This is a genomic window from Streptomyces sp. NPDC043427 (genome assembly GCF_056436655.1).
On the sequence record NZ_JBWKCC010000033.1, the window covers coordinates 61262 to 118620 of the forward strand.

49 protein-coding genes and 2 tRNA genes (2 of these 51 running past the window's edge) are annotated in these 57359 nt (G+C 70.5%); 23 read left to right on the forward strand and 28 right to left on the reverse strand.

Translation table 11 applies throughout. The features are described from left to right. The 3 genes in view from AC067M_RS37245 to AC067M_RS37255 are tightly spaced (each overlapping or abutting the next) and all read right to left on the reverse strand, a layout consistent with a single transcriptional unit that may run on beyond the window. Window positions 1-432, reverse strand: the 5' portion of a protein-coding gene (locus AC067M_RS37245; protein WP_478701450.1) for an FtsX-like permease family protein. 987 nt of this gene lie to the left of the window's left edge; the window shows 432 of its 1419 coding nt (coding positions 1-432); its start codon is at window positions 430-432; the stop codon falls past the left edge of the window. Continuing rightward, window positions 429-1127 carry an ABC transporter ATP-binding protein gene (locus AC067M_RS37250; RefSeq protein ID WP_478701451.1) on the reverse strand — a complete coding sequence of 233 codons (699 nt, stop codon included), beginning with the start codon at window positions 1125-1127 and terminating at the stop codon, window positions 429-431. Before AC067M_RS37250 ends, AC067M_RS37245 begins: the two co-directional genes overlap by 4 nt. Beyond that, entirely contained in the window at window positions 1124-1657 is a 534-nt protein-coding gene (locus tag AC067M_RS37255) for a PadR family transcriptional regulator (protein ID WP_478701452.1), read from the reverse strand. Before AC067M_RS37255 ends, AC067M_RS37250 begins: the two co-directional genes overlap by 4 nt. Before the next feature lie 264 nt (window positions 1658-1921). Between AC067M_RS37255 and AC067M_RS37260 the strand changes: the two genes are divergently transcribed. The 3 genes from AC067M_RS37260 (at window position 1922) to AC067M_RS37270 (ending at window position 4939) form a co-directional block, all read left to right on the forward strand. Next, on the forward strand, window positions 1922-2143 hold the full coding sequence (locus tag AC067M_RS37260; protein WP_478701496.1) for a hypothetical protein: 222 nt from the start codon (window positions 1922-1924) through the stop codon (window positions 2141-2143). Between the two features lie 506 nt (window positions 2144-2649). After that, complete coding sequence (gene malQ, locus AC067M_RS37265; RefSeq protein WP_478701497.1) at window positions 2650-4269, forward strand: 4-alpha-glucanotransferase; 1620 nt, start codon at window positions 2650-2652, stop codon at window positions 4267-4269. Between the two features lie 394 nt (window positions 4270-4663). Then, the gene (locus tag AC067M_RS37270; protein WP_478701453.1) at window positions 4664-4939 is read left to right on the forward strand and encodes a hypothetical protein; all 276 of its coding nucleotides are present in this window, start codon (window positions 4664-4666) and stop codon (window positions 4937-4939) included. A gap of 62 nt (window positions 4940-5001) precedes the next feature. On the opposite strand, the gene AC067M_RS37275 is transcribed toward AC067M_RS37270, so the two are convergent. After that, complete coding sequence (locus tag AC067M_RS37275) at window positions 5002-5535, reverse strand: MarR family winged helix-turn-helix transcriptional regulator (protein ID WP_478701454.1); 534 nt, start codon at window positions 5533-5535, stop codon at window positions 5002-5004. A gap of 110 nt (window positions 5536-5645) precedes the next feature. On the opposite strand from AC067M_RS37275, the gene AC067M_RS37280 reads away from it, so the two are divergent. Further along, on the forward strand, window positions 5646-6932 hold the full coding sequence (locus tag AC067M_RS37280) for an MFS transporter (protein WP_478701455.1): 1287 nt from the start codon (window positions 5646-5648) through the stop codon (window positions 6930-6932). 31 nt (window positions 6933-6963) lie between these two features. Next, a complete protein-coding gene (locus AC067M_RS37285) occupies window positions 6964-7884 on the forward strand; it encodes an EamA family transporter (RefSeq protein WP_478701456.1) in 921 nt (306 codons plus the stop codon). 128 nt (window positions 7885-8012) lie between these two features. Here the strand turns inward: AC067M_RS37285 and pepN (AC067M_RS37290) are convergent, their stop codons facing one another. Further along, complete coding sequence (pepN, locus tag AC067M_RS37290; RefSeq protein ID WP_478701457.1) at window positions 8013-10595, reverse strand: aminopeptidase N; 2583 nt, start codon at window positions 10593-10595, stop codon at window positions 8013-8015. Between the two features lie 165 nt (window positions 10596-10760). Here pepN (AC067M_RS37290) and AC067M_RS37295 point away from each other — a divergent pair, with 165 nt between their 5' ends. After that, window positions 10761-11261: a DUF1203 domain-containing protein gene (locus tag AC067M_RS37295; protein ID WP_478701458.1), complete on the forward strand. Its 501-nt coding sequence runs from the start codon at window positions 10761-10763 to the stop codon at window positions 11259-11261. A 75-nt stretch (window positions 11262-11336) separates the two neighbouring features. Here the strand turns inward: AC067M_RS37295 and AC067M_RS37300 are convergent, their stop codons facing one another. Both AC067M_RS37300 and AC067M_RS37305 read right to left on the reverse strand, forming a co-directional pair. After that, window positions 11337-12539, reverse strand: coding sequence for a TerD family protein (locus AC067M_RS37300; RefSeq protein ID WP_478701459.1), 1203 nt, complete (start codon window positions 12537-12539; stop codon window positions 11337-11339). 134 nt (window positions 12540-12673) lie between these two features. Then, window positions 12674-13690: an aspartate-semialdehyde dehydrogenase gene (locus AC067M_RS37305; RefSeq protein WP_478701460.1), complete on the reverse strand. Its 1017-nt coding sequence runs from the start codon at window positions 13688-13690 to the stop codon at window positions 12674-12676. Window positions 13691-14055: 365 nt separating this feature from the next. Between AC067M_RS37305 and AC067M_RS37310 the strand changes: the two genes are divergently transcribed. Then, window positions 14056-14592, forward strand: coding sequence for an RNA polymerase sigma factor (locus tag AC067M_RS37310; RefSeq protein ID WP_208298931.1), 537 nt, complete (start codon window positions 14056-14058; stop codon window positions 14590-14592). Window position 14593: 1 nt separating this feature from the next. Further along, window positions 14594-15718, forward strand: a complete 1125-nt coding sequence (locus AC067M_RS37315; protein ID WP_478701461.1) for a hypothetical protein — start codon at window positions 14594-14596, stop codon at window positions 15716-15718. Between the two features lie 301 nt (window positions 15719-16019). Here AC067M_RS37315 and AC067M_RS37320 read toward each other — a convergent pair whose 3' ends face one another. The 4 genes from AC067M_RS37320 to AC067M_RS37335 all read right to left on the reverse strand — a co-directional run bounded on the left by AC067M_RS37320 (window position 16020) and on the right by AC067M_RS37335 (window position 21740). Beyond that, entirely contained in the window at window positions 16020-16277 is a 258-nt protein-coding gene (locus AC067M_RS37320; protein WP_478701462.1) for a hypothetical protein, read from the reverse strand. A gap of 141 nt (window positions 16278-16418) precedes the next feature. After that, window positions 16419-16778, reverse strand: coding sequence for a hypothetical protein (locus AC067M_RS37325; protein WP_478701463.1), 360 nt, complete (start codon window positions 16776-16778; stop codon window positions 16419-16421). Between the two features lie 115 nt (window positions 16779-16893). After that, on the reverse strand, window positions 16894-17874 hold the full coding sequence (locus AC067M_RS37330) for a LuxR C-terminal-related transcriptional regulator (protein WP_478701464.1): 981 nt from the start codon (window positions 17872-17874) through the stop codon (window positions 16894-16896). 557 nt (window positions 17875-18431) lie between these two features. Then, window positions 18432-21740, reverse strand: a complete 3309-nt coding sequence (locus AC067M_RS37335) for a S8 family serine peptidase (RefSeq protein WP_478701465.1) — start codon at window positions 21738-21740, stop codon at window positions 18432-18434. Between the two features lie 192 nt (window positions 21741-21932). Between AC067M_RS37335 and AC067M_RS37340 the strand changes: the two genes are divergently transcribed. Both AC067M_RS37340 and AC067M_RS37345 read left to right on the forward strand, forming a co-directional pair. Then, entirely contained in the window at window positions 21933-22379 is a 447-nt protein-coding gene (locus tag AC067M_RS37340) for an NUDIX hydrolase (protein ID WP_478701466.1), read from the forward strand. A 236-nt stretch (window positions 22380-22615) separates the two neighbouring features. After that, on the forward strand, window positions 22616-24388 hold the full coding sequence (locus tag AC067M_RS37345; protein ID WP_478701467.1) for a TIGR03767 family metallophosphoesterase: 1773 nt from the start codon (window positions 22616-22618) through the stop codon (window positions 24386-24388). Window positions 24389-24570: 182 nt separating this feature from the next. On the opposite strand, the gene AC067M_RS37350 is transcribed toward AC067M_RS37345, so the two are convergent. After that, on the reverse strand, window positions 24571-25650 hold the full coding sequence (locus AC067M_RS37350) for a hypothetical protein (RefSeq protein WP_478701468.1): 1080 nt from the start codon (window positions 25648-25650) through the stop codon (window positions 24571-24573). A 223-nt stretch (window positions 25651-25873) separates the two neighbouring features. After that, window positions 25874-28468, reverse strand: coding sequence for an aminopeptidase N (gene pepN / locus AC067M_RS37355; RefSeq protein WP_478701469.1), 2595 nt, complete (start codon window positions 28466-28468; stop codon window positions 25874-25876). 137 nt (window positions 28469-28605) lie between these two features. Here pepN (AC067M_RS37355) and AC067M_RS37360 point away from each other — a divergent pair, with 137 nt between their 5' ends. After that, window positions 28606-29268, forward strand: a complete 663-nt coding sequence (locus AC067M_RS37360) for a mycothiol-dependent nitroreductase Rv2466c family protein (RefSeq protein WP_478701470.1) — start codon at window positions 28606-28608, stop codon at window positions 29266-29268. Between the two features lie 19 nt (window positions 29269-29287). Here the strand turns inward: AC067M_RS37360 and AC067M_RS37365 are convergent, their stop codons facing one another. The 8 genes from AC067M_RS37365 to AC067M_RS37400 all read right to left on the reverse strand — a co-directional run bounded on the left by AC067M_RS37365 (window position 29288) and on the right by AC067M_RS37400 (window position 37462). After that, window positions 29288-29512, reverse strand: coding sequence for a hypothetical protein (locus AC067M_RS37365; RefSeq protein ID WP_478701471.1), 225 nt, complete (start codon window positions 29510-29512; stop codon window positions 29288-29290). A gap of 144 nt (window positions 29513-29656) precedes the next feature. Continuing rightward, the gene (locus AC067M_RS37370; protein WP_478701472.1) at window positions 29657-31033 is read right to left on the reverse strand and encodes an amino acid permease; all 1377 of its coding nucleotides are present in this window, start codon (window positions 31031-31033) and stop codon (window positions 29657-29659) included. Between the two features lie 139 nt (window positions 31034-31172). Then, complete coding sequence (locus tag AC067M_RS37375) at window positions 31173-32102, reverse strand: TauD/TfdA dioxygenase family protein (RefSeq protein WP_478701473.1); 930 nt, start codon at window positions 32100-32102, stop codon at window positions 31173-31175. 13 nt (window positions 32103-32115) lie between these two features. Then, on the reverse strand, window positions 32116-33459 hold the full coding sequence (locus tag AC067M_RS37380) for an LLM class flavin-dependent oxidoreductase (protein WP_478701474.1): 1344 nt from the start codon (window positions 33457-33459) through the stop codon (window positions 32116-32118). After that, window positions 33456-34181 carry an ABC transporter ATP-binding protein gene (locus tag AC067M_RS37385; RefSeq protein ID WP_478701475.1) on the reverse strand — a complete coding sequence of 242 codons (726 nt, stop codon included), beginning with the start codon at window positions 34179-34181 and terminating at the stop codon, window positions 33456-33458. The genes AC067M_RS37380 and AC067M_RS37385 overlap by 4 nt, the downstream gene beginning before the upstream one ends. Next, a complete protein-coding gene (locus tag AC067M_RS37390) occupies window positions 34157-35002 on the reverse strand; it encodes an ABC transporter permease (RefSeq protein WP_478701476.1) in 846 nt (281 codons plus the stop codon). The genes AC067M_RS37385 and AC067M_RS37390 overlap by 25 nt, the downstream gene beginning before the upstream one ends. Next, window positions 34999-36066, reverse strand: a complete 1068-nt coding sequence (locus AC067M_RS37395) for an ABC transporter substrate-binding protein (RefSeq protein ID WP_478701477.1) — start codon at window positions 36064-36066, stop codon at window positions 34999-35001. The genes AC067M_RS37390 and AC067M_RS37395 overlap by 4 nt, the downstream gene beginning before the upstream one ends. Window positions 36067-36259: 193 nt before the next feature. Further along, window positions 36260-37462, reverse strand: a complete 1203-nt coding sequence (locus tag AC067M_RS37400) for an ROK family protein (protein ID WP_478701478.1) — start codon at window positions 37460-37462, stop codon at window positions 36260-36262. 470 nt (window positions 37463-37932) lie between these two features. Between AC067M_RS37400 and AC067M_RS37405 the strand changes: the two genes are divergently transcribed. After that, entirely contained in the window at window positions 37933-38514 is a 582-nt protein-coding gene (locus AC067M_RS37405; RefSeq protein WP_478701479.1) for a biotin transporter BioY, read from the forward strand. Here AC067M_RS37405 and AC067M_RS37410 read toward each other — a convergent pair. Together AC067M_RS37410 and AC067M_RS37415 are read right to left on the reverse strand one after the other, a co-directional pair. Next, window positions 38501-39838: an FAD-binding oxidoreductase gene (locus AC067M_RS37410; protein WP_478701480.1), complete on the reverse strand. Its 1338-nt coding sequence runs from the start codon at window positions 39836-39838 to the stop codon at window positions 38501-38503. The genes AC067M_RS37405 and AC067M_RS37410 overlap by 14 nt on opposite strands. A gap of 70 nt (window positions 39839-39908) precedes the next feature. After that, window positions 39909-40631 (reverse strand): hypothetical protein, encoded by a 723-nt coding sequence (locus AC067M_RS37415; protein ID WP_478701498.1) that lies wholly within the window; start codon window positions 40629-40631, stop codon window positions 39909-39911. A 252-nt stretch (window positions 40632-40883) separates the two neighbouring features. Here AC067M_RS37415 and AC067M_RS37420 point away from each other — a divergent pair, with 252 nt between their 5' ends. Then, the gene (locus tag AC067M_RS37420) at window positions 40884-43445 is read left to right on the forward strand and encodes a serine/threonine-protein kinase (RefSeq protein ID WP_478701499.1); all 2562 of its coding nucleotides are present in this window, start codon (window positions 40884-40886) and stop codon (window positions 43443-43445) included. A gap of 92 nt (window positions 43446-43537) precedes the next feature. Here AC067M_RS37420 and AC067M_RS37425 read toward each other — a convergent pair whose 3' ends face one another. Further along, window positions 43538-45022 (reverse strand): amino acid permease, encoded by a 1485-nt coding sequence (locus AC067M_RS37425; RefSeq protein WP_478701481.1) that lies wholly within the window; start codon window positions 45020-45022, stop codon window positions 43538-43540. Between the two features lie 206 nt (window positions 45023-45228). Here AC067M_RS37425 and AC067M_RS37430 point away from each other — a divergent pair, with 206 nt between their 5' ends. Next, entirely contained in the window at window positions 45229-45714 is a 486-nt protein-coding gene (locus tag AC067M_RS37430; RefSeq protein WP_478701482.1) for a ribose-5-phosphate isomerase, read from the forward strand. 68 nt (window positions 45715-45782) lie between these two features. Next, on the forward strand, window positions 45783-46589 hold the full coding sequence (locus AC067M_RS37435; protein WP_478701483.1) for an Fpg/Nei family DNA glycosylase: 807 nt from the start codon (window positions 45783-45785) through the stop codon (window positions 46587-46589). A gap of 41 nt (window positions 46590-46630) precedes the next feature. Here AC067M_RS37435 and AC067M_RS37440 read toward each other — a convergent pair whose 3' ends face one another. Further along, window positions 46631-47881 carry a GNAT family N-acetyltransferase gene (locus AC067M_RS37440; protein WP_478701484.1) on the reverse strand — a complete coding sequence of 417 codons (1251 nt, stop codon included), beginning with the start codon at window positions 47879-47881 and terminating at the stop codon, window positions 46631-46633. A 163-nt stretch (window positions 47882-48044) separates the two neighbouring features. Between AC067M_RS37440 and AC067M_RS37445 the strand changes: the two genes are divergently transcribed. Next, a complete protein-coding gene (locus AC067M_RS37445; RefSeq protein ID WP_478701485.1) occupies window positions 48045-49226 on the forward strand; it encodes a SpoIIE family protein phosphatase in 1182 nt (393 codons plus the stop codon). Between the two features lie 29 nt (window positions 49227-49255). Beyond that, the gene (locus AC067M_RS37450) at window positions 49256-49780 is read left to right on the forward strand and encodes an HD domain-containing protein (protein WP_478701486.1); all 525 of its coding nucleotides are present in this window, start codon (window positions 49256-49258) and stop codon (window positions 49778-49780) included. A 15-nt stretch (window positions 49781-49795) separates the two neighbouring features. Here the strand turns inward: AC067M_RS37450 and AC067M_RS37455 are convergent, their stop codons facing one another. Continuing rightward, window positions 49796-50911, reverse strand: coding sequence for an acyltransferase family protein (locus AC067M_RS37455; protein ID WP_478701487.1), 1116 nt, complete (start codon window positions 50909-50911; stop codon window positions 49796-49798). A 661-nt stretch (window positions 50912-51572) separates the two neighbouring features. On the opposite strand from AC067M_RS37455, the gene AC067M_RS37460 reads away from it, so the two are divergent. Next, window positions 51573-51767, forward strand: coding sequence for a hypothetical protein (locus AC067M_RS37460; protein WP_478701488.1), 195 nt, complete (start codon window positions 51573-51575; stop codon window positions 51765-51767). Window positions 51768-51861: 94 nt separating this feature from the next. Here AC067M_RS37460 and AC067M_RS37465 read toward each other — a convergent pair. Further along, window positions 51862-51932 (reverse strand) — tRNA-Gly (locus AC067M_RS37465). A 163-nt stretch (window positions 51933-52095) separates the two neighbouring features. Here AC067M_RS37465 and AC067M_RS37470 point away from each other — a divergent pair. From AC067M_RS37470 to clpX, 5 genes are all read left to right on the forward strand, one after another. Next, a tRNA-Pro gene (locus AC067M_RS37470) sits at window positions 52096-52172 on the forward strand. A 204-nt stretch (window positions 52173-52376) separates the two neighbouring features. Beyond that, window positions 52377-53774, forward strand: coding sequence for a trigger factor (gene tig / locus AC067M_RS37475; RefSeq protein ID WP_478701489.1), 1398 nt, complete (start codon window positions 52377-52379; stop codon window positions 53772-53774). Between the two features lie 336 nt (window positions 53775-54110). Further along, window positions 54111-54716, forward strand: a complete 606-nt coding sequence (locus AC067M_RS37480) for an ATP-dependent Clp protease proteolytic subunit (protein WP_478701500.1) — start codon at window positions 54111-54113, stop codon at window positions 54714-54716. A 69-nt stretch (window positions 54717-54785) separates the two neighbouring features. Then, window positions 54786-55466: an ATP-dependent Clp protease proteolytic subunit gene (locus AC067M_RS37485; protein WP_478701490.1), complete on the forward strand. Its 681-nt coding sequence runs from the start codon at window positions 54786-54788 to the stop codon at window positions 55464-55466. Window positions 55467-55648: 182 nt separating this feature from the next. Continuing rightward, window positions 55649-56938 carry an ATP-dependent Clp protease ATP-binding subunit ClpX gene (gene clpX / locus AC067M_RS37490; RefSeq protein ID WP_037675920.1) on the forward strand — a complete coding sequence of 430 codons (1290 nt, stop codon included), beginning with the start codon at window positions 55649-55651 and terminating at the stop codon, window positions 56936-56938. A gap of 86 nt (window positions 56939-57024) precedes the next feature. Here clpX and AC067M_RS37495 read toward each other — a convergent pair whose 3' ends face one another. Further along, window positions 57025-57359 carry the end of a hypothetical protein gene (locus AC067M_RS37495; protein ID WP_478701491.1) on the reverse strand. Its footprint extends 688 nt past the window's final position, so the window shows 335 of its 1023 coding nt (coding positions 689-1023); its start codon lies beyond the right edge, outside the window; its stop codon occupies window positions 57025-57027.

Sequence of the window (57359 nt, forward strand, 5' to 3'; positions counted from 1 at the left end):
GCCCAGCAGACAGGCCAGCCCCGTCTCCAGCGCGGCGATCCGCCGCACCTGCGCCGGCGTGGCGCCGGCCAGCCGCAGCCCCGCCAGCCGCCGGTCCCGGTGCACGGCACCGATCCGGGCGCACTGCCCGAGGAAGCCGAGCACCGGCACGAGGAGGAGCAGCAGGCTCACGATCACACCGGACCGCTCGCCCGGATTGTTCAGCAGACCGTTGCCGACGGGCACCTGGTAGGACCCACGGAGGGAGGCCAGCGCGGTGGCGGCGAGCGCGAAGCCCGTCGCGAGCGCGGCGCCGGCCGCCGTGAGACCGACCCGCCACCATTCACGGCGGTCGGAGCCGCGGGTGAGCTGCCAGGCGAGCCGGACGTCGGTCGCGATGCCGGGGCTCCCTGGGCTCCCGGGGCTCCCCCCTGTGCGTGTCTCGGAGCTCATGCCGTCACCTCCGCCGGTGCCACCGTGCCGTCGATCAGCCGGACCTCGCGGTCGGCGTACGCCGCCACCTGGGCGTCGTGCGTGATCAGCAGCACCGACGTCCCGGACTCGCGCGCCGTGTGCATCAGCGCCGTCATCACCTGCTCCGTCGCGAGCGAGTCCAGCGCACCCGTCGGCTCGTCCGCGAAGACCACCTTCGGGCCGGTGACCAGGGCCCGGGCCAGCGCGACCCGCTGGGCCTGGCCGCCGCTCATCTCACCCGGCCGCAGCCCCTCCTGCCCGCGCACCCCGAACCGCTCCAGCCACTCGCCCCCTTGGGTGTGCGCCTCGGCGCGGGCGGCCCCGGCCAGCATCAACGGCAGCGCCACGTTGTCCACGGCCGTCAGCTCCGGGATCAGCTGCCCGAACTGGAAGACCACGCCGAAGTCCGTACGGCGCAGTACGCTCAGCCGCTTCTCGGACAGCTGGTCCAGCCGCTCCCCGGCGTACACCACCGAGCCCTCGTCCGGGCGGACGATGCCCGCGAGGCAGTGCAGCAGCGTGGACTTGCCGCTGCCGCTCGTCCCGGTGACGGCGAGGATCTCGCCGGCGTGCAGTTCCAGCGAGGCGCCGCGCAGCGCCTGCGACCTGCCGTGTGCCTTGGCGAGGTCACGGCCCGCGAGGAGCGGTACCGAGGTACCCCCGTTGTTGCTCATGCTGCGTCGACCTCCGCGGTCAGAGTGATCAGCCGGGCCGCCGTGGTGGTCATCCAGCGGAGGTCGGCGTCGAGGTGGTTGAGGGCGTAGTCCGCCGAGAGCACGGTCGCGAGATCCGCGCCCTTGGCTGTCTTCACCGCGGTGAGCTCACGCATCCGCTCCATGTGGGCGGTGCGCTGAGCCCGTAGATAGGCGGCCGGATCGCCGTTCGACAGGATCGAGACGACGACCTTGGCGAAGATCTCGTTCGTGACGAACGGCGCGGGCGGGGCGATCTCCCCGGCCCAGCGCGTCAGCTCACGCGCTCCGTCGTGCGTCGAGCGGTACATCGTCCGCTCCGGGCCGCCGTCCGAGTCGGTGCCCTCGACCTGCGCCAGGCCGTCGCGGACCAGGCGCTGAAGGGTCGTATACACCTGCCCGTAGGCCAGCGGGCGGGCCTGCGGGAAGCGTTCGTCGTGGCGTCGCTTCAGGTCGTAGCCATGGCTCGGCCCGGTAGCGAGCAGGCCCAGCAGGATGTGACGGGTGCTCATGGGGATCATTATGCACTCGGTATATGTACTGAGTGAATAGAGGGGGGCGGTGAGCCTGGTGAGGAGGGTGTGGTGGGTCGGGGTGAGATGGAACATGCGTCTCTTTCGGGGTTCATACGTCTGCCCTCGCGCCTGGTGGGTAGGGCTGCGATAACCCGTTACGACGAATACGAAGCCATACGTAGCCGTACGTAGCCGTAGTCGACGAAGGAGGCCCTCGTGGCCACACCGGTACACCCCGTTCTCTTCGCCCGCTCCAAACGCGTGCCCGCCCCCCGTACGAAGCCCTACTCGAAGTCCTGCGCCGAGTCCGACGGCGACGTCTGCATATTCAGCGCCGAGTCGGCCCACGCCGAAGCCCCCCTCACCAGCGAACCGCCCCTCCCCGACGCCGAACCGCTCACGAGCGAGCCGCCGCTCTCCGACGCGGCACCCCTGACCAGTGAGTCCGACGCCGCCCTGGACTCCGGCACCACGAGGCCGTAGATGACCCCACCCCGGCCGGTCCCCAGTGAGGACCTGTCCCGGCTCGCCGAACTGCACGGCGTCGCCACCTCCTACCGCCCCTCCCCGGACCGCACGGTCACCGCCTCCGCCGCGGCCGTCGTCCGCGCCCTGGCCGCCCTCGGCGTCGACGCCGGTACGCCGGAGGCGACGCTGGCCGCGCTGGCGGAGCGGGAGCGGGAACTGAGTGAGCGGCTGTTGCCGCCGACCGTCGTCGTGTGGGGTGGTGCCGAGGCGCCTGCCGTGCCGGCTGTGCTTGCCGGGTTGCCCGAGGGGACTCGATTGCGTGTCGAGACCGAGCAGGGTGAGGTTCGCGGCGATGTCGAAGACCTCCCGGCCGGGGTTCATGTTCTGACCGCGACCGCGCCGGACGGGCGCGCGGCGCGGTCCTTTTTGTCGTGGCGCCGCCGCGGTTGCCTGCGGCCGCCTCTCGGTCGTACGGGCTGCTTGTGCAGCTCTACTCCCTGCTGTCCCGGCGGTCCTGGGGGATGGGGGACCTCGGGGACCTGCGTGAGTTGGCGGGGTGGGCCGGGCGGGCCGTGGGGGCCGGGTTCGTGCAGGTCAATCCGTTGCATGCGGCTGTTCCCGGGCGTCCGACCGATCCGTCTCCCTATCGGCCGTCCTCTCGGCGGTTTCCCGATCCGGTGCATCTGCGGGTTGAGGATGTTCCGGAGTACGCGTATGTGGTGGGGGGTGGTGGTTCGGGTGGTGATGCGGGTGGTTCCGGTGGTTCCGTTGAGCGTGTGCGGGTGTTGTTGGGGCAGGCCCGGCGGTTGCGGGAAGCCGTGCTGGAGAAGGGTGCGCTGATCGACCGGGACGCCGTGTGGGAGCTCAAGCGGGAGGCGCTTGAGCTTCTGTGTGAGGTGCCGCTCGGGCCCGGCCGTCTGGCCGACTACTGCGACTTTCTCGCCGAGCAGGGGCAGGCGCTCGAGGACCATGCGACCTGGTGCGCCCTCGCGGAGGTGCACGGGGCGGACTGGAGACAGTGGCCCGTGAGGCTGCGGGATCCTCGCTCGGCGGAGACGGCGCGTGCGCGCGCGGAGTTGATGGAGCGGGTCGACTTCCACTGTCGGCTTGCGTGGCTCACCGACACTCAGCTCGCCGGTGCTCAGCGGGCGGCTCGGGAGGCGGGGATGCCGGTCGGGATCGTGCACGACCTGGCGGTCGGTGTGCATCCTGAGGGGTCGGACGCGTGGGCGCAGCAGGCGTACTTCGCTGAGGGGATGTCCGTGGGGGCGCCGCCGGACGCGTTCAACGCGCGCGGCCAGGACTGGGGGCTGCCGCCCTGGCGTCCTGACCGGCTGGCCGAGTCGGGGTATGCCCCGTACCGCGATCTTCTGCGAGCCCTGTTCCGGTACGCGGGTGCGCTGCGTATCGATCACGTCATGGGGCTGTTCCGGTTGTGGTGGGTGCCGCAGGGGGAGCCGCCTACGGAGGGGACGTACGTTCGCTACGACGCCGAGGCGATGCTGGCGATCCTGATGCTGGAGGCTTCGCGGGCCGGGGCGGTGGTGATCGGGGAGGACCTGGGGACCGTGGAGCCGGGGGTGCGGGAGGCTTTGCGGGAGCGGGGGGTGCTGGGGACGTCGGTGCTGTGGTTCGAGCGGGACTGGGAGGGGGACGGGCGGCCGCTGCGCCCTGAGGGGTGGCGGGCCGACTGTCTTGCCACCGCCACGACGCATGATCTGCCGCCCACTGCGGCTCGGCTGGCTGGTGAGCATGTCGAACTGCGGGACACCCTGGGGTTGTTGACCCGGGATGTCGAGACGGAGCGGGCGGAGGCGGCGGCGGACACGGGGGAGTGGTTGGCGCTGCTCGCTGAGCTCGGCCTGCTGGACGGGGCGTCCGGGGGGCTCGGGGGGTCGTCGGAGGAGGCCGAGATCCAGGCCGTCCACCGCTTTCTGCGGCGTACGCCTGCGCGCATGCTCGGCGTCTGGCTCCCCGACACCATCGGCGACCGGCGCCCGCAGAATCTGCCTGGTACGTGGGATCAGTACCCGAACTGGCGCCTCCCGATCGCTGACGCGGGCGGTCGGCCGGTGACGCTGGAGGAGCTGGCGGCTTCTCCGCGGGTGCGGGCGTTGGTGGAGGTGTTGAGGGAGGGGTAGGGGTGGCCGTGCGAGGGGCGTCGTGCGAGGGCCGGCCGTGCGAGGGCCGGTGGGTGGGTCGGGGGTGTGGCGGTGCGGCGAGCCCGTCGCGGGTCGCGCCCCTCTGATCGCTGCCACAGTGGACCGGCGTGGAGACCAGCTGAGCGACGGGCTGCGCCGCACCGCCACACCCCGCTCCCGCCGTAGGGCGGCATCCCCTTCGTAGGGCTTCCGGTGGCCCTCACCGGCCCACCGGCGTCTACCGCCTGGGCGCGAGTGGTGGCTTGTCAGCGTCGGGGTGCGTGGCTCACCCGGGGGCGGTTTCCTGCAGGGGAACGGGGGCCTCCGGCGTCCGGCGCCTCTCATACGGCACCCCGGGCGCGCACGTGCTGACGGCGTTCGCTACTTTTGCACTGTGGACAAGAAGAACGCCCTGCGCGCCGGCGCCCTGGCTGCCGGTACGACGCTGATGATGCTGCTCATGTCGTCCCCCGCGCTCGCGCTGACCCGCGACGACGGCGACGACCCCGGTCAGGGCCTGAGCGTCGTCGAGACGCTGGGCCTGTACGTCCTGGCCCCGCTTGTGATCTTCGCGGTGATCACCGGGCTCGTGATGGTCCTTGACAGGTCGACGGACCGTGAGCCGAAGGTGAAGGCGAAGGGCAAGTCCGAGGCGAACGCGAGCGCCTGACGCCCTGCGTCTCTCCAAGGCGCCGTTCCCGTCGTACGGGGCGGCGCCCTGTTGTGTGGTGGCTAACTCGGTGGGGCCTGTGTTCCCGCGAGCAATTCACGTAGAAGGTCGGCCAGTTGGCCGGCCTTTTCGTCGTTCAGGGCCGAGGCCAGGGCCTCCGTCTGGACGGCCAGGCCCGCGCCGACCGCCTCGTCGATCAGGGTCAGGCCCTTGTCCGTGAGGGTGACGTGCAGGGCGCGGCGGTCGTGCGGGTCGGGGGAGCGGCGCAGTAGGCCGGCGCGTTCCAGCTTGTCGAGGCGGCCGGTCATGCCGCCGGTGGTGAGCATGAGGGTCGCCGAGAGCTGGCGGGGGGAGAGGGTGTACGGCTCGCCGGAGCGGCGCAGGGTGGCGAGGACGTCGAACTCGCCCCGGGAGATCCCGAAGCGGGCGTACGCCTGCTCCACGCGGTCGCCCATCGCGCGGGAGAGGCGGTAGACGCGGCCGAAGACCTCCATCGCCCGGGTGTCGAGGTCGGGGCGGACGGCCGCCCACTGTTCGATGATCGCGTCCACCGGGTCTCGGGGGGCGGGGGGCTGCGGTGGGTGGCTCTGGGACATGGGGGCAGTATCCGGCCCGACTTCGCTCGGCCGCAAGAAAGTAGCTTGACGGAAAGTTGCTTAGCGCTAAGCTACTTTCTGTTAAGTTACTTTCGGAGAGGGTTCTCGTCATGACGGGTGAGGTCAGCACGGCGTCCCTGCCGGGGCGGTGGGCCCTGCCGGTCACCGCCGCCGTCAACGGTGTCGCGACCGGCATGTACGTCCCGTTCACGCTGGTGTTCTTCCACCACGTCACCGGGCTGTCCTTCACCGTCGTCGGCGCCGTGCTCACCGCCACGGGTCTCGTGGGCCTCGCCCTCCTCCCGCTCGTCGGGGCGACCGTCGACCGGTACGGCGCCAAGCGCGTGCAGTACGCGCTGTACGGCGTGCGCGTGGTGGGGTTCGTGCTCTACCCCTTCGCCCACTCCCTCGCCGCGTTCGCGGCCGTCGCCCTGGTCACCGCGGCCGCCGACCGAGCCTTTCCCGCCGTACAGCAGACCCTGCTCGGTGAGGTGGCGCGCGGGGCCGGGCTCGACCGCCTCCAAGCCGTCACTCGTGCGCTGCAGAACGCCGGGTACGGGGCCGGGGCGCTGACCGCCACGCTGGTCATCGCCTTCGCGGGCGGGACCGGCTACACCTGGACCGCCTGGGGCAACGCCCTCTGCTTCGCCCTCGCCGCGCTGCTGCTGCGCCCGCTCCGGCCGGTGCGGACAGGCGGGGGTGCGCAGGGGCGGCGTACGGGCGCCGGGTACCGGCTCGTCCTCGGCGACCGGCCCTTTCTTGTCGTCACGGGTGCCAACTTCCTCAACGCGCTGAACTACTCGGCCCTCTCGGTGCTCGTCCCGCTGTTCGTCGTGGAGTGGCTGCGGGGGCCCGCCGCGCTCTCCGGGGCCGCGTTCACCCTCAACACGGTGGTGTGCGCGGTGGCCGGGGTGTACGTGGGCGCCCGGGTGCGGCGGACCGGCGCCCGGCGCACCCGGGCCGCCGCCCTCGGCGGTGGCCTGTTCGCGGTCGCGTTCGCCGCGCAGATCGTGCTCGGCACTCTGCGTCCCGGCTCCACCGCGGTCCTCGGCACCGCCCTGGCCGCCGTGGTCCTCGTCCACACGCTCGGCGAACTGGTCCACAGCCCCGCCGCCGAGGTGCTCGCCGTGGCCGCGGCGCCCGAGGAGGTGCGCGGCCGGTACATGGCGGCCTACCAGATGTCCTGGTCGCTGGCGAAGACGGTGGCGCCGTCCTTGTTCACGGCCCTGCTCGCCGTCGACGGCCGGGTGCCGTGGGCCGTCCTGATCGTCACCTCGGCCGTCGCCGCGGGGCTGCTGCTCCGTGTGGAGCGTCATCTGCCGGCGGAGGCGGTCCGGCCCGTGCCGGTGACCGTCGCCCAGGGTGCGGCGGCCTCTCCCGCTGCCGCCACCGCGTAAACCACCCGCACTCTACGAAAGGCACCCGGCCATGCGACGGCTCGCGACCCCCTTGTTGACCGCTCTGGCTCCCGTCTCCTGGGGCACCACCTACGCCGTCACCACCGAGTTCCTCCCGCCCGACCGTCCCCTGTTCACCGGCCTGGTGCGCGCCCTGCCCGCCGGGCTGGTGCTGCTCGCCCTCGCCCGGGTGCTGCCGCGCGGTGCCTGGTGGTGGAAGGCGGCGGTGCTCGGCGCGCTGAACATCGGCGCGTTCTTCCCGCTCCTGTTCCTCTCCGCGTACCGGCTGCCCGGCGGCATGGCGGCCGTCGTCGGCTCGGTCGGGCCGCTGTTCGTCGTCGGGCTCTCGGCGCTGGTGCTGGGGCAGCGGCCTACCGTACGGACCCTGATGACCGGTGCCGTGGCCGCGTTCGGGGTCAGCCTCGTCGTGCTGAAGGCGGCCGGGGCGCTGGACGCGCTCGGTGTGGCGGCGGCCCTCGCCTCCACCGCGTCCATGTCGGCCGGCACCGTGCTGACCAAGAAGTGGGGCCGCCCGCAGGGGGTGGGCCCGCTCGCCCTCACCGGCTGGCAGCTCACCGCCGGTGGCCTGCTCATCGCCCCGGTCGCCCTGCTGGTCGAGGGAGCCCCGCCCGCGCTGGACGGGCGGGCGATCGGCGGCTACCTCTATCTCGCGCTGGCGAACACGGCCGTCTCCTACTGGCTCTGGTTCCGCGGCATCGGCCGTCTCACCGCCACCCAGGTCACCTTCCTCGGGCCGCTCTCCCCGCTGACCGCCGCCGTGGTCGGCTGGGCCGCCCTGGGGCAGGAGCTGACGCCGGTCCAACTGGCGGGCATGGCCCTGGCGTTCGGGGCGACGGTGGCGGGGCAGCTGGGGGCGGGCGGTCGGCGGCGGCCGACCGTACCGGTCGTCTCCTCGGGGAGCAACCCGCTGACGACGGCGTCGCGCCGGTAGGACGTCCTAGGGTCTTTCGTTTGGATCAGGCCGGACCCGGCGAGCCCGGCCTGATCCAAACGAGAGACCCTGGAGCGAGGGGCGCCTGGCATGGCACCGGGCGCCCCTCACAACACACGTACCGACGTCTACTGCTGCGCGTCCGCGGCCTGGGCCCTCAGCGCGCGCTCCACGCCCGACCGGTTCTCCGAGAGCAGGCGGCGCAGGGCCGCGCTGGGCTCGGCGGAGGCCAGCCAGGTGTCCGTCTTGAGCAAGGTCTCCTCGGAGACCTGGACGGACGGGTAGAGGCCGACGGCGATCTGCTGGGCCATCTCGTGGGAGCGGGACTCCCAGATGCCCTTGACCACCTCGAAGTACTGGTCGGCGTACGGGGCGAGCAGCTCGCGCTGGTCGGTCTGGACGAAGCCGCCGATGACCGCCTCCTGCAGGGCGTTCGGGAGCTTGTCGGACTCGACGACCGACGCCCACGCCTCGGCCTTGGCCTCCGCCGTCGGGCGCGCGGCGCGGGCGGTCGCCGCGTGGCGCTCGCCGGCCGCCGTCTTGTCCCGCTCGTACTCGCCCGCGATCTCCGTCTCGTCGAACCGGCCCACGGCCGCCAGACGCTCCACGAACGCCCAGCGCAGCTCGGTGTCGACGACCAGACCCTCGATGGTCTGGGTGCCTTCGAGCAGCGCGTCCAGCAGGTCCAGCTGCTCCGGCGTACGAGCCGTCGCCGCGAAGGCGCGCGCCCACGCCAGCTGGTGGTCGCTGCCCGGCGCCGCCGCGCGCAGGTGGGCCAGCGTGGCGTCCGTCCAGCGGGTCAGCAGCGCCTCACGGGCGGTCGGGTCGGCGTACAGGTCGATCGCCAGCTTCACCTGGCGGTGCAGCGACTGCACCACGCCGATGTCGGACTCCTTGCCGATGCCGGACAGCACCAGGGAGAGGTAGTCGCGGGTGGGCAGTTCGGCGTCCCGCGTCATGTCCCACGCCGACGCCCAGCACAGGGCACGCGGCAGGGACGACTCGAAGTCGCCGAGGTGCTCCGTGACGAACGCGAGGGACTTCTCGTCCAGGCGGACCTTGGCGTACGACAGGTCGTCGTCGTTGAGCAGGACGACATCCGCGCGGCGCTTGCCGGCCAGCTGCGGCACGGCCGTCAGCTCGCCGTCGACGTCCAGCTCGATGCGCTCGTCGCGCACCAGCTTGCCGCTGTCGTCGAGGTTGTACAGGCCGATGGCGATGCGGTGCGGGCGCAGAGTCGGCGCACCCTTGGCGCCGGCGGGCAGGGCGGGGGCCTCCTGGCGGATGGCGAAGGAGGTGACCACGCCGTTCTCGTCGGTCTCGATCTCCGGGCGCAGGATGTTGATGCCGGCCGTCTGCAGCCAGCTCTTCGACCAGGACTTCAGGTCGCGGCCCGAGGTCTCCTCCAGGGCGCCCAGCAGGTCGGACAGGCGCGTGTTGCCGAACGCGTGCGCCTTGAAGTACGCCTGCACACCCCGGAAGAACTCGTCCTCACCGACGTACGCGACCAGCTGCTTCAGCACGCTCGCGCCCTTGGCGTACGTGATCCCGTCGAAGTTGACGAGCACGTCCTCCAGGTCGTTGATCTCCGCCATGATCGGGTGCGTCGACGGCAGCTGGTCCTGGCGGTACGCCCACGTCTTCATGGAGTTGGCGAACGTGGTCCAGGAGTGCGGCCAGCGCGACTCGGGGTGGGCCGCCTGGCAGGCGATCGACGTGTACGTGGCGAACGACTCGTTCAGCCACAGGTCGTTCCACCACTCCATGGTGACCAGGTCGCCGAACCACATGTGGGCCAGCTCGTGCAGGATCGTCTCCGCCCGCAGCTCGTACGCCGCGTCCGTCACCTTCGACCGGAAGACGTACTGGTCGCGGATGGTGACCGCGCCCGCGTTCTCCATCGCGCCCGCGTTGAACTCCGGCACGAACAGCTGGTCGTACTTCTCGAACGGGTACGCGTAGTCGAACCGCTCCTGGAACCACTCGAAGCCCTGCCGGGTCACCTCGAAGACGGCGTCCGAGTCGAGGTACTCGGCGAGGGAGGGCCGGCAGTAGATACCGAGCGGGACGCTCTGCCCGTCCTTCTCGTACACGCTGTGCACCGAGTGGTACGGGCCGACGATCAGCGCGGTGATGTACGACGAGATGCGCGGCGTCGGCGCGAACTCCCAGACGTTGTCCTTGGGCTCGGGCGTGGGCGAGTTGGAGACGACCGTCCAGCCGTCGGGCGCCTTCACCGTGAACTGGAAGGTGGCCTTCAGGTCCGGCTGCTCGAAGCTCGCGAAGACCCGGCGGGCGTCCGGCACCTCGAACTGCGTGTACAGATAGGCCTGCTGGTCCACCGGGTCGACGAACCGGTGCAGACCCTCACCGGTGTTGGTGTACGCGCAGTCGGCGGCCACGCGGAGCACGTTGCGCCCCTCCAGCAGCCCCGGCAGGGCGATCCGGGAGTCCTTGAACACCTCGGCGGGGTCCAGGGCGTCCCCGTTGAGCGTCACCTCATGGACCGTCGGAGCGACCAGGTCGATGAAGGACTCCGCGGTCCCGTTCTCCATGCCGTCCGCCGCGACGTCGAAGCGCACCGTGGTCACGGACCGGTAGGTACCGCCCTCCTGCGCGCCGCAAAGGTCGAGATCGATCTCGTACGAGTCAACGGTGAGCAGCTTCGCCCGCTGCTGCGCCTCTTCGCGAGTCAGGTTTGTGCCAGGCACGCGGTCATCTCCTCGTTATGTGTGGGTTGCGCCATCCTTCCACGCGAACAACGCGGGGGGCGACGATCACGTGCCCGTCGATCCGCTTCCCTCACTCATGGCCGCGCGAACGTGATGTCGCGAATCCGCCGGTGCTGCGGGAGAGGTGCGCGGGAGGCTCGACGCATGACGACCCGGACCACCACCTGCACCGCCGCTCACACCCCTCGGCCCATCCCGGCGGACACCCTCGCCGAGCTGCGCTCCACCGACGACGCGGGCAGTCCCGCCGTCCCCGTGACCGACGAGGAGGGTGGCTCCCCGCTGCGCTGCTGTCTGCGCCACAGCGAGCCCGGCGAACTGCTCGCCCTCGTCTCCTACGCCCCCCTGCGCCGCTGGGCGGCCGAGACCGCCGCGGATCCCGGCCCGTACGACGAGCAGGGCCCCGTCTTCATCCACGCGCGCGCGTGCGAGGGCCCGGCGGGGGACGGTCTGCCGTTCACCGGCTCCCACCGCACCGTCCGCCGCTACTCCGCAGACGGGCACATCCTGGGCGGACGGCTCGTCGAGGACCCCGAAGGGTTCGAGTCGGCCTTCGCCGAGGCGTTCGCCGACCCCGAGGTCGCGCTGGTCCATGTCAGGGCCGTCGAGTACGGCTGCTTCCTGTACGAGGTGCGTCGCGGCTGACGGGTGCGCCGTGGCTGAGGGTGCGGTGGCTGAGGGCGCGGTGGCCGATGGCTCCCTCGAACCGGCCCCGGCCGCTCAGCCGCCGACCCCGACCCGCCACGCCCCGTCCGCCTCGATGCGCAGCAGCCCGGGGCGCTCCACCGGGGCCAGTACGTCGAGGCGGCCGACCTCGTTGACGAGCAGGTGCTCCTCGTCCTCGGGCATGTCGGGCAGGGTGGAGCGGATGTGCTGCCAGACGGCGAAGTTGCTCTCGCCCTGGTGCACGAAGGACAGCACGCCCGCCCCGCCCTCGTACAACAGCAGGTCCGGGCCTCGGCCGTTGAGGCTGTGGTGCAGGCGCCGGGCGTGGCCGAGCGGCAGTACCCGCAGTGTCCAGGGCGTGTCGGCCCGCACGAGCAGGGAGAGCGGGCGGTCCTCGGGGACCATCGCGACCGTACGGCCGTGGACCTCGTCCTCATAGGCGGCCAGCAGGTTCTGGTCGCTGCGGCCGTACACGTCGCACGTGTCCACGCTCACGGAGATACTGTCCCGGCACTCGATCTCGACGACCACGCGGACGCCGGGCGGCAGGTTCGGCGGGCAGGTGACGCGCTGCTTGCCGGAGCCCTGGTGGACGAAGGCGGGGAACGCGGCGGTGAGCTCGGCCGCGAGCTGTTGGTCGGGGTCCATGGCCGGGGCCGGGGCGTGGGGCGCCGGTGGGTGCGCGGGTGGGGGAGGCGGCGGAGGCGTAGGCGCCTGGTCGGCCGGTTCGTCCTCCACGGTGATACCGAAGTCGGTGGCGAGGCCGGCAAGGCCGGAGTCGTAGCCCTGGCCGACCGCGCGGAACTTCCAGGTGCCGTTCCTGCGGTAGAACTCGCCGAAGACGAACGCCGTCTCCGAGCTCGCGTCGTCGATCGCGAAGGACGCGACCGGCTGCCCGGCCGGCAACGCGACCCGCACGTCCAGCAGGGGTATCTGCCCGAACGTTCCGGCGTCGGCGGAGGCGGCCACCACGACACGGTCCACCGCGGGCTCCACGGCCGCCAGATCCAGCCACAGCCAGTCCGCGCTCGCGCCGCCGGCCCCCTGCCCCTTCCCCAGGTGCCGCACGGCCCCGGAGGGATGCGCCGGCTGGTTGTAGAAGACCAGGTCGGCATCCGAGCGGACCCGCCCCGACGCGTCCAGCAACAGCGCCGAGACATCCACATCGGGAACGCTGGGCCCCTGCTGCCAGGTCACCGCCACCTGCAGCGCTTCCACGGGGACGGGCAGGTTGCCGCCCTTGGCCATCTGGGTCATGACGTGATCGTCACACGAACACCGGGCATACAGGGCCGGATTCCCTTGGTCCGGAAGCGAAAACCGGAGAGGAGGGGAGGGTACGGAAAGGGGGCGGTGCCTTTTCGGCGCCCGCCCCCTGGAAAACGTGTGCGTCAGCGCTTGAGCTCGGCTGCCACGAGTTCCGCGATCTGTACGGCGTTCAGCGCGGCGCCCTTGCGGAGGTTGTCGTTGGAGACGAACAGGGCGAGGCCGTTGTCGACCGTCTCGTCGCGGCGGATGCGGCCGACGTAGGACGGGTCCTGCCCGGCCGCCTGCAGCGGGGTCGGGATGTCGGAGAGGGCGACCCCGGGGGCGCCGGCGAGCAGCTCCTGGGCGCGCTCCGGGCTGATAGGGCGCGAGAAGCGGGCGTTGATCTGGAGGGAGTGGCCGGAGAAGACCGGGACACGCACGCAGGTGCCGGAGACCTTCAGGCCGGGGATCTCCAGGATCTTGCGGGACTCGTTGCGGAGCTTTTGCTCCTCGTCGGTCTCGTTCAGGCCGTCGTCGACGATGTTGCCGGCGAGGGGCAGCACGTTGAAGGCGATCGGACGCTTGTAGACGGACGGCTCGGGGAAGTCGACCGCGTCGCCGTCGTGGGTGAGCTTGTCGGCGTCGTCGATCACCTTCTGCGCCTGGCCGTGCAGCTCCGCCACGCCCGCGAGACCCGAGCCGGAGACCGCCTGGTAGGTGGCGACGACCAGCGCCTCCAGGCCCGCCTCCTCGTGCAGCGGCTTCAGCACCGGCATCGCGGCCATCGTCGTGCAGTTCGGGTTGGCGATGATCCCCTTGGGGCGGTCGGTGGCCGCGTGCGGGTTCACCTCGGAGACGACCAGGGGTACGGCCGGGTCCTTGCGCCACGCCGAGGAGTTGTCGATCACCACGGCGCCCTGCGCGGCGACCTTCTCGGCCAGCGCCTTCGAGGTCGCGCCGCCCGCCGAGAACAGCACGATGTCCAGGCCGGTGTAGTCGGCGGTCGCCGCGTCCTCCACCGTCACGCCGTCCAGGACGCTCCCCGCGGAGCGGGCCGAGGCGAACAGGCGCAGCTCGGTGACCGGGAAGTCGCGTTCCTTGAGGATCCTGCGCATGACCGTGCCGACCTGCCCGGTGGCTCCGATGATTCCGACCCTCACGGCGACTCCCTTTGTCTGTCTCTTCACGTGCCTGTTGCCCGGCCGAGGTTTTTCCATCATGCGGCCGACCCCGACCCGCCTGTCCAATTCTTTGCGCCGCCCGCCCGAGGAATGGGACGCGACGATCCGACGGCTGGTTGCGGACCTGCGGTGTGCACCCCGGCTGAGCTGGAGATATTCGCCCGCAGACGGCCCCGGACCGCAAGCTAGCCTGCCCGGTCAGGCACCGGACACTCGGCGGTGTGACGTACACCTCTGTCCCCCGCGCGGAGATTCCGGCGGAAAATCCGGCCGCACGGGGCGAACGTTTCGCCCCACAGCGGCGTCATAGGGGAAACGCGGCCGGGACGGGTCCTGGGGGAGGGGTGGCTGTGCTGCGCAGAAAGGCCCGCCGCGGCCAGGGGGACGAGGTGCGCGACGACCCCCTGGACGCGGCGCAGGAACGCCGGGTGCGGGCGGTGCTCGCGCTGGGCGGGGTGCCGCAGGCGGACCTGCTGGACGGGGTGCAGCAGGTCCGCCTGCGGCTGCTGGAACGGGCCGCCGACGGGCGGGAGGCGCCGCGGGACGTGTCGGCGTGGGCGGCGGTCGTCGCCTCCAACCTGGCCATGGACTGGCACCGCGCCAAGCGCCGCCAGGAGCGGATCGGGGAGCGCCTGGCCTCCCTGCGCCAGCTCGAGCACCCCTCCGGCGAGGACACCAGCCTCCTCTCCCTCGCCGTCGCCCAGGGCCTCGACGAGCTGCCCGACGCCCAGCGCCAGGTCCTCGTCCTGCGCTTCTACGCCGACCTCCCGGTCCGCTCCATCGCCGAGGAACTCGGCGTCCCCGAGGGCACGGTCAAAAGCCGCCTCCACACGGCAGTCCGCGCCCTGCGCGCCCGCCTGCACGAACACGAGGTGGTCTGACATGCCCGCCGAACACAACAACACACCGGCCCCCGATGACTCGCTGGGCCACGAGGGCTCGCCGGGACAGGAGGGCTCGCCGGGCCACAAGGGCTCCCTGGGCCATGACGGAACGCCGGGGCGCGAGGGCTCTCCCGGCCAGGACGAGGTGTCGGGCCGGGGCGGTTGTACGGGGCACCAGGACACCCTGGGCCGTGAAGGCTCTCCCGGCCAGGACGGCTCGCACGGCCGCGAAGGTTCCCTGACCCGCGACAGCTCCACCGGGCACGGTGGCCCCCCGAGCCATGAGGGCGCTCCGGGCCATGACGGCTCCCCGGGCCATGACGGCTTCCCGAGCCGTGGCAGCTCCCCGAGCCATGACGGCTGCGAGGTCTATGACGGCATGGACGCGTTGATGGTCGCGATCACGGGTGACCCCCTGCCGGAGGGGGCGCGCGGGGATGCTGGGTTTGTGGCGGGGTACCGGTCGGCCGTGGGTGATGTGGCGTTGCTGCGGGAGCAGTTGGGGGTCATCGCCGAGATGCTGACGGAGCCCGCGGGGGAGGCCGCGGCGGAGCCCTCCCGGCGGCCCGCTGCTCCCTCCCGGGAGACGCGGCTGGTGCGGCGGCCCTCCCGGCCCCGGCGCCGTCTGCTCCCCCTCGCCCTCGGGGCCGTCGGTGTGGCGGTGGCCGGTGCGATGGTGAGCGGGCTGGGATGGCTGCTCGTTCAGGCCGGGGGCGGGGCGGACGACTCCAGTGCCTCCACGGCTTCCGGCAGCTCGAAGTCGGGTGCGAACGCGGAGGCCGCCGACGGCAGTGCCCTCGGCAGCCCCGGTTATCTCGCCTGCGCCCGTCTCGTCGTGGAGGGCGACGTGACGAAGGTGGTCCGTGACTCCGGCAGCGGCGAGGAACGCGTCACCCTGCGCGTGACCCACTTCTACAAGCCCGAGCGGGGCAAGGACGAGGTCGGCTTCGTGCTGGACTCCGACACGGACCCCCTGCTGAGCGAGGGCGACCACGTCCTCGTCGGCATCTCCCGCGGCTCCGCCTCCCCGGACGTGTGGATCGTCGGTGCCCAGCAGATCGCCCGTGAACGGGGCGCCGTACAACGGGCGTTGCCGCAGTCGCACGGCACGCCCTGCCCCTAGGGGGCTTCTGACGGATCTCCGCGGCGTCGCGACGCCCGGCACGTACTCTCGCCGCACCAGCCGAAAGCCCAAGTACGCCCAGTACGAGGGCTTCCGGCCGGCACACCGAGAGCACGCACCGGACGCCGCTCCTTCCTCCACGGAGATCCGTCAGAAGCCCCCTAGGGTCTTTCGTTTGGATCAGGCCGGATCAGGGAGCGCCGGCTCACGACGCCCGGCACGGCACTGGGGAACAACCGCACAGGAACAAACAGGGGGCGGGCGTCCCCCACGGACGCCCGCCCCCCGACCGATGTCGGCCTTACACCTCTTCCCTGTCCCACACCCAGCTGCCGGTGTCGTCACCCGGCCCCTTCGGCTTGGGCGGCTTGGGCAGCTTGGGCAGGTCACCGTCGTCCGGGGTGACCGCCGCGGGCGGTGCCTGCCCGGCCCGTACGGACGGAGCGCTGTCCGCCGAGGTGGCGTGGAGGGTGCCGAGGGCCAGCGGAAGCGCCAGCGTCGCGATGGCTGCCGCGGTGCCGAGGGCGATCCGGACGGCTCGGCCGGTGACCTGTCTCATTCTCTGCCTCTGCATTTCTCGGTGCCGGTCGTCGTACGTTCTGAGTCGTACGCACGTCGTGCGTCGTTCTGGGATCGATCATCCGGGTGTGCTCATGTCCCTGTCAGCAAATCCTTGTGGCCTCAGGCGGCCATGGCATCGTCATGCCAGCCATCGGCCCGTCGCCCGGGTGTGCCCGTGGGCGCTCAGATAGCGGTCGGGCCGGCAGTCGTTCAGCACCCAGTCGGGCAGCAGACCCGGGAGGCCCAGCCACTGCTCCCACCCGTACCGGGCCCTGACCACCGCCTCGTCCAGGCTCGCGGCCTCGACGAAGGTCATGCCCACCAGTCGGCCACCCCAAGGGGTCAGCGTGACGTGCGCGATGCCGGGCTGCGGGGCGGCCCTGAGGTACTGGGCGATCGCGTCGAGCCTCCGGTCACCGGGCACGGCGGCGGGCGGTCCCGGACCGTCGGGGTAGCCGGGATCGGGTAAGGGCAGGAGGACGACCTTGACTGCGTACACCCGATCGACCCTAGGCAAGAGACACGTCCACACCTCCCGCGTGAACGTGTCAGCCCCTGGTCATGGCAGGGAGCGGCCAGCCCCCGCAAGACCTCCGAAAGGCACATCGCACCCGTCACAGCCACCCGCGCCGTACCGCCTCCGCGCCCGCCTGGAACCGGCTCAGCACCCCCAGCCGCTTCTGCAGGTCGGCCGTGTTGCGGCGGACCGTGCGCAGTGAGACCCCCATCTTGCGGGCGATCCCCTCATCGGTCAGACCCGCGGCGAGCATCTTGAGCAGGGCCGTCTCCCGGTCGCTCGGCGCGTCCTCGGCGGTGCTCTGCGGTGCCGTGCCGAGCGGCACCGCCTTCTCCCAGACCAGGTCGAACAGTTCCTCCAGCGCCTGCACCATGCTGGGGTACCGGATCAGCAGCGCTCCCTGCCTGCTGTCCTCGGCGTCGATGGGGATCACCGCCGTCGTGTGGTCGCAGAGGATCATCCGCATCGGCAGCATGGGGACCGTGCGGGTCTCACCGCCGACGGAGGCGAGCCAGGTGGCGTAGGAGACGGTCGCGGGGTCGTTGCGGACGCTGTCCAGATAGACGGTCCGCATCCGCACCCCGCGCGCGAGGTTCTGCTCGTCCAGCGGACGGCCCGCCTCGAGTGCCGCCGCGCTGAGCGCCCCGCCGGGGACGAAGGTGCGCACCTCGCTGGTGGCCTGGTGGGCCAGCTCCATCAGCCGTACCCGTACGGCGTGGACGCCCTCCAGCCGCTCCACCCCGCTGCCGCCCCGGTGCGCGGCGAACGTCGCGTACTCGGAGGTGAGCGCGGCCAGCGCGGCCCGCTCCTGGGACAACCGGGCCCGCTGCTCGTCGAGTTCGGCCTCCTTGCGCAGAAGCAGGGGGGAGAGGCTGACGTCGGGGCTGACGGGCACGAACTGGTGGTCGGCGGCCTCGTGCAGCAGGGACAGCTGGGTGAGCCGGTCGAGCGCGGCACGGACCTCGGCGGAGGCGAGACCGGTCTCCCGCGCGATGTCCTCCAGGGTCCAGGAGGGGTGCAGCAGCAGGGCCCGGTAGACGTCGTGGGTCGGTCTGTCGATGCCGATGGTCTCCAGCATGGTTCCCCCACAGAAACGGTGACTGGTCAAGTCGCGTGGCTGACGGTATCCGATCCTCCGTTCGAGGCGTCGGAAGTTCTTCGATGGCAGCCCCCGGCCATGGCCGCCGGGTGCCAGGCAACAGGCGCCCCCTCGGGGGTCGAGTGGCTCTAGTGTCGGGTGCACCGGGAAACGGAAGACAGGTTCCGGCTACTTCCCGGTCTCTCGGCATCAGCCGATCACCCCTCTCTGAAAGGGAGTTCACGGATGTCGAGGTAGCGCCCAAGGACGCCGAGCTCCAGGTCACCGCGGGTTCCGGGGTGCGCTGGGCGCTGACCGTCGGGCAGTGAGGGGTCCGTGGCGAGGGGGAACCGCCACGGGCGGAAAGGGGCGGGGGCGGACGCTCCGAGGGAACATCCGCCCCGCGCACACGGAAGCGGTAGGGACGCCACAGGGGAGCGCCCGTGCCGTGACCGTGCCCGGAGTGGGCCGCGCATGACCGGCGCGGCCCACCCTGGGATCACCAGAGGCCACCAGCGGACCACTACGGGCCCACTGGAGGCCCACTGGGATCACCGTCAGCCAGTGACCTTCTCGATGACGACGGTGCCGAGACCGGCGGCCGTGCCGCGGCCGTTGACCAGCCGGACCTCGCCGAAGAACTGCCGGCCGGCCGCGGCGGCCGAGCGGACCAGGACCTCGGCGGAGACCTTCGCGGAGGCACCGCTCGCGAGCGAGACGGTCTTGCCGGCATCGACGTTCACCGAGCCCAGCGTGGACGAGAAGTACACGTCCTTGTAGGCGTACGTCGTCGAACCGGACGGCACGCTGTAGCCGTCGATGCGGACCGTGTACGTACCGGCGGCGGGCTTGGTGAGGCTGACCGCCTCCTCCGAGTCGCCGTCAGCGGACTGACCGACCGTCACGCCGTCCTTGAGCACCACCAGGTCGAGGTCGGCGGCCGCGTCGGAGACGTCACCGATGGAGATGTCGAAGCGCTCGACGCCCTCCGGCACCTCCACGGTCTTCGTCTGGACCTCACGGTGCGCGATGGTCGGCGTCTCCAGCTTCGCCGAGCCCAGCGAGCCGCCCTGCAGCTTGCCCTCGATGGCCGCGAACGCGTTGGTCACGGTCCAGTCGGCTGCGATCGGCGTGCCGATCTTCGCCTCGGGGATCGTCGTCACGGCCGGGTCGAAGGCGGTGCCGAGCACCGACACGTCCAGCTTGTAGGGGTTGTCGAGGTAGGGCGAGGTACGCCGCGACTCGACCTCGATCTCCCAGACGCCCGGCTGCGGGTCTACGTACGTCCGCAGGTCGGGACGGCAGGTGTTGGGGTCGGAGGGCACCGAGTAGTCCGAGTAGCAGTAGATCGTCGCGCTGTCCTCGACGGCCACACCCTGGGGGTGGATGGAGATGAACCGCGTCTGGCTCTTCTCCTTCAGCCCGCCGAGCGCCACCTCAAGGGTCTTCGCACCCTCCGGCACCGTCACGAAGTACGACGTGGAGCTGTTGCGCTGCACGGAGGACGAGGCGGACACCGCGTACGACGGCTTCGCCAGCGGCTTCGAGACGACGACCGTGGCGAGGATCTGCTTGTCCACGCCCTCGGTGCGCTCGTCGTCGGCCTCCAGGATGGCGCTGTGCACGCCCGCCGACTTCGCCCGCGCCTGGACCTTGACGGTGACCGGCTTGTTCAGCGGCAGCACGATGTCGTCGTCGCCGAGGAGACGGAACGTGCCGTCGTTGTTCTTCCACTCCAGCTCGTGCCGGACCGGACGGTCGGGCCCGGACGTACGGGTGATGGTCACGTCGTACGTCTTCTTCTGGTTGACCTTCAGGCCGCCCTCGCGGTCGTAGAGGCCGGTGCCGAAGCCGGGGGTCGCCAGGAGCTGGTCGATCGCGGTGTCGACCGGGGCCTTCACGGCGTAGTCGTGGGCGGTGGCGCCGTTCTTGATGGCGTCCCAGGCCTGCACGATCCGCATCAGACCGGCGCCCTGCTCATGCGCCTGCACGCCCTTGATCTGGCGCGCGGTGCTGGTCAGCGCGGTGCGCAGGGTGAGCGGCGACAGCTCGATCTTCCGCTGCTTGGCGGCGGACAGCAGCAGCGCGCTCGCGCCCGCGGCCTGCGGGGAGGACATCGAGGTGCCCTGGAGCATGGCGTAGCCGGGCGGCAGCGTGTAGCCCGCCTCGGCGGTGGGGGCACCGGGCGCCCAGGTCTGGATCGTGTTGATCGCCGCGCCGGGGGCGGTGATGGTCGGGGTGAAGCCGCCGTCCTCACGCGGGCCGCGCGAGGAGAACGGGAACATCGCGTACTTCTTCTTCACGACCGAGCCGTAGTTGGCGGCCCAGGTCTCCTTGGAGACGGAGGCGCCGACGGAGAGCACCTTGTCGGCGAGGCCGGGGTCGCCGATGGTGTTGATGCCGGGGCCCTCGTTGCCCGCGGAGATCACCAGCTGGACGCCGTAGGTGTCGATGAGCCGCGTGTAGAGCTGGGCGCGGGCGTTGTTGCCGTCGTTCAGCGGCGGCAGACCGCCGATCGACATGTTGACGATGTCGACGCCGCGCTTGGTGACGAGGTCGATCATGCCCTCGGTGAGCGCGATGTTGGTGCAGCCGCCGGTCCAGGTGCAGGCGCGCGAGGAGACCAGCTTGGCGCCGGGCGCCGCGCCGGTCATCTTGCCGCCGAAGAGGCTGCCCGCGGCGGTGATGCCCGCGACGTGCGTGCCGTGCCGGCCCTCGATGACACCGATGTTGACGTAGTCGGACTTGTCGCCGGCCGCGTTGTAGACGACGTCCTTGCGGGTCTCGACCACGAAGGGGATGCGCTCGGCGATCGGCGTGGCCGGGTTGTCCGTACCGAAGTAGCCGACCTGGAAGCCGTCCTTGTAGGGCTTCAGCGCCTTCTCGTCGGTGAAGTCGGCGTCGCCGTCGAGGTCCACCCGGACCGTGCCGGCGGCCGCGTCGTACAGCACGCCCCACACGTCGGTGGTGTCGCCGTCCCGGTTGAGGTCACCGGCCATGTCGCCACCGAGGGTGGCCGACTCCGCGAACGTACGGAACGTGAAGGCGCCCGCGGGCGCCTGCCAGGTCTTGCCGCCGGCCGTGAACACCGGCCCGGTCACGGGGGAGTTCATCCGCAGCCAGGTGCCGTCCGCGTCGGCGACCGGGTCGGTGGCCGTCACCCAGTCGACGATCTTGCGCTCGCCGGTGGTGGTCTTCTGCAGCGCCGGGTGGGCGATGTCCACACCCGAGTCCAGGATGCCGATGGTCACGCCACGGCCGTCGTACGTCGGGTGGTCCTTCACGAAGGAGACCGCGCCCGTCTCGAAGGACGGGTTGTACGGGTTCACGGCCGGCGTGTTCTTGTCCGGCGCCGGGTATCCGGCGCCCGCCGCCGACGAGCCCTGGGCGGCCTTGCCGGCCGTGGCGTCCGGGGCCGGGTCGTCCAGCTTGATCTCCTGCTTGAGGTCGATCGCCTGGACGGAGGAGAGCTTCAGCGCCGCCGCGAGGGTCTTGTCCGCCTTCGCGGTGGGAACGGTGGCCCGGACGTAACCGAGCTTGTCGTCCCGCTTGCCGACCAGTCCGCCGTCTACGGCGTCCAGCTCCTCGGCGACCTTCTCGGTCTGCCCGGGAGCGGTCGCGACCATCAGCGTGATGTTCTTGTCGCCGTCGGCCTTGGCCTCGGCGAGCAGGTCGGCGTCGTCCGAACCGAGCTTTTCATGGGCGGACTTGACGCCGGGGTCGGCGGTGGTCGGGGTCTCCTCCGCGGAGAAGGCCACGGGTATCTGCCCGGCCGCGGAGAGCGCGGCGACCAGACCCGCGGCCACGGCTATGCGGGCCACGCGTCTCGTGCCCGTTCTCGGATCGCGCTGGGGGGTGAGGCTCATCGGCATCCCTTGTAGGTAAAGGAGCGTGCGTCGAACGACCGCAAAGCTTTACCCAAGGAACAGATGTTTGGGGAGTGTTGACCGAATCGATATGGACGTATGGGGAAAACCCCCGATCGGTTTTGCCGTTTGAGTCCTGAATCGCCGAAATATGCATCGCGCGTGGCCGGACCGGCAGGCTAACGTCCCGGGGTGCGCAAGAACTTGAGGGTCGCGGCCTACGCCATCTGCGTCCGCGACGGCCGCATCCTGCTCGCCCGCTCACCCGCCCCCGACGGCACCCCCGAGTGGGTCCTGCCCGGCGGCGGCATGGAACACGGCGAGGACCCCTACGACACCGTCGTCCGCGAGGTCGAGGAGGAGACCGGCTACCGCGTCGAGGTCACCGCCCTCCTCGGCGTCAACTCCCTGCGCCGCACCTTCCCGGGCCGCCTCCTGCGCCGGCCCACCGACCACCACGGCGTCCGCCTCCTCTACGAGGCCCGGATCGTCGGCGGCGACCTGCGCAACGAGGTCAACGGATCGACCGACCTCGCGGCTTGGCAGGACCTGGACGCGGTCACCGGGCTGCGGCGCATCCCGTTGGTCGACGCGGGACTGCGGCTGTGGCGGGAACGCCCGGCGGGCGGACGGGCGTAGTCCCCCTGTCGTTCCCCGGAAGGTGAACACGGAGTGACCGCTTTCGGGCCGTCCGCCGAGCGGTCGGGGACACCCAGGGTGGCCCAAGATCCACGTACGGTGATCGGCGCTGCCCGTTGCCGTCTCGTTCACACACAGGTCATCCCCGGTGCCAAGCATCCAGTACGAGCGGGACGTTCGCTGTTGCGAGCACCCGCGACCACTGCCGACGCGTTCGCACCCGGGGAGACCGCGCCATGTCGCGCATACGCTCTGTCGCCAGCTCCACGCTGGGGGTCAACCGCCGTACCGTCCTCGCCGCCACCGCGGCCGTGTCCGTCTCCACGGGCGTCGGCTACGGGCTGCGGCCCACCGAAAGCGAGGCCGCGCCCGCCCACGGGGCCGCGTCCGCCGACGCGGAGGCCGAGGCGCCGGTCGCCTCCTCCCGCCGGGCGCCCGCCGCCCCGCTCGCCCCCTACACCCGCGGCACCACCCTCGCCACCGTCGCCGCCCCCCGCACCGGCTCCGGATACCGCCGCCTCGGCGACGGCCCCGGCTGGAAGCGCGTCGTCCGCGACGAACTCGCCGCCCCCAAGTCGGGCCGCGCCGGCCGCCGTACCGCGCTCGCCGCGTTCATCCAGCTCACCGACATGCACCTGATCGACAGCCAGCACCCGATGCGCCTGGAGTACCTCCGCTCCTCGGACATCAAGGCCTGGCGTCCGCACGAGGCGCTCACCGTGCAGGGCGCGGTCTCGCTGGTCGAGCGGATCAACGCGCTGCGCGGAGCCCCCGTCACCGGCTCCCCGCTGCACTTCGCGATGGCGACGGGCGACAACACCGACAACAACGCCCACACCGAGCTGGAGTGGTTCCTGAAGGTGATGAGCGGCGGCCGCATCACCCCCAACTCCGGTGACCCGCGCCGCTACGAGGGCGTCCAGAACAGCGGCCTGAAGCAGTACTGGCAGCCCGACACCGCCGTACGCGACGCCGACAAGCAGCTCGGCTTCCCGCACCTGGAGGGCTTCCTCGCCGCCGCCACCCGCGAGCTGCGCAGCCCCGGCCTCAACCTGCCCTGGTACTCCACCGTCGGCAACCACGACAGCCTGCCCCTCGGCTGCTACGGCCACGGCGACCCCTACCTCGCCGAGTACGCCATCGGCGGCCGCAAGCTGATGAGCCTGCCCGCCGCCGAGGCCAAGCGGCTCCAGGACACCATCAAGTACGCAAAGGACCCCATGGGCGTCGTCTTCCGCGACCTCCTCAAGGCCCACACCCGCGACATGCGCCCGGTCACCCCGGACGAGCGCCGCGCCCCCTACACCCCCGCCGACTACCTCAAGGCCCACCTGGACCCGGCCTACGCGGGCGTCGGCCCGGTCGGTCACGGCTACTCCTCGGCCAACGTCGACGCGGGCACGCAGTACTACACCTTCCGCATCGCCGACGACGTCCTCGGTATCAGCCTCGACACCACCGACCCCGGCGGCCACTACAACGGCTCCATCGGCGCGGCCCAGCTGAAGTGGCTGGAGCGGACCCTGCGCGAGAACAAGCACTCGTTCGCCATCGTCTTCAGCCACCACACGAGCACGACGATGTCGAACTCCCGCCCGGACCCGTCCCGCCCGACCGAGCGCCGCCACAACGGTGGCGAACTCCTCCACCTCCTCGGTCGCCACCGCAACGTCCTCGCCTGGGTCAACGGCCACATCCACCAGAACCGCATCACCGCGCACTCCGCCCCCGACGGCGGCTCCTTCTGGGAGATCTCCACCGCCTCCCACGTCGACTTCCCCCAACTCGCCCGCGTCATCGAGCTGGTCGACAACAAGGACGGCACCCTCTCCCTCTTCACCACCCTGATCGAGTCCGCGGCCCCCCACCGCACCGACTTCACCGACCTCTCCCAGACCGGCCTCGCCGCCCTCTACCGCGAGCTGTCCTTCAACGCGCCGGGCGCCGACACGACGACGCTGGGCAGAGACGCGGACGACCGCAACACGGAGCTGGTGCTGATGCGCTGACCCGCGCGCGACGCGGGCGTGGGCCCCGGTTCCCTCGTGGGAACCGGGGCGTTCGCGTGTTGACGTAGCGCATCGCTTCGCGTCGGCTTTCGCAACACCCCGTGACATGAGGAGGGGCCACCCCGGGCGGTCAAGCCCCGGTGGCCCCTCCTCTCCCCTCCTGGCCCCGCCCCGGTCCGTCACTACCGGGGCAGCACCACCACATACGCGGCCGGGTCGCGGTCTCCCGACGCCATCAGGGCCGTGCGGAGGACCGTGGCCTGCTGTTCCATGCAGTCGCGGAGCTTCTTGGGGGTGACGTGGACGACGGTGATGCCCAGCCGTTCCAGGTGCTCGCGCTTGCGGGCGTACTCGGACCACAGGGCGTCGTCCTCCTGGCGGTTGCCCGGGCGGGGCGCGCGGGTGTCGAGTTCGACCGCGACGGCTTGCTCCGGCCAGTACGCGTCGAGGCCGCCCAGGCAGGGGCCGCCCGGCAGACGCAGGTCGACGTTCCACACCGGGTCCGGGAGTCCGTACTCCCGGACCATGCGGTACAGGCGGTTCTCCGCGATCGCGCGCCCCTCCGCCAGCAGCGAGTCCACCGCGTTCACGACCTGTGGCCGGCTCAACAGCTTCGCCTCGTTCAACTCCCGTACGACCAAGGAGGGTTCGCAGTGGCCGGACCGTACGGCCTCCGTCAGGAGGCGGCGTACCACGCCCGGGTCCGTCACGTCCGCGACCGCGTCGGCCAGGGCGCGCGGTACCGGCGCGACCGGCAGGCCCGTGACCTGCTGCGGTGCGGGCAGGGCCGACGTACGGACGATGCGCGCGCAGCCCGCCGAGCGCAGGCGGCGCAGGCGCGGGACCAGGACGTCGATCTTCTCCAGGGAGGGGAGGGCAGGCGCGGAGGAGAAACCGTGGAGCGTCAGGGCCGCCAGGCCCGTGATCATCGCCTCCCGGTACTCCCGGTACTCCCTGCCGTCCGCGCACGGCTGTGTCGGCACACCGGCTGCCGCCACCGTCCCCACCGTCGATGTGTCCCGCGCCCCGTACGTCAGCACCGCGTGCAGCCGCTCCTCGCTGGTCGGCGGGCCGGGGTGGAGCAGGATCACACCGGGGAGGACCTGCTGCCACGGGCCGCCGGGACGGCACTGCTCGTTGGTCTCCGCCGACGAGACGCCGTGGGCCTTCAGCTGTGCCGTCGTCATCACCCGGCGTCGGCCGTCGGAGAGGTGGCGCAGGGGGCGGGGGGAGGCCGGGGGGAGCGGCGTGTTGTGGTTCATGACCGGGAGGTTCCCGGACCCGGAGCCGCCTTGAACCGCTGTTACACGCTCGTCGACAAATGCGGACAAGGCTGCGCTAAAGGACGGGTGTTCGGGTACCGAAAGCCCCTGGTCCCTGCGGGTGTGGACCAGGGGTTACGGCCCCATTGCCCGAATTCCGTAACGGTCACCGCATGCCGAAATCATGGCCAAAGGTCAAGCGGCGACCGAAGATGTCATGCGATCATCGGACTTCTCCTGCCTCCGCGTCCCGCCCCTGCCCCCGCAACGCCCGCGCCAAGTCGTCCCGCGCCTCCAGCACCAGCCTGCGCAGTGCCGGAGCCGCCGTCTCGTGCGCCGCCAGCCACGCGTCCGTCGCGTCCAGCGTCTCCTGGGAGTCCGCCAGGGACGGGAACAGGCCCCGCACCACGTCCATCCCGATCTGGATCGACCGCTGCTCCCAGACCTGCTCGATCGCCGCGAAGTACTTCTCCGCGTACGGCGCGAGCAACTCCCGCTGCGAGGACTGGCCCCAGCCCCCGATCGTCGCCTCGACCAACGCGTTCGACAGCGCCTCCGACTCCACCACCTGCGCCCACGCCTGCGCCTTCACGGCCGCCGAGGGGCGGGCGGCGAGGCAGCGGACCTGGTGGCGCTTGCCGGAGGCGGTGTCGTCGCGGGCCAGTTCGGCGGCCAGGTCCTTCTCGTCGGCGACGCCGTGCACGGTCAGCTGCTCCAGGAACGCCCACCGCAGCTCCTGGTCGACGTCCAGCCCCTCGATGGTCGACGTGCCCTCCAACAGGTCCCGCAGCAGGCGCAGGTCGGCCTCGTCCGACGCCACCGTCGCGAAGAACCGCGCCCACGCCAGCTGGTGCTCGCTGCCCGGCGCCGCCTGCCGCAGCTCCCGCAGCGCGCCCTCCGCCAGCAGCCGTCCGCCCGTCTCCCGCCAGCCGGGGGCGACGTAGTGGACGAGGGACGAGTTCGCCCACGCGTGCAGCATCTGCAGCACGCCGATGTCGGACTCGCGACCCGCGAACCGCAGCACCAGCGCCACGAAGTCCCGCGCCGGCAGCAGCGCGTCCCGCGTCATGTTCCACAGCGCCGACCAGCACAGGGCGCGCGCCAACGGGTCGGTGAGGTCGCCCAGGTGCCCCCGCAGCGTCTCCAGCGAGGTCTCGTCGAAGCGGGTCTTGCAGTACGTCAGGTCGTCGTCGTTGACGAGGACCAGCTCCGGCGCCTGCTCACCCACCAGCTCCGGCACGACCGTACGCGCACCGTCGACGTCGACCTCGGCGCGGGTGTACCGCTCCAGCGTTCCGCCCGGGGTGCGCCGGTACAGCCCGATCGCCACCCGGTGCGGGCGCAGCTCGGGGTGGGACTCAGGGGCCTCCTGGAGCACCGCGAGTTCGTCGATCCGGCCGTCCGCGCTCAGCAGGACCTGCGGGGTCAGCGAGTTCACCCCGGCCGTCTGCAGCCAGGACCGCGCCCAGGTGCCCATGTCCCGGCCGCTGGTCTCCTCCAGGACCGACAGCAGGTCGCCGAGGCGGGTGTTGCCGTACGCGTGCCGCTTGAAGTAGCGGCGGGCTCCCTCGAGGAAGGCGTCCTGGCCGACGTAGGCGACCAGTTGCTTCAGCACCGAGGCGCCCTTGGCGTAGGTGATGCCGTCGAAGTTCAGCTTGGCGTCCTGAAGGTCACGGATGTCGGCCGTGATCGGGTGCGTGGAGGGCAGCTGGTCCGCGCGGTACGCCCAGGCCTTGCGGCGGTTGGCGAAGGTGATCCAGCCGTCCTTGAAGCGGGTGCCGCCGACCAGGGCGAAGGCGCCCATGAAGTCGGCGAAGGACTCCTTCAGCCACAGGTCGTCCCACCACTCCATGGTGACGAGGTCGCCGAACCACATGTGCGCCATCTCGTGCAGGATCACGTTCGCGCGGCTCTCGTACGACGCCCGCGTCACCCTGCCCCGGAAGATGAACTCCTCCCGGAAGGTCACCAGGCCCGGGTTCTCCATCGCGCCGAGGTTGTACTCGGGGACGAACGCCTGGTCGTACTTCCCGAAGGGGTACGGGTAGTCGAAGTGGTCGTGGAAGAAGTCCAGGCCCTGCTTGGTCACCAGGAACACGTCGTCGGCGTCGAAGTGGGGCGCCAGGCCCTTGCGGCACAGGGCGCCGAGGGGGATCTCCAGAGTCGTGCCGTCGCCCAGGTCGCGGGAGTACGAGTCCGTCACGTAGTGGTAGGGCCCCGCGACCACGCAGGTGATGTACGTCGAGATCGGCTTCGTCTCCGCGAACCGCCACACCCCGTCGTGCCGCTCGCCGACGCCGTTGCTCCACACCGTCCACTCCTCCGGCGCCCGCACCTCGAAGCGGAAGGGGGCCTTCAGGTCGGGCTGTTCGAAGGTGGCGAAGACGCGGCGGGAGTCGGCCGGCTCGTACTGCGTGTAGAGGTAGACCTCGCCGTCCTCGGGGTCGACGAAGCGGTGCAGGCCCTCGCCGGTGCGGGAGTAGGCGCACTGGGCGTCGACGACCAGCTCGTTGTCGGCCGCCAGGTCCTCCAGGAGGATGCGGGTGCCGTCGAAGACCTCGCCGGGGTCGAGATCGTGGCCGTTCAGGGAGACGGCGGTGACGCTCGGCGCGACCAGGTCCGCGAAGCTGCTCGCGCCGGGCTCGGCGCAGCGGAAGCGGATCGTGGTGACCGAGCGGAAGGTGCGCGGCGCCCCTTCCTCGACGTCCCCCTCGCCGGTGACGGCGGAGCGCACGTCGAGGGACACGTCGTACCCGTCGACGGACAGCAGGGCGGCCCGCTCCCGGGCCTCGTCGCGGGTCAGGTTCTCACCGGGCACGGGCGGTACTCCCTCGGCTGGTGTTCGGCAGGTGAACAGGGCCGATCCTGCCACGTGCCCCTGACCCGGGGCAGCCGGGAATGGAGCGGGGGCGGTCGACGTTGCCTGTTCAAACGGCCGTATTCCTAGGGAGAGCCATGTCCGAGTCCGCGACCGCTTCCGGCAAGACCCCCGTCGACTTCTGGTTCGATCCGCTGTGCCCGTGGGCGTGGATGACGTCCCGCTGGGTGCTGGAGGTGGAGAAGGTCCGTGACATCGAGGTCCGCTGGCACATCATGAGCCTGGCGGTGCTGAACGAACCCAAGATCGACGAGCTGCCCGAGGAATACCGCGAGCTGCTGGAGACCAAGGCGTGGAAGCCGGTGCGTGTGGTGACCGCCGCCTGGCAGAAGCACGGCGCCGACGTCCTCGGCCCGCTCTACACCGCGCTCGGCACCCGCTTCCACAACAACGGTGAGGGCCCGACCCTGGAGGCCATCGCGGGCGCGCTCGCCGACGTCGGTCTGCCCGCCGACCTGATCGACTACGCCGAGCAGAAGGACTTCGAGTTCGACGCCGAGCTGCGCGCCTCCCACAAGGAGGGCATCGAGAAGGTCGGCCAGGACGTGGGCACCCCGGTCATCGCCGTCCCCGGCCCCGACGGTGAGCAGATCGCCTTCTTCGGCCCGGTCGTCACCCCCGCCCCGAAGGGCGAGGAGGCCGCCCGCCTCTGGGACGGCACCCTCGCGGTCGCCTCGGTCCCGGGCTTCTACGAGATCAAGCGGACCCGGACCAAGGGCCCGGACTTCAGCAACCTGTAGGGGACACGCGCCGGCGGGGTCACGACCCCGCCGGCAGGAAGGTGCCGACGCGCCAGTTGTCCTTGCGCTGGACGCGGCGGCAGCCGTCGGTTCCGCAGCGGTGGAAGGCCTTGGCCACGAAGTGGCCGCCGTCCAGCATCGGCAGCAGCACCTGCCGGGCTCCCTCGATCTCGGCCTCGCTCAGATCCCGGAAGTCCGTCAGCCTGTCGTGGCAGGTGGGACTCGGACACCGCACATGCGCCATGAACGCCTCCTCGTGAACCGGCCGGGCGGGCCGACAGCAGTAAGGAATCGGTCATACCGTACATCTGGGGTGTTCGCCAGGACCCCTGGAACCGGGAAACCCCCGCGAGTCACGTCCTCGCGGGGGCCTGCTCCGGAGGGGGTGTCAGCTCCGGGCGCGTGCCCGCTGCCACGCGTATCCGACGGCCGCGAGGAACAAGGTCATCCCGCCCGTCGAGAGCAACTGCACGCGCGTGTCCGGCTCCCGCGCCATCAGGACGAAGATCGCCGCCATGCCCGCCAGCGCGACCCACGTCAGTACCGGGAACGCCCACATGCGCACGACCAGCTTCTCCGGCGCCTCCCGCTCCAGCCTGCCCCGCAGGCGCAGCTGCGAGATCGCGATGAGGATCCAGACGACGAGGATGACCGCGCCGATCATGTTGAGCAGCCAGGGGAAGACGTCGTCGGGGCGCCAGTAGCTGAGCAGCACACAGGCGAAGCCGAAGACCGAGGAGGCGAGTACGGCGATCCGCGGGACGCCGCCCGACACCCGGCCCAGCACCTTCGGGCCCTGGCCCCGCTCGACCAGCGAGTACGCGATGCGCGAGGAGCCGTAGATGTTGGCGTTCATGGCCGACAGGAGCGCGACGAACACCACCACGTTCATCAGCTGTCCCGCCCCGGGGATGCCGAGGTGGTCGAGGGCGGCGACGTACGGGCCCTTCTCCACGACCTCCTTCGAGTCCCACGGGACCAGCGTCACGATGACCGCCATCGAGCCGACGTAGAACAGCGCGATGCGCCACATCGCCGTACGGACCGCGCTCGCCACGCCCTTGACCGGGTCCTCCGACTCGGCTGCCGCGATGGTGACCGTCTCCAGGCCGCCGTACGCGAAGACCGAGGCGAGCAGACCGATCACCAGGCCCTCGCCGCCGCCCGGCAGGAAGTCCGTGAGGTTCGACGTGCCGGGGGAGTCCGTGCCCGGCAGGACCCCGGCGATCGCCAGCACGCCGAGGACCAGGAACAGGGTGATCGCGGCGACCTTCAGGGCCGCGAACCAGAACTCGAACTCGCCGAAGTTCTTCACCGCGGCGAGGTTCGCGCCGCAGAAGACCAGCATGAACAGCGCCACCCAGGCCCACTCCGGCGTGCCCGGCAGCCACCCCGTGACGATCTTCGCCGCGCCGATGCCCTCCAGACCGACGGCCGTGCACAGCAGCACCCAGAACGACCAGCCCGCGGTGAAGCCCGCCCACGGCCCGATCGCCCGCTCGGCGTGCGCCGAGAACGAACCCGACGACGGATACGCGGCCGACATCTCGCCCAGCATCCGCATCACCAGCATCACGAGGAGACCGGAGAGGGCGTAGGCGACGACGATCGAGGGGCCGGCGGCGGCGATGCCCGCGCCGGAGCCGACGAACAGACCGGCTCCGATCACTCCGCCGAGGGCGATCATCGACAGGTGGCGCGGTTTGAGACCGTGGGAGAGGGCGGCCCCCTGCGGGGGCGTCCGGGTGGTGGTGCTGTGCGGCATGGGCGTGGCTCGTCCAATGCGTAGATGGGCAAAAACGCCCACAGTCTGGGCAGCCTCCCCCTCGCGGGGGTGAGGCTGCCCATGATGCGGACACCGGCGATACGGTCGGTGATCTTCCGTTTACCCGGCGACCGGCGAGTTACGCGGCGACCGGCGAGGCACCGGCGACAGGTGAAGCGTCGGCGACCGGCGTGTAGTGCGCGGCGTCCCCCTCGATCGAGTAGCTCTCCTTGCCCTCGATGCCCACCGGCACGTCACCGGCCACCGTCACCCGGTGCAGGCGGCGCGGACGGCCGTCGTAGTTGTCGACGGCGTAGTGCTGGGTGATGCGGTTGTCGAACAGGACCAGCTGGTTCTCCGACCAGCGGTGGCGCAGGATGTTCTCCGGCCGGGTCACGTACGCCTGGAGCAGGTCGAGGATCTTGCGGGACTCGGTCGGTGACAGTCCCACGATCCGCTGGGCGAACCCGCCGATGAACAGGCCGCGCTCACCGGTCAGCGGGTGGACGCGGACCACCGGGTGGACCGTGCGGTACTTGATCGACGTGAACTGGGCGCGCTGGGCGGCCTGCCGCTCGTCGATCTCCTCCTCCGGGACGGCGTAGTCGTAGTCGTTGGTGTGCTCCGCCCACAGGGTGTCCGCCAACTGCCGCAGCGGCTCGGGCAGGTTGCGGTAGGCGGCCGCCGAGCTGGCGATCAGGGTCTCACCGCCGTACGGCGGGATCGTGATGCTGCGCAGGGTGCTGGCCTGCGGCGGGTTGAGGACGAACGTGACGTCGGTGTGCCAGTGGTTGGCGGCCCGGCCGCGTTCGCTGTCGACGGGGAGGACGTTCGGGACGCCGTCGACGGAGGACACCGTCGGGTGCGCGGTGGTGGTCTCGCCGAAGTGGCGGACGAAGGCCTGCTGGCCCTCGTCGTCGAGGTTCACGTCGTCGAAGACCAGGGCCTTGTGGACGTTGAGGGCCTCGCGGATCGCGGTGGCCGTCTCCTCGTCGAGCGGCTTGGAGATGTCGACGCCGGACACCTGGGCGCCGATGTTCGCGGTGACCTTGCGGATCTCGATGGACATGGGGGTGGTCCTCTCAGACGGTGGCGAGTTCGGGGCTGACGTGCTGGTTGGCGGGGCGCGGAAGGCCGTAGCGCTCGCGCAGGGTCTGCCGCGGGCCGTACTCCGCGCGGAGCAGGCCGCGGGCGCGCAGGAGGGGGACGACGTGGTCGACGAAGGCGTCGAGGCCGGACGGCAGCACGGCGGGCATGATGTTGAAGCCGTCGGCGGCGCCAGACCGGAACCACAGCTCGATCGTGTCGGCGACCTGCTCGGGCGTCCCTGCGAAGGTGAGGTGCCCGCGCCCGCCGCCGAGCCGCCCGATCAGCTGCCGGACGGTGAGGCGCTCGCGCCGGGCCAGCTCGACGATGAGTGTGTAGCGGCTCTTGGCGCCCTCGATGGCGTCCTCGGACGGCAGGTCTGCGGGAAGCTGTGCGTCCAGCTCCAGCGTTCCCGGCTCCAGTTGCAGCAGCCTCTCCAGGCGGTCCACGCCGTGCGTGTGGACGATGTGGTCCTCGAGGACCTGCTCGCCTGCCCGCGCCTCGGCCTCCGTGGAGCCGATGACGGGGACGATGCCCGGCAGCACCTTGATGTGGCCGGGGTCGCGGCCGGCCGCGACCGTACGGGACTTCAGGTCGGCGTAGAAGTCCCGTGCGTCCTTCAGCGTCTGCTGGGCGGTGAACACGGCCTCCGCGTACCGGGCCGCGAACGCCTTGCCGTCCTCCGAGGAGCCGGCCTGCACCAGCAGCGGGTAACCCTGCGGTGTGCGGGGCACGTTGAGGGCACCCTCGACGCTGAAGTACGTCCCCTTGTGCCGGGGCGGGTGGATCTTGGCGTCGTCGCCCCAGACGCCGGCCGCCTTGTCGGCGACGATCGCGTCGTCCTCCCAGCTGTCCCAGAGCTTCAGGGCCACGTCGAGGAACTCGGCGGCGCGGGCATACCGCTCGGCGTGGGCGGGCTCGGCGTCGAGTCCGAAGTTGCGGGCGGCTTCCGCACCCGCCGTGGTCACGATGTTCCAGCCCGCCCGGCCGCCGCTGATGATGTCCAGGGAGGCGAACTTGCGGGCCAGGTTGTAGGGGGAGTTGTAGGAGGTGGACGCCGTGGCGATCAGGCCGATGTGCTCGGTCGCCGTCGCCAGCGCGGTGAGCAGGGTGAGGGGTTCCAGGGCGCCGGCCGGGCGCTGCGCGATGGTGCCCCACAGCTGCGGGCCGTCGGCGAGGAAGAGGGAGTCGAAGGTGCCGCGTTCGGCGGTCCTCGCCAGCCGGACGTAGTGGTCGAGCTCGACGTGGGCGTACGGGTCGCTCTCCGGGAGCCGCCAGGACGCCTCGTGGTGGCCGGTGGTCATGAGGAACGCGTTGAGGTGGAGCTGTCTCGATGTCACTGGTGGTCCTCCGTCACGCCCAGGGCGCTGAGCAGCCGCTCGCGGTACTCGCCGAGCAGCGGGTCCCGGTACGAGCGCGGATGTGGTCGGTCGATGGTCAGGTCGAGGCCCACGCGGCCCCGGTCGAGGACGAGGACACGGTCGGCGAGCACGATCGCCTCGTCCACGTCGTGGGTGACCAGCAGCACGGACGGCCGGTGGTGCTCCCACAGTTCGCGCAGCAGGGCGTGCATCTTGATGCGGGTGAGCGCGTCCAGGGCGCCGAACGGTTCGTCGGCGAGGAGGAGTTCGGGTTCGCGGACCAGAGAGCGGGCCAGCGCGGCACGCTGTGCCTCGCCGCCGGACAGCTCGCTCGGCCACGCCCGCTCCCGGCCGGCGAGCCCCACCTCGGCGAGGGCGGCCCGCCCCCTTTCGACCCCGTCGGTTCCCAGCAGTACGTTGTCCAGCACGCGCCGCCAGGGCAGCAGCCGGGAGTCCTGGAACACCACCGACACCCGCTCGGGTGCGGTGAGCTGCCCGCTTCCGGCGACCTCGTGGTCCAGGCCCGCGATGGCGCGCAGCAGGGTGCTCTTGCCGGAGCCGCTGTGTCCGAGGAGGGCCACGAACTGGCCGGAGGGGATGTCGAGGTCGAGGCCGTCGAGGACCGTGCGCCCGTCGAACGAGCGGGTCAGTCCCCGGAGCTGGACGGCGGGACGGGTCAGCTGCTGAGTGTGCGGCGCCACGACAGCACCCTCCGTTCGATGAGACGGACCGCGCTGTCGGAGATCAGACCGAAGACGCCGTAGATGAGCAGGCCGACGAGGATGACGTCCGACTGGCCGTAGTTCTGGGCCTGGAACATCATGTAGCCGAGGCCGCTGGTGGCGTTGATCTGCTCCAGGACGACCAGGCCGAGCCAGGATCCGGTCACGCCGAGCCGGAGGCCGACGAAGAAGCCCGGCAGGGCGCCGGGGATGACGATCTGCCGGACGAACTGGAACCTGGACAGGCCCTGCACCTCGGCGAGTTCGACGAAGCGGTGGTCGATGCCGGACAGCGCGGCGTGCGTGTTGAGGTAGATCGGGACGTAGACGACGATGGCGATGATCGCGATCTTGAAGGTCTCGCCGATGCCCAGCCAGAGGATGAACAGCGGGATCAGACCCAGGGTCGGTATCGCCCGGTTCAGCTGCACCGTCCCGTCGATCAGCGCCTCCCCGACCCGGCTCAGCCCGGACGCGAGCGCCAGCGCGATCCCGGCGGACAGGCCGATCGCGAATCCGGAGCCCGCCCGCTGGAGCGAGGTCAGGATGTCGGTGGGGAGCGTGCCGTCGCTCCACAGACGGGCGCCGGTCTCGACGACCGTCCAGGGCGCCGGGATCGCGCCGGTGTCGAGCTGCCCGGCAGCCGAGGCAGCGGCCCACAGGGCGAGGACGAGGAGCGGGCCGGCGAGCCGGGTGGCGGGCCGGCGCCTGCCGGGGGAGAGGCGGCGGCGTCGCCGCACCTGGGTGCGCTCCTCGGCGACGGTCGCGGGTACGGCTACGGTCGTGGTCACGGCGGTCACCTCTGGTACTCCTCGGGTACGGCCTGGGCGGCGATGGACTCGAAGCGGTGGTCGAAGAGCGAGTCGACCTTGAACTCCTTCACGAAGCCGCCCTCCGCGAGCAGATCGGCGGTCTCCTGCTCCCACCTGATGGCCTCGTCCCAACTCGGCGGGAACAGCGGCTTGTTGGCGAGGTCCGTGATGCCCTTGGCCTGGTCGGGGGTCAGATTCTGCGTCTTGACGTAGAACTCCTCGTTCCAGACGTCGGGGTGCTCGTACTGCCACACCTGGCCCTTGGCCCACTGCGGGATGTAGGCGGCGATCGCGGCGGCCTTCGCGGAGTCGTTCAGCACGGACGTCGGCGCCCACAGCAGGTTGAGCAGGTCGACGACGTCGGTGTCGATGGTGTGGGCGCCCTTGGACCCGTACTGCTTCAGGTACGCGGGTGACTGGCTGTTGGCGAGAGGGGCGACATCGACCTGGCCCGACTGCAGGGCGGTGAGGAACTGGTTGCTGGTCAGCGGGACGAGATCCACGTCGTCGTACTTCAGCCCCGCCTTCTTCAGCGCCCGCAGCAGCACGACGCCCTGCGCCTGGCCCTGCGAGAAGGCGAGCTTTTTGCCCTTGAACTCCTCGACCGAATGGATGTCGCTGCCGGGCTTGGTGGCGAAGAGGTAGTTCGGCTTTCGGGTGATGTCGATCGCCACGATCTTCGCGTCGAATCCCTGGTAGTGCGCCTGGATCGGCGGAATGCCCGCGTTGTTGGCGAGGTCCAGGGACTTGGCGCGAAATGCGTTGATGACATCGGGACCGGCGCCGATGTTCAGCCAGCTCGACACCGTGAACGGTAGCTCGGGCAATTTCGCCAGCCTGAACTGGAGTTGTTGCACCCCCTGGTACGAGGCGATCTTCAGTTTCGTACCGGAGGGGACCTTCGAGGCCAGCGGAGCGGCCGAGGCTCCCTCGCTGCCGGTGGCGGCGCTGCTCTCCGCGCAGCCGCTCAGCCCTACGGCGGCGGCACCGGCGCCGAGCAGCGAGGTGAGGAAGAGGCGCCGGTCGAAACCGGACAGGGGTGAAGAAGGCATGGGAGAGCTCCGTGAGTTCATGAGGACGAATGCATGCCGAATTCCGGGCAGGGGAGGGCCCGAGAAGGGAATTCGCGCAGGGAGGGATGGCGCTCAGGGGCGCGTCAACGCGTCAGCAACAAAGGGTGCGACAGCTCATGAGTATGATGCTCCTGTCTTCGGGCAACGCCTGTCAACATTCGGAGTTTCTGAATTAATTCAGCTTGGGCGAGGTGCCCAGGGGATCCCGGTAGAGCACATCCAGAACCACCGATCCACCCGCCACGGCGAGCACGGAATCCGGGAAACTGGTGGGCGAAACCGATGCCGCCCGCTCCGGCCCGACCGCCTCGCGCAGCGCGGCCAGGCAGTCCTTCCGGTGCAGGACCCCGACCTCGGTGACGACGACCGTCTCCGGATTGAGCACGTCGAGGAGCAGCCCCACGGCCCGCCCCACCATCCGCGCCCGCTCCACGAGCAGCCGTACGGCCACCGGGTCGCCGGCCGCCGCCGCGGCGAGCACATGCATCGGGTTCACGCCCTCGATGACGCCCGCCTCGCGCGCCCGCCGGCACAGCGTCCGCTCGCTCAACTCGACCTGGAGGCAGCCGACTCGCCCGCACGCGCACGGCTCCGTACCGCCGCCGAGCGGGAGATGGGCGATGGCACCCGATTGCGAGCGGGGCCCGTGGTGCACCTCGTCGTGGGTGGCGAACGCCGCGTCGACCACGTTGCCGACGAACAGGTGCAGCACGCTGCCACTGCCCCGCACCCGCCCGAACAGCCGCTCGGCGTTGACCAGGGCCCGCGCGTGCCCGTCCACATGGACCGGCAGCCCGGTGCGGGCACGGACCACCTCACGCACCGCCACGTCCCGCCAGCCGAGCAGCGGATGCTCGACGATGGTGCCGGAGTCCCGGTCCACCCAGCCGCCCGCGGCCACCCCCACGCCCAGCGGCCGGCTGCCGGGCGCCTCGGCGAGCAGCGCGCACAGCCCGTCGGCGGCCCGCGCCAGCACCTCGCGGGGATCGGTGCGCCCGTGCTGCAGCCGCCGTTCGACCAGCACCCGGCCCCGCAGATCCAGCAACGCGACGGTGGTGTACGGCACCGCGATGTGCACCCCGCCCACCACGAACCGCGAGTCGTCCAGCTCGACCGGCACATGCGGCCGGCCCACCCCGTTGGAACGCCGGGGCGCGGCGGCCTCCCGGACGAGGCCGAGCTCCGTGAGCCGGGCGCAGTGGTCGGTCACCGATGCCGGGGACAGCCCGGTCACCCGGGCGATGGTGCTGCGCGCCACCGGCCCGTGCTCGAGGACGGAGCGCAGGACGACACTGGCGCTGGTGCGCCGCCGGCCGGGGTCGGCGGCGCGGGGGACGGGGGACATCAGGGTGGTGGATGCCGCGGTACGGGGCATGGGAATCTTCCTCGGGGCCGGTCCGACACTGCGCCGTCTTGGGAGATGAGGCGCCTCGGATCGACTCCGCCCGCCTCACACCTTCTTGAGGTCTCGCGGACGGCGACAGGCGGCCGCGCCGACGCGCCGCAGGTCGACGTGTCGACGCGACGAGAAGTTCCGGGCCTGGGCAACCATGCGCACGAAGGTAGCGAAAGGGCCCACCGCTGCCCAGACGGCGTCCGACGGGCGAGACGGCGGCCGAGAAGGCTTTGGTGGAACCCCACAGTCCGGGCCGTCAACTCCCGTGTGACGAGGGCGTCGCCACCTCAGTGACCGGCGTCACGCCATACCGCGTGTAACCAGCACTCTTTGTCCGGAGCCCACCAACTCGCCGTTCCACCCTTTGTCGAGCGCTGACGGTGATCGACGCGAGGACGCTGGGATAGCGTCACCGTGTCCCCAACTGCCCTCACCCTCGCGGAGTCCCCATGAGCACCGCCGCCGTCACGTCGATTCGCCCCGGACAGGTCCTCGCCGACCTGCTCCCGGCCTCCCGGGTCCGGGACGTCGCCCTGGTGGCCGGCGGCGCCGCGCTCACCGGCCTCGCGGCCCAGATCTCCGTCCCCGTGCTGGGCTCCCCGGTGCCGGTGACCGGCCAGACCTTCGCCGCGCTCCTGGTGGGTACGACGCTCGGCGCGGGCCGCGGTTTCCTGGCGCTCGCCCTGTACGCGCTGGCGGGCGTCGCGGGCGTGCCGTGGTTCGCGAGCGGCACCTCCGGCGCGAGCGCCGTCTCCTTCGGCTACGTCCTGGGCATGATCCTCGCGTCCGCCGCCGTGGGTGCCCTGGCCCGCCGCGGCGCCGACCGCAACGTGTGGCGCATGGCGGGCACGATGCTCGTGGGCGAGGCGATCATCTACGCGGTCGGCGTCCCGTACCTGGCCTACGCCGCCGACATCTCCGCCTCCGCCGCCGTCGCGGCCGGCCTCACCCCGTTCCTGATCGGCGACGCCCTGAAGGCCGCCCTGGCGATGGGCCTGCTGCCCACGGCCTGGAAGCTCACAGACCGCTGATCCCGTAGTTCCTGCAGAAGAGGTTCGCCGGGTCGTACTGCGACTTCACCCCGGCGAGCCTCTTCGCCGTCTCCGCGTCGTACAGCCCCTCACCCCGGTCACCGGCCCCGAACGCGAAGTTGAGGGCCCGCCCGAGGGTGTCGGGTGCGAGCAGCGCGAACGCCGGATCGAGGATCTCCCGGGCCGCATGCCGGTCCCCGACGGTCAACACCCGCACCAGGAACCGCCCGTCGCGGTACGGCACCGCGTTCGACGCGCCCCGCGCCAGCGCCCCGCCCAGGTGGTTGACCTGGACGACGCACATGGCGTCGGCGTCCGGCCCGGTACGCGCGAGCAGCTCGGAGGCCCTGTCGACGTTCAACTCGCGCAGCACCGCACTGTCCCCGTAGTAGGAGTGCGGGAAGTCGGGGTCGCTGTGAATGGTGTGGCTCTCGGCGTACGGCATCTCGCGCAGTGAGTCGGACAGCACCGGCCCGATCTCCCGCAGGGGCGCGACCAGCCGCTCGCCGTCGGCGCCGGTGTACGCGACGCGCACGGAGACGACGTAACGCCCGCGCAGGTGCGGCGGCAGCGCCGGGATGTCCGGGTACGGTACGGCGGCGAAGGACGAGGTCAGATCGTCAGGCACGGTCCGCGTCCACTCCTCGTACGCCCGCAGCACGGCCGCCGGATCGACCTGCCGTCCGTCGAACGCGAGCGATCCGCCGTAGAGCCGTCGCACCGGTACGAGAGCGATCTCCAGCTCGGTGACGATCCCGAGGGTGTGGCCGCCGCCGAGAAGGGCCCAATAGAGGTCGGGCTCGGATTCCGGTGTGACGTGCCGCAGTGCACCGTCGGCGGTGACGACGTCGAGGGAGCGTACGTGGTCGGCCGCGTAGCCGAACTCGCGGGCGAGGATGCCGAGTCCGCCGCCCAGCGTGTACGACACGGCGCCGACCGAGGGGGCCGAGCCGTTGAGCGGCGCCAGACCGTACGGCTCGGCGGCCGCCACGACCTGCCCCCAGCACACGCCCGCCTGCACGCGGACGGTACGGGCGTCGGGATCGACGGTCACCCGGTCCATGCGGCGGGTGGTGACGAGGACGCCGCCCTCCGAGGCGCCGGGCAGACCGTGCCCGGTGGCGTGGACGCCGACCGGGAGGCCCCGCTCGGCCGCGTACCGCACGGCGGCGACGACGTCGGCGGGGGAGGAGGCGGCGACCACGAAGGCGGGCCGTTGGGTGAACCCGGTCTGGAACCCGGCGAGTTCCTCGTCGTACCCGGGCTCCCCGGGGCGGAGGACGAGCAGACCGGCGGTGTCGGTGAGGGAGTCGTTGAGGGCCATGAGGGCGATGGTGGCCGCATAACCTGACAGGCACCGTCAGGTTATGCGGCGCGTTTTTCGGTCCGCCGGCTCAGCCCTCCTGTCCCTGCGGCCGCCGACGCGACCACCACACTCCGGCGGCGCCCGCCGCGACGAGGGCGGCGCCGGTCGCGCCGAGCGGCAGGACGTCGCGCCTGGCGCCGGTCTCGGCGAGTTGGTCACCACCGGGTGCCACGGGCTTGTTGTCGGTGCCGAGGAGCAGGGGGGTGGCTGGGGCGTTCGGTGACGGGTTCGTCGTACCGAACGGCACCGGGCCCTGCTGCCAGAACGTCTTCTTCCCGTCGGCCGTCTGCACCGGCACACAGATCTTTCCGGTCTTGCCCAGATCGAACGTGGCGTCGACGTCGTACGACTTCGACTGGCCGGCCGCAAGATTGTCGATGGGGCAGGAGAAACCGCTGTTCGAACCCTTGGGGAGATTCTTTTCTTCGATGGGTGAGCAACCCTGAACGTTTTTGACCGTCAGGCCGTCGAAACCAACGACCAAAAGCCTGATCTTGCCGCTGTCCTTGGCCCCTTCATTCTTCACCGTGGCGGTAATCGCCGTCTCCTGGGACTTGTTGTCGACCGAGATCCGCTCGGGCAGGAGCGTGGTCAGCTTCACGCCCGCCGGGGCCTCGTCAACGGGCTTTCCCCCCTTGCCACTCGAAGGACCCTTGTCGTCGGCGCCGGCGGTGCCGGAAAGGATCATCACCGCCGAGAAAGATGCCGCGACCAGCGAACCCGTGATGGCCGTCGTGCGACGAGAACTCATGTTCACTTCCCCCTTGCTTCCCCCTGACTGCGCCTGAATTCGCAGTACTTGAAGAGCTACCACAAGATTTATCGGCACTATGCTGATACGCCTGGAAGTGTGACCATTGTGTGCCGATGAGGTCTGTTCGGAGAGTCGTAGAGGGGGTGCAGCGCATTGCCGGGAGACACGGGGAATACGAGGGGCGGCGGAGTTCCGGGGCGACTGGTGACCGGCCGCTACCGGCTGGTCGAAAGTATCGGCCAGGGAGGAATGGGGCGGGTGTGGCGAGCGGTCGACGAAATACTCGATCGTCTCGTCGCCGTCAAGGAAATGCGCATCGACGGCCTGGACGCGGAGGACACCCGCACCCGCCGCGAACGCGCCCTGCGCGAGGCGCGGGCCACGGCGCGCATCGACCACCCCAACGTCGTGCGGGTCTACGACGTCGTCGACGAGGGCGAACGCCTGTGGATCGTCATGGAGCTGGTCCACGGGCGCTCCCTGGAACGGATCATGGCGGAGGACGGCCCTCTGGGCCCGCCGGACACGGCACGGATCGGTCTTGAACTGGTCGCGGCGCTGCGGCAGGTGCACGCCGGGGGAGTCCTGCACCGGGACATCAAGCCGGGCAACGTCCTCGTCGAGAGCGAGGGCCGCCAACGGGTCGTCCTCACGGACTTCGGCATCGCCGCGATCGAGGACACGACCGCGCTCACCATGGTCGGCATGCTGGTCGGCTCCCCCGACTACATGGCCCCCGAACGTGTCTCCGGCCGCCCCCAGGGCCCCCCGTCCGACCTCTGGTCCCTCGGCGCGACCCTCTGCGCGGCCCTGACCGGCCACTCCCCCTTCTCCCGCGACACCACCCTCGCCACCCTGCACGCGGTCCTCTACGAGCAACCCGAACTCCCGCGGAGTGCGGGACCTTTGAGCGACGTCCTGGCAACCCTCCTGGAGAAGGACCCGTCGTCCCGCCCGGCCTTGGGGGACCTGGAGGAGACGTTGTGGGCTGTGGCCTTCCCTACGCCTACTCCGACGGTGGTGGTGGATGGGGCGGAGGTCGCGATTACGGGTGGGGACGAGGTCTCGGCCGACGCCCGGGCCTGCGAGGGGGAGGCCGATGGGCCGGGAGGGGCGGCCAAGCGGGGTGCGGGTACGGCGACAGGGGGACCAGGAACGTCGGTAGAGGAGCCGGGCGTTGGGGCTGCGGGACGGGGAGCGGCTGCTGGGGAGCGGGAAGAGGCGGCCGGGGAGCAGGCCGAACCGGTAGGGCAACCTGAGCCCCCGCGTGGGGCGATGCCGGAAGCGCCGGCGGCTGGAGGGCCAGGGACGGCGGCTGCGGACGCATCCGAGCCTGCTTCGGGGCCCGAGCCGCCGCAGGACGCGGTGCCACCGCCGCGTTCCACACCCGACGAGGCGAAGACGCCCACGGGCTGTGCTGCCGACAGGGAGTCAGAGAGCCGTGCCTGGGGGTCCGCAGCTCACGATGCCGACCGGGAGCCCGCAGACCAGATCGCCGTCCAGGGGCGTGCCGGCGACGCCCTCGACCGGGAGCCCGCCCGTAACGCCGCTGTCGGGGAGCCCACTGGCCGAGCGGCCGACCCGGAGCCGCCCCTCAGCTCGTCCACCGGCGTCACCCTCAGCTCGTCCACCGGCGTCACCCCCAGTTCCTCCGGCGGAATCGCCACCAGTTCCTCCGGCGGAATCGCCACCAGTTCCTCCGGCGGAATCGCCCCCAGCGTCTCGACCGAAGCTGCCTCCAGTACCCCCACGGAAGCTGCCTCCGAGGCCCTTTCGGACGTGCCGGTCGGTAACTCTGCCGCGGCCGTGCCGGACGCTGGTTCCGGCACCCCGGGCGGCAGCTCTGCCAGGGGCGTGCCCGAGGTTCGGTCGGGGGCGCGGGCCGGTGGCTTACCCGGGGTCCCCGACCCCCGCTCGGCCGTCCGGGCGGACGCGCCGACCGCACCGGCCCCACCCCGCCGCTCGCCCGGTGTTTCCCTCTCGCGGGCTCAGGCAGTCACCGAGGAGCGGCCCGCTCCCGGGCCGCGGCCCACTCTCGAGATCCGCCGCGCGCCGTATCCTCGCCCCGATGTGGGAGGGCACGTCGGCGAGCTCCCCGGCCCCGCCGTACCCGTCACCCCCGGCACCACCGCCCCCGCCCGCAACCCCCGCCGTACCGCCCTGCTCGCCGCCGCAGGCGTCCTCACCGCCGGTGTGGTCGTCGCCGTCGTGCTCGCGTCGGCGCCGGGGAAACCGGACGGGACCAGGGCGGGCCCCGCCCCACAGAGCACTGTCACCGCACCGTCCGCCGCCTCCTCCGGCACCGACAGCGCCCCGAACTCCACTCCCACCCCCAGTCCCACCTCCACCCCCTCCTCCACCGTCGAAGGCACCTCCAGGCCCCCGAGCCTGCCGCCAGGTGCGCATCCGGAGGCCGGTGGGTTCGCGTGGGCCACGCCCAAGGGGTGGCGACGGGACGTGAAGACGGGAGCGGAGGTGCACTACACGTCACCCGACGGCACACAGGAACTCGTCGCCAAGTCCTCCCTCGCCCGTGGCGATCTGATGGAGACCTGGGAGACCTCGGAGGAGAACGCCCACCAGGGGCAGGCGTACCGCAAGATCCGCCTGGACGAGACGACGTTCCGGGGCCACCCGGCTGTCGTCTGGGAATACACCTTCACCCTCCGCGGCACCCCCTGGCACGCCCGGCTGCTCGGCTTCAACGCGAGCGGGAAGTCGTATCAGGTCAATACGTGGTACCAGCCGGCCGTCGAGCCCGAGGCCCTCAAGACCTATGACAGGGTCAAGGACAGCTTCACCCTGCTCTAGACGGCCGCCATGGCTGTCACGGCTGTCACGGCCGCCCACGACAAAGGGCCCCACGGTGTCACCCACCGCAGGGCCCCGCCGAACCGTTCGCGCTAGTCCCGCGCCTCGACCGAGGCCTGGGTCGCCGCCCCGGCCTGCGCGACCTCGCCCTTCGAACCGAGCTTCTCCTTCGCGAAGGCGATCACCAGCACCACCCCCGCGACAAGCAGCGACAGCAGCACCGTCTCGCGCCCGTCATGCTCCGTGTCCGTGAGCATGTAGCCGAGGACGAACACGATCAGCGCGGCCGTCGCCCAGGTCAGGTACGGGTACAGCCACATCTTCACGACCAGCTTCTCCGGCGCCTCGGCCTGGATGATCTTCCGCATCCGTAGCTGCGAGAAACAGATGACCAGCCACACGAACAGGGCGACCGCACCACTGGAGTTCACCAGGAAGAGGAAGACCGAGTCCGGGAACTTGTAGTTGAAGAAGACGGCCACGAAGCCGAACACGACCGACGAGACGATCGCGGCCATCGGCACACCACGGGACGTGGTCTTCGCGAACACCTTCGGCGCGTCACCGCGCTCACCGAGGGAGAAGGCCATACGGGAGGCCGTGTACAGGCCGGAGTTCAGACAGGACAGCACCGACGTCAACACGATGAAGTTCATGATCTGACCGGCGTGCGCGATACCGAGGGAGTCCAGCGCGGCGACGTACGAGCCCTGGTCCGCGATCGACTTGTCGTCCCACGGCAGCAGGGTGACCACGACGAAGATCGACCCGAGGTAGAAGACGCCGATACGCCAGATGATGCTGTTGGTCGACTTGGTGACCGCCCGCTGCGGGTCCTCGGACTCACCGGCCGCGAGGGTCGCGATCTCGCTGCCCATGAAGGAGAAGACGACGAGCAGGACGCCGGTGAGGATCGCACCGGGCCCGTTGGGCAGGAAGCCGCCGTGGTCGGTGAGGTTGCCGAGTCCGGCCTTGTCGCTGTCGACGCCCGGCAGCACACCGAAGACCGCGAGCCCGCCGACCACGATGAACGCACCGATCGCCACGACCTTGATCCCGGCGAACCAGAACTCGAACTCGCCGTAGGAGCCGACGGAGACGAGGTTGGTGGCGGTCAGGACCACCATCACGATGAGCGCCCAGCCCCACTGCGGTACGGCGGGTATCCACCCTTCGAGGATCTTGGCCCCGGCGGTCGCCTCGACCGCGAGCACGACGACCCAGAAGAACCAGTACAGCCAGCCGATGGAGAAACCGGCCCAGCGGCCCAGCGCGCGGTCGGCGTGCGCCGAGAAGGAACCCGACGTCGGGTTCGCGGCGGACATCTCGCCGAGCATCCGCATCACCAGCACCACGAGCGTGCCGACGAGGGCGTACGACAGGAGGATGCCGGGGCCCGCTGTCGCGATGCCCGAGCTGGAGCCTACGAAGAGGCCGGCGCCGATGACACCACCGATGGCGATCATCGACAGATGACGGTTCTTGAGTCCTGCCTGGAGTCCGGAACCGGGATCGCCGGGTCCTCTGGGTCCTTCAGGGCCGTTTCCGGCCTTCGTCAGGGTCGGCTGCGAAGTCATGGGACGGTTTTCCTTTGCGCCGGGTGAGCTGTCTCCCGTACGAGCGGTGTACGAGTCGGTCCAGTGAAACGGAGGCCAATGATTTCGTGAACCTTTGATTCACGATCGTTACTTGAGGTTTTCCTGAGCTTTCTCGCCACGGCCCATCATTTCGAGACATGGAACCCTGGGCTGCTTCCCCGCAACACGCATGTCACACTCGGACCATGCGCGTGTATCTCGGTTCCGACCATGCCGGCTTCGAACTCAAGAACCACCTCGTGGAGTGGCTCAAAGAAGCGGGCCATGAGCCTGTCGACTGCGGGCCCCACATCTACGACGCCCAGGACGACTACCCGCCCTTCTGCCTCCGCGCCGCGGAGCGGACGGCCGCGGACCCCGACGCCCTCGGTGTCGTCATCGGCGGCTCCGGCAACGGCGAGCAGATCGCCGCGAACAAGGTGAAGGGCGTCCGGGCGGCCCTGGCCTGGAGCGAGGAGACCGCCTCGCTCGGCCGGCAGCACAACAACGCCAACGTCGTCGCGGTCGGCGCGCGCATGCACACGCAGGACGAGGCGACGACGTTCGTCGAGACCTTCCTCAACACCCCGTTCTCGGGTGACGAGCGTCACATCCGCCGCATCGACATGCTGGCGGAGTACGAGACGAAGGGCGACCTCCCGCCGATCCCGGCGCACCACCCGCAGCAGTAGTCGGTTCTTCGAGGCCCGCCCGGCGACGGACAGTCACGGGCGGGTGGGGTGGGAAAGGAAGAGGCCAGGTGCCAGAGGGGCACACGATCCACCGACTCGCGCAGGACTACGCCACCCGCTTCACCGGCGCGGCCAGAGTCACCAGTCCGCAGGGCAAGTTCTCCGACTCCGCCGCCCTCCTCGACGGCAGTCGCCTGCACACCGCCGACGCCCACGGCAAGCACCTGTTCCTGGGCTTCGCCGAGTCCTGGATCCACATCCACCTCGGCCTCTTCGGCAAGGTCACCTTCGGCGCCGCCCCCGCGCCGCCGCCCACGGACACCGTCCGCCTCCGCCTCGCCAACGACACCGCGTACGTCGACCTGCGCGGCCCCACCACCTGCGCCCTGATCACGACCGCCGAGAAGCAGGCGATACACGACCGCCTCGGTCCGGACCCCCTCCGCCCGGACGCCGACCCACACGCCGCGTACCGCCGGATCTCGCGCAGCCGTACGACGATCGCCGCCCTGCTGATGGACCAGAAGGTCATCGCCGGAGTCGGCAACGTCTACCGCGCCGAGGTCCTCTTCCGACACCGCATCGACCCCTACCGGGCCGGCAAGGACATCACCCAGGCCGAGTGGGACGCGATGTGGGCCGACCTCGTCGCTCTCATGCGCGAGGGCGTGCGCCACAACCGCATCGACACAGTCCGCCCGGAACACACCCCGGAGGCGATGGGCCGCCCGCCGCGCGTCGACGACCACGGCGGCGAGGTGTACGTCTACCGCAGGGCCAACCTGCCCTGCCACATCTGTGGCGGCGAGATCCGCACCGCCGACCTCGCCGCCCGCAACCTCTTCTGGTGCCCGGCCTGCCAGGAGGACCAGTAGGGCTTGGGCAGGTGCATTTGTCGGTGGCGTGTCCCGGCCCGTCAGAACATGTGCGGCAGCCAGGGTGCCACCCAGGACCCGAACCCCACCGACGCCTCCGCCAGCGCCCCCGGCCGCACCTCGCGCACCCGCCCGGCCGCCGCCAGCGAGCCCAGGCTCACACCGCCCAGGTACGCCGCCCCCAATTCCCGTACCGACAGGACGAGATCGGCCGCATCCGTCGTACGGGAGCAGGAGGCGCCCTTCGTGTCGCCGCTCAGCCGCCACCGGCCCGTGTTCCAGGGGCAGAAGGCGTCCTCGACCTCGAACACCACGTCCACCGGCGCCTGATAGGTGCGCGCCTCCAGCGCGGCGCCCAGGTCCACCAGCCGCACGTGCAGCGCGTCCCGCACTCGAATCCCGCACCGCCGGATGTCGGACACCATCTGCAGCCACGGCTCGTCCGTCGGCCGCCCGCGTGCGACGAGCGTCGACGTCAGGTCGATGTCGAACAGGAACCGCCACAGCGCCGCGTGCGCCGCGGGGTCGAGCGCCTCGGTGGAACTCACCTCGACTTTGCCGTTGGGCCCGTTGGTGTCCCAGGCCGGTTTCACCCGGAACCGGACGTAGCCCACGACCTCGCCGTCCCGTTCCGCGACCACGCACTGGAGCGGTGACGCCCCGCCCCTCTCGCTCTCCGGATCGAGCAGGAAGAGCTGCTCCCAGCCGGGCAGCCGCTCCACCATCCCCGGCCGCTCGGACACCTTGCGCGCGTACACCGCCTCGCACGCGTCGAGCACCTCGGCGGGTGCCGCGTAGCGAAGGCGTACGTCGTCCGTGCCGGGCGGCACCGTCAGCCGGACCCGGCTGGTGTCGACCTCGGTGTTCACGTGGTGCGTGGCGACGCCGTACCCGAACCGCCCGTAGATGGCCGGCTCGGACGCCGTCAGCACCGCGAGGGGCCAGCCCCACGCGCGGACGTCGTCCAGTTGCCGCCGCATCATCGACGTCAGTACCCCGCGTCTGCGGTGCGTCGCGGCCACGCTCACCATCGTCACGCCCGCCGCGGGCACCGAGACACCGCCCGGCACGGTCAGCCGGAAGCTGAACGCCCCGGCCGATCCCACGCACACATCGCCGTCCCACGCCCCGAGTGAGCGGTCGAACTCGGTGAGCGCGCGCCACAGCTCGCGCTCCTCCGACGACTCCGCGACTCCGCCGAAGGCACGGAGCAAGTTGTCGTACCACTGGTCCCAGTCGTCCGGCCGCAGGACCCGCAGGTCGGCGGCGAGGTCGGTCGCTTCAGTCCCCATGCACCATGCCTACCAGCACTTTGTCGGGACGAGCGAGGCAATTTTCCCGGTGCGACCGTGTGACGGCGCTCCGTGAAGTTCACTGTGAAGTTGAAACTCGGACGGGGGACAAGTGGGACCTCCCGTGCCAAGCAGCTGGTCCGATGGATAGGGTCCCGAACTAATGGCAGCAGGACGAGAGCGGCGCGCGGAGGCCGACACGTTCACGGCCCGGTTGAAGCACCAGCTGCACCGGGCTCGAACCGGCATGCGCAGAAGCGCAGTCGACTACTTCCGCGGGGACGGCTCGGACTGGATCGCGCTGGCCGGTCTGCTCATCACCATCCCCCTCATCGCGGCCACCACACTCGCCAACTCGGTGTGGTGCTCACCGGCCGCGCTGGTCCTCCCCATCGTCGCCGGCGGCCTGCTGCTGCGCCCGGCCAGCCTGCTCGGCCTGTACGCGGCGGCGGCGACGGCGCTGATCGTGGAGTCGGTGCAGCTGGGCCCGTACACACAGGGGCCCTCGCGCGTCACCCCGGGCGTCGTGCTGGTCGTGGCCGCCTGCGGGTTCTTCGGCCTGCTGATCGCGCAGTTCCGCAGCCGGGTCGGTGTGCCCTGGCGGCGGGGCGGCACGATGCTCTTCGACCTGCGCGAACGCATCCGGGTGCAGAGCAAGCTGCCGCAACTGCCGCAGGGCTGGCACCGCGAGATGGCGCTGCGGCCGGCGGGGGGTCAGTCGTTCTCCGGTGACTTCGTTGTCGCGGCCTGCACGAACGGCGGGCGCACCCTGGAGGTCGTCCTCACGGACGTGTCCGGCAAGGGCATGGACGCGGGATCGCGCGCGCTGCTGCTGTCCGGCGCGTTCGGGGGCCTGCTGGGCTCGCTGCCGCCCCACGCCTTCCTCCCGGCCGCGAACGGCTACCTCCTGCGCCAGGACTGGGACGAGGGCTTCGCGACCTCCATCCACCTGGTCCTGGACCTCGACTCCGGCGACTACGAGCTGTACTCCGCCGGTCATCCACCGGGCCTGCAGCTCAGCGCGGGCAGCGGCCGCTGGGAGGAGAAGGCCGCCGAAGGGCCCCTGCTCGGTGTGTACGACGGCGCCCAGTTCGATCCGGTGAAGGGCTCACTGCGCCCCGGCGACGTGTTGATGCTGTTCACGGACGGGCTGGTGGAGACCTCCGACCGTGACATCGTCGAAGGCATCGACCGCCTCACCGGTGAAGCCGACCGCTATGTCGCCGGCGGCTTCCACGGCGCCGCCTGGCACCTCATCGAGGCGGTGGCGAAGGACGTCAACGACGACCGGGCGCTGCTGCTGATCTGCCGCGAGGGGCCGACGGCCCATATGTCGATGCGCTGAAACGGCCTGTGCCAGGAGACACTGGCCGTGTGACCGACTCGCCCCGAACCACCCTCACCCTCGCCGAAGTCGAGGCCGTCGCCCGCACCGCTCACCACGGCCAAACCGACAAGGCGGGCCGCCCCTACGCCGAACACCTCCACGCCGTGGCCGAAGGGGTCCGCGTGCGCGGTGGCGACGACGAGCAGATCGCCGCGGCCTGGCTGCACGACTCCGTCGAGGACAACGCCCTGTCGGAGCGGTGGTTGGAGGAAGCGGCCCTCACCCGCCGTACCAAGGACATCGTCCTCGCCCTCACCAAGCGCACCGGCGAATCCCCCGAAACCTACGCGGCCCGCATCCTCGACACCCCGGGCGCCCTGCTCGTGAAGGAAGCGGACCTCGCCCACAACGCGAACCCGGACCGCCTGGCGATCCTGGACGAACCGACCCGCAACCGCCTGACCGAGAAGTACGCGCGGATGCGCGCACTCCTCGGAGTCACAGCACCGGACACCCGCTCCGCGCCTAGGGCCTCTCGTTTGGATCATGCCGGACTCGTGGGTCCGGCCTGATCCAAACGATAGACCCTAGGCGTTGACCTTCTCGCGGCGCTCAGTGGCCGCTCCGGTCTTCTCGCGCTCGCGCGCGACCTCCGCGGCGTCCCGCTTGAAGGCCCAGTCCATCTTCGGCTCCATGGCGAACCGGAACACCCGCTGGACCGGCTTCGTGCACAGCAGCGTGACGACCGCACCCGCCAGCACGGTCACGAACACCTCACCGAGCGGCCGGTGCAGCCAGTCCTGGTCGAACCAGCCGGTGTAGTCGCCGCCCTTCACCAGGAACCCGTGCAGCAGGTAGCCGTACAGGGTGCCCGCGCCCAGCGCCGTGAACCACATCCGGCGCCCCGGCACCCATGCGAAGAAGCACGCGGTCAGCACGAGCGAGCAGCCGAACATCGCGAGGACCATGACCGGCCCGACCCACCAGGGCGAGTTCAACTCCTGCGCGGAGTCACGGTGGTAGAACCACCCCGCGTTCATCCGCGGCACCGCCCACCAGGCGAAGGCCAGCGCGACCGCGAACACCGGCACGGCCGCGATGCGCGCGGAACGGCGGCGCACCAGCCGGAAGTGCTCGGGCTTCATGGTCAGACCCAGCACGAAGAACGGCAGGAACTGCAGGACACGCTGGAGGTCGAGGTCGTCACCGATGTTCGGTGTGGCCGACGCCAGCATGGCGATGCCGAGCGCGAGCGGCAGCGGCCAACGGACCGTCTTCCACAGGGGCGTGGTCAGCCGCCACACGAACAGCGCGCACAGGAACCAGGTCAGGTACCACGGGTCGAGAAGGCTGATGTCCTGGTCCGGCGCGTCGTCGACGACGCGCTTGAAGAGCGGGTAGGCCGTCTCGAAGACGATGTACGGCACGGCGACACCGGTGACCAGCCGCTTCACTCGGCTCGGGCTGGCGTCGAAACTCCGTGAGAAGAAGCCGGAGATGACGATGAACGCCGGCATGTGGAAGGCGTACACGAACATGTACGTGGCCTGCAGAACCCGGCTGTCGTCCTTCAGGGGCTCCCAGGCGTGGCCGATGGCCACCAGCACGATCGCCAGGTACTTGGCGTTGTCGAAGAACGAGTCGCGCTGTTTGTTCTGCTTGTTCTGCTTCTGTGGGTTTTGGGGTGAGCGTGGAGTGGGCACTCCTGATGTCGAGGAGTGCTGTGGGGGGAGTGGCGCTCTGTTGCGGCCGTTGGGCTGTAGCGAGTTCGTCACAGATCCTCCCACCCCGTCTCCGGGGAGAAGATCCGAGACCTCGTTGCGTGTGTGGGGGGCGAGGCGGCGTGGAACATCTGAGGCACCCTAGCGTTGTCCGTGGCTTTCCGTAAAACGCCCTGCGCAATTCATGGTTATCGGTCTCGGGTACCCCGTCTTAACAAACTCGATCCCGTTGTCGGGGTGATGGCCCACACACTGCCTGCCGCCGATCCAGGCCCCCATGGGCGCCCTTGATGTCGCGATTCATCCTGACTAATTGGTGCATAAGACCAGCGGGCGATGTGTCCCCGATGTGGCCATGTCCGCAATTCGAATTACCTGCGAACGCGATGTGTGGACATGGAAAGGATCCCTGTTAATTCCCTGTGCGGGTGCACGGTCGAATTAATGTGCGGCACACCGCAGTTGAGTCCCCGAACAGTTCCCTGTCACCGGCCGGCGCGGCCGGATCCGGTGAGAGTGTGACCAACGATGCGTCACGGGCCGCATATGCGAGCCGGGTTGGTGGCACGATGGTTCTGGCGGGGGTGTGCTGGCTGGGCATCCCCGGGCCGGGAGAGCGGACCGACCTAGGGTGTGATCAGTTGTGGCCATTTCTCTGTCAGTGGTGCTGCTGTTGGCGATCATCCTGGTGGTGCTGATCAGAGGTGGGTCGATCAAGGCGGGACCCGCCATCGTCGCCATCCTCTTCGGCTTCTTCCTCGCCTCGACGGGCATGGCCCCGTCAATCAACCGCTTCCTCAACTCGCTAGCGGAAACGATCAACTCGATCAGCTTCTGACACCCACCGGCGGTCGCCCCGGGCGCAGCACGCACGGAAACGACTCGGGGCCGGGTCGGAGGACTGACCTCCGACCCGGCCCCGAGTCGTACAGAGCGGGCGACGGGAATCGAACCCGCGTAGCTAGTTTGGAAGACTAGGGCTCTACCATTGAGCTACGCCCGCACACAGCGCGCCACGGCTCGGTGACCGCGGCACTGCAGGCATCGTAGCGGGTCGACCCCGCTCGTCGCACACCGCATTCCCGCACGCGCCGGAGTGCGCCCGGTGCTCGCCAAATGCGGCGGCCTCACTGCCTGCGGGCATGTACCCTACGTGTCGCACCAGACGGGGTGTGGCGCAGCTTGGTAGCGCGTCCGCTTTGGGAGCGGAAGGCCGTGGGTTCAAATCCCGCCACCCCGACCATCGACCGGCCATACCGGTCACCCACGCGATCACCTCGCTTGATCGCCTTTGGGGCGTTCCGTGGCTGCGGTTACTATGCAAGCTGCGCGCCCGTGTGTCTCGTCCACTGGAAGTACTCCACTGGAAGTCCTCCGGGCGGCGAAATCCGCCGGACCAGTCTGGCCCCGGCAGAAACCAAGAAGTCAGCCACAAGGAGACCGAACCGTGAAGAGCGCCGTGGAGACCCTGAACCCGACTCGGGTTCGGCTCACTGTCGAGGTGCCCTTCGAGGAGCTCAAGGACAGCCTCGACGCGGCGTACAAGAAGATCAACCAGCAGGTCACGGTGAAGGGCTTCCGCAAGGGCAAGATCCCCGCCCGGGTCATCGACCAGCGGTTCGGCCGTGGCGCCGTGCTGGAGGAGGCCGTCAACGACGCCCTTCCGAAGTTCTACACGGAGGCGGTCAACGAGGCCGAGATCGACGTCCTGGGCCAGCCCGAGGTCGACATCACCGAGCTGAAGGACGGCGAGACGCTGAACTTCACCGCCGAGGTCGACATCCGCCCGTCCCTCGAGATCCCGGACTACTCCGGAATCGAGGTCGAGGTCGACGCCGTCGAGGTCACCGACGAGGACCTCGAGAAGTCGGTCGAGCAGCTCCGCGAGCGCTTCGCCTCGACCTCCCCGGTCGAGCGCGCCGCCGAGGACGGCGACACCGTCACGGTCGACCTGCAGGCCAAGGTCGACGGCGAGGTCCTCGAGGACGGCGTCGCCGAGGGTGTCTCGTACACCATCGGCTCCGGCGAGCTGCTCGACGGCATCGACGACGCCGTGAAGGGCCTGGAGGCCGGTGGCGAGGCCACCTTCACCTCCGAGCTCAAGGGCGGCTCGGCGGCCGGCAAGGAGGCCGAGGTCACCGTCAAGGTCACCCAGGTCGCCGCCCGGGAGCTCCCCGAGCTCGACGACGAGTTCGCGCAGCTCGCGTCCGAGTTCGACACCCTCGAGGAGCTGAAGGCCGACAGCCGCAAGCGCCTGGAGAACATGAAGCAGTACGACCAGGCCACGCAGGCCCAGGAGCGTGTCCTGGAGAAGCTGCTCGAGCTGGTCGAGGTCCCGGTCCCCGAGAAGCTGCTCGAGGACGAGGTCAACACCCGCAAGCACAACCTGGAGCACCACCAGCTCGGCCAGATGGGCCTCGACCTGGCGAAGTACCTGGAGATCCAGGGCAAGACCGCCGAGGAGTTCGAGACCGAGACCCGTGAGGCCGCGGTCAAGGGCATCAAGACCCAGTTCGTCCTCGACGAGCTGGTCAAGCGGGAGAAGCTCAACGTCAACCAGGAGGAGCTCACCGAGCACCTCATGCGCCGTGCCGCCTCCTCCGGCATGTCCCCCGACCAGTTCGCCCAGGCCGTCGTCGAGGGCGGCCAGGTGCCCCTCCTCGTCGGCGAGGTCGCTCGCGGCAAGGCCCTGGCCCTGGTCGTCGAGTCCGCCACGGTGAAGGACACCAACGGCGAGGTCATCGACCTGGACGACGAGGAGGAGGAGGGCTCCGCCGAGGAGACCACCGCCGCCGAGGCGCAGGCCGAGGACAAGGGCGAGGGCGACGAGAAGGCCGACGCCTGATCCTCGCGTCACCGCTGACATAGGGCTGACATAGGTACGAGGGGCCCTGGGGCAATCAGCTCCGGGGCCCCTCGTCGTACGCCAGGGGCAGCGCCCAGGGGCGCGGGGAACTGCGCGATCAGCCACTGCGGACCCGCGGTGGCCCACGACGCAGAGGCACCCCCTCGCTACGCCCCCGGCGAACAGTCCCCTCTCCGGGATTCCCCGAAGGGACGCGCGCGTTAGGGTCCATGAATACGAGGGCAGTGGAGTCCCCGAACGGCTCCAGCCCCGCAGGGAAACGTGAGACGGCCCGGCGCCGTCGTAAGACGAGCAGGTGGATACGTGACGAATCTGATGCCCTCCGCCGCCGGCGAGCCTTCCATCGGTGGTGGGCTCGGCGACCAGGTCTACAACCGGCTGCTCAACGAGCGGATCATCTTCCTCGGCCAGCCGGTCGACGACGACATTGCCAACAAGATCACCGCGCAGCTGCTGCTCCTTGCCGCCGACCCGGACAAGGACATCTTCCTGTACATCAACAGCCCCGGCGGCTCGATCACCGCCGGCATGGCGATCTACGACACCATGCAGTACATCAAGAACGACGTGGTGACCATCGCCATGGGCCTCGCCGCCTCGATGGGACAGTTCCTGCTGAGCGCGGGCACGCCGGGCAAGCGCTTCGCGCTGCCGAACGCCGAGATCCTGATCCACCAGCCCTCCGCGGGCCTGGCGGGCTCGGCCTCCGACATCAAGATCCACGCCGAGCGGCTGCTGCACACCAAGAAGCGCATGGCCGAGCTCACGGCCCAGCACACGGGTCAGACCATTGAGCAGATCACCCGTGACTCGGACCGCGACCGCTGGTTCGACGCGCATGAGGCCAAGGACTACGGCCTCATCGACGAAGTGATGGAAACGGCCGCAGGCATGCCGGGCGGCGGCGGTACCGGGGCCTGACCCCAGCAGAGGGCTGAAACGCCCCAGCACAGCCCCCAGCCGACCGCCTCAGCCCCTAGGAGACAGACAGTGAACGACTTCCCCGGCAGCAGCCTGTACGACCGTACGAGCGCCGAATACACGGGTCCCATGGCCGAGTCCCGTTACGTCATCCCGCGCTTCGTGGAGCGCACCTCGCAGGGCATTCGCGAGTACGACCCGTACGCGAAGCTCTTCGAGGAGCGCGTGATCTTCCTCGGTGTGCAGATCGACGACGCCTCCGCCAACGACGTCATGGCGCAGCTGCTGTGCCTGGAGTCGATGGACCCCGACCGGGACATCTCGGTCTACATCAACAGCCCCGGCGGCTCCTTCACGGCGCTCACGGCGATCTACGACACGATGCAGTTCGTCAAGCCCGACATCCAGACGGTCTGCATGGGCCAGGCGGCCTCCGCCGCCGCCATCCTGCTCGCCGCCGGTACGCCGGGCAAGCGGATGGCGCTGCCCAACGCGCGCGTGCTGATCCACCAGCCGTACAGTGAGACGGGCCGGGGTCAGGTCTCCGACCTGGAGATCGCCGCCAACGAGATCCTGCGGATGCGTGCGCAGCTCGAGGAGATGCTGGCCAAGCACTCCACCACGCCGATCGAGAAGATCCGCGAGGACATCGAGCGCGACAAGATCCTCACGGCCGAGGACGCCCTGTCGTACGGCCTGATCGACCAGATCATCTCCACCCGGAAGATGAACAACGCCGACGTCCGCTGACGCGGACGCGCGCAGTATCTGCCGCCCTTGGCGCGGCTCGGCACGTGCCCGACAAGGTGCACGTCAAAGTGAACCGTGCCAAGGGGGGCCCGAACGGGGGGCCAGGCAAGGTACCGTCGGACATAAGGCAGCACCAGGAGCCGCTGGACCTAGGCGTCTCCCAGGCGAAGGGGAAGCACACCGTGGCACGCATCGGTGACGGCGGCGATCTGCTCAAGTGCTCGTTCTGCGGCAAGAGCCAGAAGCAGGTCAAGAAGCTCATCGCAGGGCCCGGTGTGTACATCTGCGACGAGTGCATCGACCTCTGCAACGAGATCATCGAGGAAGAACTCGCGGAGACGAGCGAGGTCCGCTGGGAGGAACTCCCGAAGCCCCGCGAGATCTACGAGTTCCTCGAGGGCTACGTGGTCGGCCAGGAGGCGGCCAAGAAGGCCCTCTCCGTCGCGGTGTACAACCACTACAAGCGGGTCCAGGCCGGTGAGAACGGCGGCGGTCAAAGCCGCGAGGACGCCATCGAGTTGGCGAAGTCCAACATCCTCCTGCTGGGCCCCACGGGCTCCGGCAAGACCCTCCTCGCACAGACGCTCGCGCGCATGCTGAACGTCCCGTTCGCCATCGCCGACGCGACGGCGCTCACGGAGGCGGGGTACGTCGGCGAGGACGTCGAGAACATCCTGCTCAAGCTGATCCAGGCGGCCGACTACGACGTCAAGAAGGCCGAGACCGGGATCATCTACATCGACGAGATCGACAAGGTCGCGCGCAAGAGTGAGAACCCGTCGATCACGCGTGACGTCAGCGGCGAGGGCGTACAGCAGGCCCTGCTGAAGATCCTGGAGGGCACCACGGCCTCGGTGCCGCCCCAGGGCGGCCGCAAGCACCCGCACCAGGAGTTCATCCAGATCGACACGACGAACGTCCTGTTCATCGTGGGCGGTGCCTTCTCGGGCCTGGAGAAGATCATCGAGTCCCGGGCCGGCGCCAAGGGCATCGGCTTCGGTGCGACGATCCGCTCCAAGCGCGAACTGGAGGCCAAGGACCAGTTCGAGGACGTCATGCCCGAGGACCTGGTCAAGTTCGGCATGATCCCCGAGTTCATCGGCCGCCTCCCCGTCATCACCTCGGTCCACAACCTAGACCGCGAGGCCCTCCTCCAGATCCTCGTCGAGCCCCGCAACGCGCTGGTGAAGCAGTACCAGCGCCTCTTCGAGCTCGACGGCGTGGAGCTGGACTTCGAGCGTGAGGCCCTGGAGGCCATCGCCGATCAGGCCATCCTCCGCCAGACCGGCGCGCGCGGTCTGCGCGCCATCATGGAAGAGGTCCTGATGTCGGTGATGTACGAGGTCCCGTCCCGCAAGGACGTGGCCCGCGTCGTCATCACCGCCGACGTCGTCCACTCCAACGTGAACCCGACCCTGATCCCCCGCGACGCCCGCAACGGCCGGGGCCCGGGCGAGCAGAAGACGGCGTAACCGCCGCACGTGCACCAGCGAAGGGGCCCCGGTCGACCGACCGGGGCCCCTTCGCCGTGCAGTTGAGGTGCCGTGCAGTTGAGGCGTCAGGCCTTCACGCGGACTTCCTCGCGCATCTTCGTGGTGATGTCGATCGCGGACTCCTTGGTGATGCTCTTGGTGTTGTCACCGGGGGAGACCATGGCGATCGTGCTGTAGTCGGACCACACGCAGAACCAGTCGGTCGACTTCTTCTTGGTGAGGTTGTTGGTGCCCTCGGCCGCCTGGCACTTCATGACCGCGCCGTCGATGTCGGCCTCCTCGGGCTGGCCGACCAGCTTGGTCTGGGACTCCGTGCTGCTGGAAGAAGAGCCGGACGAGCTGGAGTTGCTGGCCTCGATCTGCTTCTGGATCGCGGCGAAGTACTTGTCCAGGGCCGTCT

What these genes read in the sequence shown, in the direction of transcription:
- AC067M_RS37250 (WP_478701451.1), bottom strand. Translation starts at nt 1,127, where the DNA reads ATGAGCAACAACGGGGGTACCTCGGTACCGCTCCTCGCGGGCCGTGAC.
- AC067M_RS37255 (WP_478701452.1), bottom strand. Translation starts at nt 1,657, where the DNA reads ATGAGCACCCGTCACATCCTGCTGGGCCTGCTCGCTACCGGGCCGAGC.
- malQ (WP_478701497.1), top strand. Translation starts at nt 2,650, where the DNA reads ATGGGGGACCTCGGGGACCTGCGTGAGTTGGCGGGGTGGGCCGGGCGG.
- AC067M_RS37275 (WP_478701454.1), bottom strand. Translation starts at nt 5,535, where the DNA reads ATGTCCCAGAGCCACCCACCGCAGCCCCCCGCCCCCCGAGACCCGGTG.
- AC067M_RS37280 (WP_478701455.1), top strand. Translation starts at nt 5,646, where the DNA reads ATGACGGGTGAGGTCAGCACGGCGTCCCTGCCGGGGCGGTGGGCCCTG.
- AC067M_RS37285 (WP_478701456.1), top strand. Translation starts at nt 6,964, where the DNA reads ATGCGACGGCTCGCGACCCCCTTGTTGACCGCTCTGGCTCCCGTCTCC.
- AC067M_RS37295 (WP_478701458.1), top strand. Translation starts at nt 10,761, where the DNA reads ATGACGACCCGGACCACCACCTGCACCGCCGCTCACACCCCTCGGCCC.
- AC067M_RS37300 (WP_478701459.1), bottom strand. Translation starts at nt 12,539, where the DNA reads ATGACCCAGATGGCCAAGGGCGGCAACCTGCCCGTCCCCGTGGAAGCG.
- AC067M_RS37315 (WP_478701461.1), top strand. Translation starts at nt 14,594, where the DNA reads ATGCCCGCCGAACACAACAACACACCGGCCCCCGATGACTCGCTGGGC.
- AC067M_RS37320 (WP_478701462.1), bottom strand. Translation starts at nt 16,277, where the DNA reads ATGAGACAGGTCACCGGCCGAGCCGTCCGGATCGCCCTCGGCACCGCG.
- AC067M_RS37330 (WP_478701464.1), bottom strand. Translation starts at nt 17,874, where the DNA reads ATGCTGGAGACCATCGGCATCGACAGACCGACCCACGACGTCTACCGG.
- AC067M_RS37335 (WP_478701465.1), bottom strand. Translation starts at nt 21,740, where the DNA reads ATGAGCCTCACCCCCCAGCGCGATCCGAGAACGGGCACGAGACGCGTG.
- AC067M_RS37345 (WP_478701467.1), top strand. Translation starts at nt 22,616, where the DNA reads ATGTCGCGCATACGCTCTGTCGCCAGCTCCACGCTGGGGGTCAACCGC.
- AC067M_RS37350 (WP_478701468.1), bottom strand. Translation starts at nt 25,650, where the DNA reads ATGAACCACAACACGCCGCTCCCCCCGGCCTCCCCCCGCCCCCTGCGC.
- AC067M_RS37360 (WP_478701470.1), top strand. Translation starts at nt 28,606, where the DNA reads ATGTCCGAGTCCGCGACCGCTTCCGGCAAGACCCCCGTCGACTTCTGG.
- AC067M_RS37365 (WP_478701471.1), bottom strand. Translation starts at nt 29,512, where the DNA reads ATGGCGCATGTGCGGTGTCCGAGTCCCACCTGCCACGACAGGCTGACG.
- AC067M_RS37370 (WP_478701472.1), bottom strand. Translation starts at nt 31,033, where the DNA reads ATGCCGCACAGCACCACCACCCGGACGCCCCCGCAGGGGGCCGCCCTC.
- AC067M_RS37375 (WP_478701473.1), bottom strand. Translation starts at nt 32,102, where the DNA reads ATGTCCATCGAGATCCGCAAGGTCACCGCGAACATCGGCGCCCAGGTG.
- AC067M_RS37395 (WP_478701477.1), bottom strand. Translation starts at nt 36,066, where the DNA reads ATGCCTTCTTCACCCCTGTCCGGTTTCGACCGGCGCCTCTTCCTCACC.
- AC067M_RS37400 (WP_478701478.1), bottom strand. Translation starts at nt 37,462, where the DNA reads ATGCCCCGTACCGCGGCATCCACCACCCTGATGTCCCCCGTCCCCCGC.
- AC067M_RS37405 (WP_478701479.1), top strand. Translation starts at nt 37,933, where the DNA reads ATGAGCACCGCCGCCGTCACGTCGATTCGCCCCGGACAGGTCCTCGCC.
- AC067M_RS37410 (WP_478701480.1), bottom strand. Translation starts at nt 39,838, where the DNA reads ATGGCCCTCAACGACTCCCTCACCGACACCGCCGGTCTGCTCGTCCTC.
- AC067M_RS37415 (WP_478701498.1), bottom strand. Translation starts at nt 40,631, where the DNA reads ATGAGTTCTCGTCGCACGACGGCCATCACGGGTTCGCTGGTCGCGGCA.
- AC067M_RS37420 (WP_478701499.1), top strand. Translation starts at nt 40,884, where the DNA reads ATGGGGCGGGTGTGGCGAGCGGTCGACGAAATACTCGATCGTCTCGTC.
- AC067M_RS37425 (WP_478701481.1), bottom strand. Translation starts at nt 45,022, where the DNA reads ATGACTTCGCAGCCGACCCTGACGAAGGCCGGAAACGGCCCTGAAGGA.
- AC067M_RS37430 (WP_478701482.1), top strand. Translation starts at nt 45,229, where the DNA reads ATGCGCGTGTATCTCGGTTCCGACCATGCCGGCTTCGAACTCAAGAAC.
- AC067M_RS37440 (WP_478701484.1), bottom strand. Translation starts at nt 47,881, where the DNA reads ATGGGGACTGAAGCGACCGACCTCGCCGCCGACCTGCGGGTCCTGCGG.
- AC067M_RS37445 (WP_478701485.1), top strand. Translation starts at nt 48,045, where the DNA reads ATGGCAGCAGGACGAGAGCGGCGCGCGGAGGCCGACACGTTCACGGCC.
- AC067M_RS37480 (WP_478701500.1), top strand. Translation starts at nt 54,111, where the DNA reads ATGCCCTCCGCCGCCGGCGAGCCTTCCATCGGTGGTGGGCTCGGCGAC.